This window comes from Streptomyces sp. STAM6, from assembly GCF_054963715.1.
Genome location: NZ_JBUEFZ010000005.1, coordinates 228,534 through 283,673, shown reverse-complemented (window position 1 = coordinate 283,673; position 55,140 = coordinate 228,534). Strand labels below are relative to the sequence as shown.

Below are 55,140 nucleotides of genomic sequence, written 5' to 3'. Positions count from 1 at the left end.
GAGCCGTCGGTCAGGCCCTCGGGGAGGGCGAGGCCGCACACCGTGCGCGACGCGTTGTACTCCACCAGGCCGGAGCCGGTCAGATAGCCGCGGGCCACGCACTCGACCGGGACCATCCGCAGGGACTTGCAGATCAGGGTGCGGCCCGCCCAGTCCGCGGGCGCGCCGGCCGGCAGCTCCGTGGAGACGACGTGGTTCCTGGCCAGGTCGGACAGCCGGTCGAACCACCACAGAGAGAGCTGGGTGAGGACCCGGCCCTTGTCCGGGATCTCGGTCGGCAGGACCCAGTCGTACGCGGAAATGCGGTCGCTGGCGACCATCACGAGGTCGCCCGCCTCGTTCCGGTACAGGTCGCGCACCTTGCCGGTGTGCAGATGCACCAGGCCCGGGACCTGAAGCGGTTCGGGCTTTTCGACGAATCCGGACACGGTTCCTCCCCGTGGTTCTGTCCAATCGCATCCGATTCTCCCGCATGCGGAGGACCGCGCTCGGCCAGGGGTCTTCCACCGGCTCGGAGGGTCGCGCGGGCCGGGGCTCAGGTGCTGTCTAGTCCCGTTTGCAGATGCGGTCCAGCAGGTTGGCCGTGGCGCGCTGGATCCGGAGGTCGACATGACCCGGCCGGTCCAGGGCGGGCGACCAGGCGAAGGTGCCGGAGGCGAAGACGAGGGCGCCGGAGGGGGCGCGGTAGAGCGACGTCTCCTGGTGTCGTGTGCTGCCCTCGCCGTCCCGGTAGGGCGAGTGGGCGAGCAGGATGCGGCCCTGGTGCTCCGGCAGGGCGGTCCGCGGGAAGTACCGGTCGGCCTCGCCCGCGACCAGGCCCGGCAGCTCGTCGCCGTCGCCGGCGCCCGTGGCCTCCCACAGCCAGTGGTCGGCGTTCCGCACGACCATCGGATGCGGCTCGGGGACCCGGCCCGCGTACTGGATGCCGAGCAGTTGCTGCTCGGAGCGGTCCGCCTCCCGCCACAGCGCGGACTTGCCCGGACCGCGGCGCTTGCGGCACGTCAGGAGCCGGTCCGGCACCCCGGAGGGCGACGGCGCGAGCTCGACCTGCCAGTACATGGTGTTGGCGGACAGGAAGACGAGGGACGTGCCGTGGTCGCGGGCGAGCTCGACCGTACGGCGCATGGGCACCGACCAGTACTCGTCGTGGCCGGGGAAGACCATGCCCCGGTACCGGGTCGGGTCGATGCGGCCGGCGTGCAGATCACGCGCGTCGGCGTAGGCCAGGTCGTAGCCGTACCGCTCGGCCCAGCGGATGAAGTCGTAGGCGTGGCCCACGTGCAGCGGCAGTCCCGCGCCCGCGTAGGGGCGGTCGAAGGAGACGGTGGTGGCCGCCCCGGACTCACCGAGCAGCCGGCCCTCCTCGTCCCAGGCGTGGTAGAGACTGGCGCCGGTCCGGCCGTCCTCCGGGTAGAGGTTGTACGCCTGCCAGGTGATGTCCGGGAGCAGCAGGAGCAGGTCGGCGGGGTGGCTGTCGCGGACCGTGAACGGGATGTGCGAGCGATAGCCGTCGACGGTGGTGAGGACCGCGACGTACGCCCCGATCGACCAGTACGACGGAACCTGCAGCCGCCAGGAGAGCCACCAGTGGTGGCACGACACGGTGCGGTCGGCCGTCAGCGGGGGCGGCTGGACGATGCCGGAGAGGCGCGGGCTCGTGGTGATCTTCGCGGCGCCGTCGCCCGCGTAGTGCCCGATCCGGTAGATGTCGACGGAGAACTGCTGCGGCGGGTCCACGGTGATGTGGAAGTCGATCGCCTCACCGGGCGTGACGGCACTGGCGGAGGCGAAGCCCTTGATCTGGCGGTGCACGTCGTCGGCGGCGCGAGGGGCACCCGGGCACGCGGGGCGTGCCCGGGCCGGGGCGCCGCCGATGCCGAGGTGGTCCAGGGCCTGATCGGCGTACCAGGCGACGACCTGGCCGGTGTCTCCGAAGTACTGCTCGCTGCCGCGCAGCCAGGGCAACGGGCCCTGGCCGAACGGATCGGTGACGGCATGGGCGAGGGCCCCCGATTCCCACCGCCGGATCTGTTCCGCCCCCATGCTGCCCCTCCCTCGATTCCCCCGCTGATGCAGTTCTCTGAGTCAACCGGTTCACAGCACATCACATAACGCACCCGGACCGTTACCGTTCGTCGTGAATCCATAAGAACGGAGCGTCGCGTTCCGGAAGAGGCGCGCCGTTTTCCCGGCCTCCCCCCGCCCTCGGGCCCCGTCACACGAGGCGAACGGGCTTCTCGGGGCGTACGCCGACGGTGGCCAGCCACGAGCGCAGCGGCTCCGGGTCGGCCTCCTCGATGAGCGTCAGGACCCGCGCGGCCAGGTCCGGGCGGCGCTCGCCCCCCACGAGGAGCGTAGGGCCGTCGAGCCAGTCCAGCCCGGGAGCGGCACCGGCGGTGTCCACAGCGGCGCAGCACACCATGGCCGTGACGTGGTCGGCGAGCAGCTCGCGACCCGTGCGCGGCGGCTGCAGCGGAAACAGCGGCACCTGGTCCGTCCCGGCCCAGACGCCGGCCGGACCGGCGGGGACGGCGGAAACAGCGGGGACGGCGGAGGCGGCAGGGGTGGGAGGCCGCGGCAGGGGAGCCGGGCCCGGGACCGTGCCCGGAGCCGGGGCGCCCGGGGCGCCCGGGGCGGGAGCCGGGCGGAGCGTGCCGTCGTCGTCGACCGTGGGGGCGGGAGCCGGGCGCAGCGCGTCGTCGTCGACCGTGGCGGCCGGGGCGCCGGGGGCGGCGTGTCCGCCGGGCACCGCGGTCGTCCCGGCGGGGCCGGCCGCCGCGGACTCCTCACGGGCCACTTCCGCGGTGATCGCCGCCGCGAGCGTCTCGCCGCTCCGGCCGGCCAGATGGTCCATCACACGGGCCAGCGTCGGCCCTTCCGCGGCCTCGTCCGCCGCCTCGCCCCGCCGGCCCAGCCCGTCGAGGACCCGGTGGAGCCGCGCCGCCTCCGTGCGCCACTTCCGGTCGACGACCTCCTCCGGATACTGCTGCCAGTCGACCGGCGCCCAGCCGGGGCCCGGTTCGGCCGGACCGCCGTGGAAGAGGCGGGCGGCCAACAGCGAGGCGGCCTCGTCGACCAGCCCGGGCTCTTCGAGGAGATCGCACGCGGGCCGCTCGCCCAGCCGGGAGGCGAAGCCCTCGGCGAGCCGGTCGCGCCGCGACAGCTCGGTGAGCGCGGAGACCACACCCGCGTCGAGCCGGGAGGGCCAGCGGCCCATCCGCCACGCGGGCAGCGCCACCCGGGTCAGCAGCCGGTCCCATCCGGCGTACGCCAGCCCGACCTGCTCCTGGGCGACGATCCGCAGGCCGTAATCCACAGCCTGTGCACGCTCGGACGCGGCGGCCGCGACACCCCGCTCCATCTCGGCGGCGTGCACCCGGCAGCCGCGCAGCAGCACCCGCACGGCCACGCCCACGCCCCGCGCGCCCATGCGCCGCACGGGGTCGAGCCCGGGGCGGGCCGCCGCCGCCACCGCCGCGTCCAGGCCACGCACGAAGCGGCGGGCGGCGGCTATGTCCGGGTGGGCGGACGGTCCCGTACCCGCGACGACCGGCGCGAGCACCGCGCGCAGCTCGCCCACCCGCATCCACCACAGGAAGGGCGAGCCGATGACCAGTACGGGCGGCGTGCCACGACGGTGGCCGCCCGGGGTGCCGTGCGCCCGGTGCGTACGGTCCTCGAGCCAGCTGTCGCAGTCGGGCGTCAGCGCTATCGCCGAGGGCGCCGGCACGTCCATCCGCCCCGCCAGGTCCTGGACCATCCGGTACAGATCCGGGGCGGACGCCGGAGTCAGCTCGACGGTGGGCGTCAGCGCCGGCCTGGCCCGCGCGATGACGGTCGCCACCGCCGCGGCGGCGAGCAGCACGACCACGGCGCACACGGCCGCCACCCAGCGCGCGGCGTCCCAGCCGGGGCCGGACAGCCGGCCCGTCACGCCACCCACGAGAAGCACCACGGCGACGGCCGCCGGAAGCAGCGCGAGCGCCAGCCCCCGGCTGCGCACCCGCAGCACCGCGAGGGCGCGGGCACGCGCGGCATGCGCGCCCCTCTCCTCACCCATACCGGAACCGGAATCGGACACGGCCGTACGTCACCCCCTCCTGCCCTGCGGCGGATGCCCCTCGGCGGTGTTGGTCACTCCCCCACTGTGGCACCCGCCACTGACATCGCAATGCCGGTGGGCCAAGTGCCGGAATGCCTGCGCGGCACCCTAGTTGGGGCGTCGGCAGGCGTCATCCGGATGGCTCAGCCGTCACTCGATGGAATGGCTTTGGGCAAAGGTGCAGACGGTTCAGGGGCGGGCGGGGTTCACTCCCCGGCCGCCTGGCGGGCGATGTCCGTACGGTGCTGGGAGCCGTCCAGGCGGATCCGCGCCACCGCGGCGTACGCCCGCTCGCGGGCCTGCGCCAGGGTCTCGCCGGTCGCGGTGACCGAGAGGACGCGGCCACCGGCGCTGACAATCGCGTCGCCCTGCTTCTTGGTACCGGCGTGCAGGACGTACGCGTGCGGCGCGTCCTGTGCCGCGACCTCGTCCAGGCCCTCGATCGGGTCACCGGTGCGGGGCGTGCCGGGGTAGTTGTGCGAGGCGACGACCACGGTGACGGCGGCCTCGTCGCGCCAGTTGAGCGGCGGCTCGGCGTCGAGCGTGCCGTTGGCGGCGTGCAGCAGGACGCCGGCCAGCGGCGTCTTGAGGCGGGCGAGCACGACCTGGGTCTCGGGGTCGCCGAACCGGGCGTTGAACTCGATGACCCGCACACCGCGGCCGGTGATCGCGAGCCCGGCGTACAGCAGCCCGGAGAACGGAGTGCCACGGCGGCGCAGTTCGTCGACGGTCGGCTGGAGGACGGTCGCCATGACCTCGTCGACCAGCTTGGGGTCCGCCCACGGGAGCGGCGAGTAGGCACCCATGCCCCCGGTGTTGGGGCCCTCGTCGTCGTCGAGCGCCCGCTTGAAGTCCTGGGCGGGCGACAGCGGCAGGACGGTCGTCCCGTCGGTGATCGCGAAGAGGGAGACCTCGGGGCCGTCCAGGTACTCCTCGATGACCACCCGGTCGCAGGCGAGCGCGTGGGCGCGGGCCTGCTCGATGTCGCCGGTGACCACGACGCCCTTGCCGGCCGCGAGGCCGTCGTCCTTGACGACGTACGGAGCGCCGAACGCGGCGAGCGCCGCGTCGATCTCCTCCGGCGTGGTGCAGACGTAGCTGCGGGCCGTGGGGACACCGGCGGCGGCCATCACGTCCTTCGCGAACGCCTTGGAGCCCTCCAGCTGAGCGGCTTCCTTGGACGGGCCGAAGCAGGGGATGCCGGCGGCGCGTACGGCGTCGGCGACGCCGGCGACGAGCGGCGCCTCCGGGCCGACGACGACCAGGTCGGCTTCCAGGTCACCGGCCAGGCCGGCCACGGCGGCGCCGTCGAGGGCGTCCACCGGGTGCAGCTCGGCGACCTCCGCGATTCCGGCGTTGCCGGGCGCGCAGTGCAGAGCGGTGACGTCGGGATCGAGAGAGAGGGAGCGGCACAGGGCGTGTTCGCGGGCGCCGCCGCCGATGACGAGGACCTTCACGGCAGCCAGGGTAGCCCGCTGGGCGGAGTGCCCCTTGTGCGGGCCGCCGAGCCGCGCCCCGCTACTCGTTCGTATATTCCTCCACCACGGTGGCCCCGAGCTCCCGGACGATCAGCTCATGACCGGAGAGCGCCGAGTCCACGAGGTCCGGGTCGTCGTCCTCCGGCATGTCGTCCTCGGGCGCCACGGGCCGGGGCGCGGCGGGGCGGTCGGCCGGCGGGGCGGACGCGGGGGAAGACGCGGAGGCCTGCGGAGCGGCGTGCTGCGGGGGCTGGGAGGCGGCGGGCCCGCGGCCGGCCGTGGGCGGCGGGCCCTGCGGGGCGGAAGCGGGCACGGACGGTGCCGGGCCCTGACCCTGCTGCGGACGGCCGCCGTAGCCGCCGCCACCGCCGTGTCCCCCACCGCCGCCGAAGCCGCCGGAGGCGGGCGGAGGAGTGGCACCGCCCGACGGGTCGATGATCGCCTCGATCTTCCACTGGACGTTGAACTGCTCCGCCAGTGCCTGCCTCAGCACGTCCTCGCTGCCGCTGCTCGCGAAGTTGTCCCGGGCTCCCGCGTTGAGGAAGCCGAGTTGCAGGGTGGTGCCGTCGAACCCGGCCACCTGGGCGTTCTGGCTCAGGAGGATCCACGTGAAACGTCGGCGGTTCTTGACCGCCTCCAGGATCTGCGGCCACATGTTCCGCACCTGGACGGCGCCCTGGGCCATGCCCGGCGCGGGCCCGGCGGGAGCCGCGGCAGTCGCAGGCGCCTGGGCCGCCGGCGCCGGTTCCTGGGGCTGCGGCGCGGACGGCGCCGGGGAGGGCCCGGAGCCGGGTGCCGAAGCGGTCGGCCAGCCGCCGGGACGCCGCTCGGCGCCGCCCTGGGAGCCGGGCGCCGCGGCGGAGGGCCAGGCGCCGGGCCGGTTCGCGGCGGGCGCCGGGGACTGGGGCGAGGGCGCCGGGGACGGCTCCGGGGCAGCCGGGGCAGGCGCGGGGGCAGGAGCGGGTTCCTGAGCGACCGCGGCGGCCGGCGCCGGCGCGGGCGGCTGGGCCCCCGGTCCGGGAGCGGCCCCCGGACCCCGTACCGCCGCACGGGCCGCGGCGGGTCCACCGCCCGGCCCTGCGGGCGCGGGCTGGACATGGGCCTCGGGCCCGGGAACGTACCCCATGGCCGGGCCCGGACCGCCGGCCTGGAAGGAGACGGCGGGCTGCGCCGCGGCGCCCCGCTCCAGCCGGTCCAGCCGGGCCAGTAGCGAACGCTCGTCGTCGAAGGCGGCGGGCAGCAGCACGCGCGCGCAGATCAGCTCCAGCTGGAGCCGCGGCGAGGTCGCGCCGCGCATCTCCGTCAGACCGGTGTTCACCAGGTCCGCCGCGCGGCTGAGCTCGGCCGCGCCGAAGACCGACGCCTGTGCCTGCATCCGCTCGATCACATCGGCGGGAGCGTCGATGAGCCCCTTGTCGGCGGCGTCCGGCACGGCGGCGAGGATCACCAGGTCCCGCAGCCGCTCCAGCAGATCGGCGACGAACCGCCGCGGGTCGTTGCCGCCCTCGACGACCCGGTCGACGACCTCGAACGCCGCCGCACCGTCACCGGCCGCGAAGGCGTCCACCACGGCGTCGAGCAGCGACCCGTCGGTGTACCCGAGCAGCGCCGTGGCCATGGCGTATGTCACACCGTCGGCGGCGGCTCCGGCCAGCAACTGGTCCATGACGGACATCGAGTCACGCACCGAACCGGCCCCGGCCCGCACGACGAGCGGCAGCACGCCCTCCTCGACGGGGATCTGCTCCTTGCCGCAGACCTCCGCGAGGTAGTCCCGCAGCGTCCCGGGCGGCACCAGCCGGAAGGGATAGTGGTGCGTACGCGACCGGATCGTGCCGATGACCTTTTCGGGCTCGGTCGTCGCGAAGATGAACTTGAGGTGCTCCGGCGGCTCCTCGACCACCTTCAGCAGGGCGTTGAAGCCCGCCGAGGTGACCATGTGCGCCTCGTCGATGATGTAGATCTTGTACCGGCTGCTCGCCGGGCCGAAGAAGGCCTTCTCGCGCAGGTCACGGGCGTCGTCCACACCCCCGTGAGAAGCCGCGTCGATCTCGATGACGTCGATCGATCCCGGCCCGTTCCTGGCGAGGTCCCGGCACGACCGGCACTCCCCGCAGGGAGTCGGCGTGGGACCTTGCTCACAGTTCAGACAGCGGGCCAGGATGCGGGCGCTGGTCGTCTTTCCACAGCCGCGGGGCCCGCTGAACAGGTACGCGTGGTTGACCCGGTTGTTCCGCAGGGCCTGCTGCAGCGGGTCGGTTACATGCTCCTGCCCGATGACCTCGGCGAAGGACTCGGGGCGATAGCGGCGGTACAGCGCAAGGGACGACACGCTTACGACGATATCGGGCCGCACCGACAACCGGCCCTGCCCGAGCGACCTGCCCCGGCCCTGGCCGAGCGACCTGCCCCGGCCCACCCCGGAAACGCAAGCGCCCCCCACGCACCCGCCAGAGCCGACCTACCCTTGCTGCCTTCCGGCCCTGGGGGAGTTCAGTCAGATAGCGCCACGTGAGGGGCTGCGGCCAGAGTACCCGATCCCGGAGCCGCCCGGGCCACCCCGGGGAGCCCCGGAAGCGACCCGGGGGGCGACCCGGAGAGCAGGTTCGCGAGCACTCCTCTCGGTCATGTAATGTTTCCGGCGGAGGATTCGCCTAGAGGCCTAGGGCGCACGCTTGGAAAGCGTGTTGGGGGCAACCCCTCACGAGTTCGAATCTCGTATCCTCCGCAGCCGCCTGAACAGGCGAAACGAAGACCCCGGACCGCTCCAGCGGCCGGGGTCTTCGGCATGCCCTGGTCTCAGTTCTGGTCTCACCTATTTCCGACTTTTGAGACATTCTGCCCAGGTGTAGTGGCGTGAGTCCCTCGCGGCGGCCGGTGGCCATTCCAGTCGGTCTGCACTCCGGGACCTGGCCGGGGACCGATCCGTTTCCGTGTCTACCGTCCCGACGGCGAACTCGGATTCTGCGACGAGCGCAGCGCCACACCAACCGCCCTGCTCAAACTGGGCGTCCACTGGGATCACCTCGTCGCCGTGGAGCAGTTCCAGACAGCCTCAGCCGGGCTTCGCTATCCGCACTGCGTGGACGGTGCCGGGGCGTGCCCGCCCGAGGACTGCGGCGGCGGACCCGGTTACAGCGATCTCAAAGCGATCCTCGCCGACCCGGCGCATGAGGCACACCACGCCATGCTGGTGTGGCTCGGACTTCGGTCCGCCACGGAATTCGCCCCTGACCGTTTCGCGCCGGACGAGGCCAACGCGTGGCTGCTGCGCCTCACGGCACCATGAAAGACGAGCCGCCCGGCCACGCCACCGTTCGCGGCACGGACTGGTAAGGGAGGCAGGGGGGCGGCGAACGGGTGGGCCTCACCTGAGCGCGGAGTGCAGTTCGCGTACCAACTGCGGGGTGAGCAGCTCGCCGGCGCGGTCGGCGAGGACGGCCATTTCGTAGCCGACGAGGCCCACGTCGCACCCGTCGGCGGCGAGGACGCCGAGGCAGCTGCCGTCGCGGATACGACCGACTATGAGGAAGCCGCCAAGCATTTCGATCATGACGAGCTTCATGCCGTGGAAGCCGTGTGCCGTCGCCGCGTTCTGGGCGAGGCTGGTGATGCCGGAGACGACGGCGGCCAAGTGGTCGGCGCGATCTCGGCCGAGGCTGTCCGAGGCAGCCATGAGCAGGCCGTCAGAGGAAACGGCGACGGCATCGGTGACGCCGTCGGCGGTGCGCACGAACTCCGAGACGAGCCAGCCGAAACTCTGGACGGCGGTGGTCACGATGACGCTCCTTGGGGGTTTCTGGCTTCGGCGCGGGCGACACCTGCTCGGAAGCCGTTGAGCAGGGAGGAGACAGCGGGCCTGGCGGGTGGGGGTGATGTGGAGGGGTCCTCCACGGGGGCGAGCAGGCGCCCGGGGAGGACAAGAAGGGCGGACAGGCCGCCGCCAGGGGTGTCGAAGAGGTGGACTTGAGCGCCTTCACCGAGACGGTGGGCGAGTCGGCCGACGACGAGGTGGCCGAGGAACCGGGTGGGTGCGGCAACCAGGGTCTCCTCGCCGGAGTCGGAGAGGAGGGCGCCCGCACGTGCTTTGTCGGCTTCGGACATGCCGATGCCGTGGTCGACGACACCGAAGGAGTACGTGTCGTCCTCGTTGTCGTACCAGCCGTGCACCTCGACCGGTTCGGTCGGGGGCGAGAAATTCAGTCCGTTCTCGATGAGCTCGGCGAGGAGGTGGGCGACATCTGCGACGGCGTGCCCACGCACCCGCACCCGCTCCACGGTCGCGATCAGAACTCGACGGTACTGCTCCACCTGGGCGACTGCGGACTGGACGACCTCCAGACCGTCGGCGGCTGCTGCCGTGGCCCGCGGCGAATTCTGCCCGGCCAGGACCAGCAGGCTTTCGGCGTTGCGCCGCATACGGGTGGCGAGGTGGTCGAGCTCGAAGAGCTCGGCGAGGGCGTCCGGGTCGAGTTCCTGCCGTTCCAGGCGGGTGATGAGGCTGAGCTGGCGACGCACGAGGCCCTGGTTCCTGCGGCCGAGATTGGCGAGCGATTCCGTGGTGTTGCGACGCAGGCCAGCCTGCTGGGCAGCCAGCTGGAGGGCCGTGTGCTCAACCTGCTGCAGGGACGCCGCGACCTCGGCGATCTCGGCCGCACCGCCCAGCAGCCGTGCATCGGGGTTGTCCCGTACGTTCTCCGGCGGGAGGAGCTGAGCATGGTCCTGCGGGGACTGCTGGATACGGGCGACGGCTGCGGGCAGCCGGCGGCGCGCCACGTCGTGAGCGGTCTCGGCGAGCCCACGGAGCGGTCGCGTGAGCGACCGGGAGGCAACAGCGGCGAGGCCCGCGACAAGGGCGGCGATGAGCGTGCCCGCGACGAGATAGGCGGCGAGGGCCAGCTCGGCGTCGTGGCTGAGCCGATCGGCCCGGTCCCGTACGCCGTCACCGACCGACTGCTGGACGGCGTACAGATCGTCGACGAGTACGGTCATCGCGTCCCACCAGGTGCCGGCGTCGGCGCGCAGCGGGGAGCCGTCGGCGGCGCCTTCCGCCTGTTTCTCGTAAGCGGTGGCGCGTTCGGCGTCCTCGGTTGCGAAGGCTTTCTCCAGTGCCGCGTCCTGAGGTGCGGTGGCGACCTGCCGGAAGCGGGCGAGGGCGGCGACGCGTGTGGCTCGCACCTCGGAGAAGTCGATGTACGCGCGTCCGTGGAAGGCGCCCTGGGCGAACACACCGTTGAGGAGTCCGCGTTCGAGGGCGACGGACTCCTTGGTGGCGGCCAGCTCGCGCAACGCGGCCAGCCCGTCACGCAGTTGACGGTCGGCGCCGGTCGCGGTTTCCGCCACCGGATCGACGGCGTTCAGGGCGTTGACGGCGCCGGTGTAGAAGGTAAGGGTCGCGGCCTGGCCGGCGGTGCCTCTGTCGGCGGCGGCTCGGATGTCGGCGAGACGCCGCAAGTGCCGCTGGACGACGTCCTCGACGGCGCTTTCGCTGCGCATTCGGCGCAGTGCAGTGTCAACGCGCTTGCGCGTGGCGGAAAGCGGTGGGCGGAACTCCTTCGCACCGCCCAACAGGCCGTTGGTCAGGCCGCGTTCGCGCTGCAGCTGGTGCACCAGGGCCTGGATGCGCAGGCTGAGGCCCACCTCGGCACGGGTCGTCCGGGCATCGCCGAGGGCCTCAGCGCGGCCTTGCACGGCGAGACCGGCCACCGCCAGCAGCAAGCAGATCGGGACCGTGATGACCACCGCCACCCGGCCCCTGATGCTGCGCCAGCCAGGCATCGGCCGTCGCCCGGGAGTCGTTCGGGCCCCGTGGCGGCGCGCTGAACCGCCCTTGCCTAATCTGCCCTTGCCGATCGCGGCAAGCCTGCCGCGCAGCGGCCGTACGGGCATCCACACCCTCATGTCACGAAGTTAGTCCGACCGCCGTAGCGGCCGGTTTCCTGCCTGTTAGACCGCGTGGGACATTCCGTTGCGCCGCTCTCACACCGCAGAGCAAGAGATTGTGACCGCGGAATGGTCAAGCACAGGGGTGTGGTGCGGGTGGGAGCGTGGCTCTACGGGCAGCCGCCTCTCCGCGTCTTCGTACTGGACCGCGAAGCCCTGTCCCGGCGGTACGCGACGACAGGAAGACGATCGCCCGGCTCGACCTCGCGGCCGGGGGTGGGGCCCAGGTGGTGCCGTCTCCCATGACACTGGTCGAGGCGTACGACGGCAGAACCACCGAGCAGCGCTGGGACTGGGTGCTCTCCCGTCTCAAGGTCGCCGACATCGGAAAGGACGAGGCCCGCCAGGCCCGACGACTCCTGGCAGACGCCAAGCTGCACGGTCACAAGCACGCCATCGATGCCGTGTTCGCTGTCATCGCACGCCAGCAGAAGGGGCAGGTCACCGTCTTCACGTCGGACGTGGACGACCTGGATGGCTTCAGCGCCCGGGATCGGTGGCGCTTGCCCTGCCGCGGCTCGCGCTGCCGCATCTCCAGGTCGCCGAAGCGCTGGCCGCGCTGCGTGCGCCCGCGTCGCGCGATGACCTGGCCGAACTGCTGGGAGCGGCCGACGACGGCACCACCCGCGATCTGGAGGCCGCATTGGAGGCTCTTGCCGATCATGCTCTGATCCGGCCGGACGGCGCGGGGAAGCTCTGCGTGGCCGGACCGCTGCGGCAGGCGTGGGACGCGCCCCTGGGTCTGGATGCCCCGCTGGAGAAACTGCTCGCCGGCACGACCTACGGGACGCCGAGCGCGTTTCCAGCCTCTCCCGCATCCACAGTGTGATGAGCGTCGCGCCGGAATGAGGGAAAGTATCGACAGCGATAGTATCCCTGTCGATACCATCGCTCGCGGGAGGCTTACATGCGGCGCTTCGTCGGAAGGGACCGCGAGCTGAACGTACTCGGCAGCGCCCTGCGGTCGGTCCACGATGCCGTCGGCGCGGCGAAGCCGGGACAGTGCATCCTCATGCGCGGGCGGAGGCGAGTCGGCAAGTCCAGCCTCGTCGAGGAATTCCTCCGCCGCAGCGGGGTGCCTCACCTGTTCTTCACCGCGGCGGGCGGCACGGCGGAGGACGAGCTGGCGGAGTTGCTCGACACCGTCGCCAGATCCACCCTGCCGGAGCGGGAACTGTTCTCGGAGGAGACTCCAGAGCAATGGAATGCGGCGTTCAGGCTGCTCGCGGAGATCCTTCCCGACGACAGCCCGAGCGTGGTCGTCATGGACGAGGTTCCGTACCTGATGGACCGCATTGACGCCTTCGAGGGCATGCTCCAGCGCGCCTGGGACCGCCTGCTCAGCCGTAAACCCGTACTTCTCCTCCTGGTCGGCTCCGACCTGTCGATGATGGAGGCGCTGAACAGCTACGACCGCCCCTTCCACCAGCGGGGCCGGGAAATGGTCGTGGGGCCGCTGAACCCGGCCGACATCGGCGAGATGCTCGGGCTTGAGCCGGCTGCCGCATTCGACGCCGCCCTCATCACGGGCGGTCTTCCGCTGATCTGCGCGGAGTGGCGGCCCGGAGCCGATGTCTGGGAGTTCCTCCACGACTCGCTGGACAACCCGATCTCGGCGCTGCTGGTCTCCGCCGAACGATCACTCGCCGCGGAGTTTCCGCCGCAGGCGATGAGCAGAGAAGTCCTGCGGGCCATCGGAAGTGGTGAGAGGACCTTCACCAACATCGCCCGAGCGGCCGGCGGCATCGCCCACACCACGCTCACCCGGGCCACCGACGTCCTGACCGAGAAGCGGGTGGTGGCAGCCGAGCTGCCCCTCTCGCTGAGACCGTCGAAGGAACGCCGCTACCGCGTGGCCGACCCCTACCTACGGTTCTGGCTCGCGTTCGTGGATCCGCACATGGCGGAGATCGAGCGAATGCGGGGGGATCTCACTCTGAGCCGGATCAAGGAGCGGTGGACGAGCTGGCGGGGGCGCGCGATCGAGCCCCTCGTCCGGGAATCCCTCGCCCGCCTCCTGCCGGACGGACTCCTGCCCGCCGCCCCCGCGATCGGCGGCTACTGGACCCGCGGCAACGAGGTCGAAATCGACTTGGTCGGCGCCGATCGGCAGCCGGTGGCCAGGGAGCTGCTCTTCCTCGGTTCGGTCAAGTGGCTGGAGAACTCCTCGTTCGACAGCCACGACCTGGCCGCGCTCCAGAAGCACCGGGCCGCGATCACCGACGAGCCGGTACCGCTCGTGGCGGTATCGCGCAACGGGACCACATGTTCCGGGCTCCAAGCGGCGTACGGACCCGAGGAGCTACTGGGCGCGTGGCGCAATGTGTGAGAAGGGGCAGTCTCATTCCCTTGCGATATTCGCGACATTTGCCGCATGCGCCAGAGCACCTTGGGCGGCGGCAGGCGTCGAGACCGACAGGTGCCCACCGCGGACTCCAGAACGAGAAGTATGGGAACACCATGGTGAGCGCGCCCGGTGAGGCGCATCCACAGCCCGGCTGCGGGCAGTCGACGGTTCCGGCGGCAGGAGGCATTGCCATGCGGATCGAGGGTGCCGGGCGCAACCTGATGACATCAGCGGAAACAAGCCGACGGGTCTGCCGCCAGGACCGCAGGCGCGAAGCCTGATCAGGGGCCGGGCTCCCGTGGTTGTGTTCTGGGAAGCGTGTGGGGGGGTGCGGTCCGGGGCTCCGCTGTTGTCGAACCCGGCCCGCCCCGGAGCCACCCTGGACCGCCCCGGAGCCACCGGTCCCGGTGGCCGAGAACCGTTAGAGTCGCCGCATGGGGGATTTCGCGAGCAAGGGCCGGTTCGTGCTGTGCAAGTCGTGCCACCGGCCGCTGCGGCAGGAGCGGCGCTGGTTTCCGCAGCAGTACTGCAACCGCTGGCACAAGATCAGGCACCGGGTGGCGAACTTCGTCGGCAGCGTGCTGGACAGCGCCTGACCGGCGGGCGCGAGGAGCGGAGCCGACGGACGGGCCCGGAAGACCGAAGGCCCGGAAGCACGACATGACGAAGGCCCCGACCGATCGCGGTCGGGGCCTTCGTCATGTCGTGGGTGGTCGGGGCGGGGTGGCGCCGGCGCGGGGACGCGATCACCGCCTGGGTGGGCATTCGGCCGACGCCGTGGATCTCTTCCGTCGCGGCCGGTCCGTGGACCGTTGACCGCCTGGTCGGGCCGCCGCGGGCGGAACCGGCGGGCCGGGCTCCCGGGAGCCCGGGCGCGGCCGTCCGGCGAGGGCTTCGATCATGCGGCGCCGACGGCGCAGTTCGACGATGTCGGTCCGCCACATGCGGGCGGCCGGCGGGGGCAGCAGTGCGGACAGTGCGGTGCAGGCGGATGCACAGGCGATCAGCAACCAAAGCGTCATATTCGCCATGGGTTCCCTTCCATGACCCGAGGCATCGGTCGCCCCGGGCGCGCTCGGGTGTGTTCCACCGCTGAAGGCGGCAAATTAAATAACGCAATGGCATATGACGGGTTACGCAATGTGACACGTACGGCACTCCGGTCATAAAGCCACCAGAATGCTCAAGTGCTGATTCGGCAGGGCACAAAATTGAATGAGAAGACCGAATTCAAAGGGATATTAATCAGCGGGCAGCGGCCCGGGTGGTGCCGGCACGGAGGTCGCGCCGGCACCACCGGGGCGGCTACGCCTTTCCGGCGCCCGATCCTCCGGACTCGCGCCTGCCGCGGTGGTGGGCGGTCGCCGGGGACGGGGGCGGGGTGCTGCGGTGGCGCGGCGTGCTCTGGCGCGGCGGCCTGGTCAGCGTGATCTGGCGTACGAGCTGCTGGAAGCAGGCCAGGGAAGCCAGGGCCGGCAGCGCGGCGGCCGCGGCGTCGGTGACGGTCCTGGGCGCCTCGGCCACGCACAGGAGCATCGCCATCGCGGAGAACAGCAGGATGACCGCCCAGGAGTGGGCGGCGCGGCGCTGGTGCAGGGCGGCACGCAGCACCGACAGGGAGGCGACCATCCAGGGCCCGTAGATCAGCAGCGGCCACCAGCCGACGACCGTGCTGTCCGCGCGGCCCTCGGCGATGTGGCGGAGGGGGTCGTAGGTGGCCATGCCGCCGAAGACACTGACCATCGACACGATCGCGGCAGCCAGGGCTGCCAGGCAGAAGCTGGCCGTCCGCAGCCACGTCAGCGACCACTGGCGCGTCTTGCGGTGGCTGACGGCGGCCGGCCGGATCGGCGGCAGGTTCGCGGTGATCCGGGTGAGGTTCTGGAGGGAACCCTCGGCCTGCGCGGTGTCGTCCGGGTCGGGCGCCCGCTCGGGGGCGGGCTCTGGGGCCTTGACGGAGGACGTGGCCTTCTCCGCCGCCAGGGCGTCCTGGAGCAGCGAGGCGAGTTCTTCGGTGGGGTCCCAGGGGGCGTCCATCGCGCCGTAGGACAGGTGGTAGTCGTGGAGCCGGAAGGCGTCCCTGTAGCCGTCCGCTCCGGGGCCGGTGTCGACGGCCTCGTCGAAGCCGGGACCGTGGCCGGGACCGGTGCCGGGGTCGAAGCCGCGGTCGAGACCGCTGTCGAAGCCCGGCTCGAAGCCCGAGTCGAAGCCGGGGCCGAAGTCGCGTACGCCGGGGGCGACGCCGCCGTGGAAGTCATGCACGCGAATTCAGACCGATCCATCCACCACGCCTTGGGGTACTCGCGTTCCGGTACGGCTCCAGGACCGCGCGAAGTCCGCCTCGATGCGGGCCATCGCCTCGATGAATTCCTCCAGCGCCGGGGTCGACCACGTGAGGTCGATCCTGGCCGCTCCGTCGCGCCGGGTGCCGACACGGCTGGAAATGAGCGCGGCCGGCGAGGTCGTGAAAGTAAATTCCCCCATGGGCACGCGGGCGGGAAGGCCATTCATCGGCAGGCCCCTTTCAAATGGGACTGACGGGCGTGTGGCTGTCATATTCAACCTAACGCTCCAGCGTGTCCCTCCGGTGCGCGGCATACGAGTGAGCACATTGGGCCACATGGGGGACCGCTTGGGGCTTATCGGTTCTGCAAGATCCTCCAATGATGGCCTGAAATCACACCAACCCACCGATTGATATCCAGTCGGATAAACCCGGGATCAATCTTCCGGCAATGTGATTCTCCGGGGACCGGACAGGTGGACGTACATCGTGCGCCACCCCGAACACCGTACGGGCACTCGGCTATCCTGGCGGCGAGACGAACAGGAGACCGCATGTCACGCGACCAGCAGCCGCTCCCCTCGGTGTGGACCCGCCCGCGGCGACCGCGGCGCGAGCAGCCCGTCCTCAGCCGCGGGCAGATCGTGGCCGCGGCCCTCGAACTGCTCGACGCCGAGGGGGTCGACGCCCTGAGCATGCGCAAGCTCGGTACGCGCCTCAATGCCGGCGCGACCTCGATGTACACCCATGTCGCCAACAAGGACGAGCTGATCGAGCTGGTCGTGGACGCGGTCTACGGCGAGATCGAGAAGCCCGCCGCCGGCGATCCTGGCGACTGGCGCGCGGCCACCACCCGCTGCGCCCACAGCCTGCGGTCGGCGCTGCTCCGGCATCCGTGGATCGTCCCCATGCTCGGCGAGGCCGGCATGGCCCACCTCGGACCGAACATGATGCGGCTGTCCGAGGGCCTGCTCGGGCTCCTGGAGGACGCGGGTTTCACCCTGGAGGAGGCCGACCGGGCGGTGAGCACCGTCGTCGCGTACGTCATCGGCATGTCCACCGCCGAGGCGGCGTGGCTGACGACACTCGCCCGCAGCGGCCGGAGCGAGCAGGAGTGGATGGAGCGGTTGTGGCCGGCGGCCGAACAGGCCGTGCGGCCGTACCCGCGACTGCGGAGGCTGTACGCCACCCAGCGCGGCCAGGACACCGGAGCGGGCCGTGACGACGGCTTCGACAGCGGGCTGCGTTGCGTCCTGGACGGCCTGGAGGCACGACGCGGCCGTCCGGGCGAGGGCTCCGCGACCGACTGACGCCTTCGCTCCGCCGAGGGAGCGGGCCACTCCGCCGAGGGAGAGCCGGCCGCCCCGGAACCGGAGCGGGTGACTCCGCGGCGCGGGCCGACCACCCCGCCACGGGACCGGGATCACTCCGCCAAGGGAGAGCCGGTCACCACGGGGCCGGGTCACCCCGCCGCGCGGGCCCGCCCGTTACCCCGCCACCGGATCACCCCGCCGCGCGAGGCCGTCACCCCGCCACGGACGCGGGTCACTCCGCGGCGCGGGGACCCGCCACCCCGCCACCGAATCACTCCGCCGCGCGGGCCCGTCACCCCTCCACGGGACCGGGTCACCCCGCCACTCGGGCCCGTCACCCCACCGCGGGAGCGGATCACTCCGCGGAGGGAGCCGTTCGCGGCGGCGACTGGATCCGCATGCCCGCGCGGCGGCGGTGGACCGTGAGGTAGGACAGCCCGTTCTCGCCGGCCACCAGGCTGCGCGTGGAGCCGTGCGGCATCCAGGCCAGAGTGCCCGTGCGCAGGGGCTGCGCCCCGTCGGCGGCGACCAGGGTGCCTTCGCCGGCGACGACGAACAGCAGCACGTCGAGCTCGGGCTCGGCGTGGGTGCCGATGCGGCCCGCCGGCGGAACGCGCACGACATTGGCGTCGAGCTGGCGTCCGGGCTCGGTCAGCCGCCACAGCGCTCCCGCGCGGACGGGGCCCAGCTCGGACCCCGCCCCGGGATCGGTCTCGGCGGCCGCGTCGGCGTGCGGGCCGGTGAGCGACTGCACGTCGCAGAGGATTCGTGGGCCGGTGCTCGAGTCAGCCATCCGTTGCCACCGTTCGATGGGTGCCGCTTTCAACAAATGGGAACCTAACATGCGCATTTGTTAGCGTCGGAGTGTGCGGCTGACAAAGTTCACCGACCTGGCGCTTCGTGCCGTGATGCGCCTCGCGGTCTCCGAGACGAACGGCTCCGACGGCATTCCGGGCGGCCCGGGCGGCATTCCGGGCGGCCCGGGCGGCATGCCCGGCGGCCCCGGCACGGGCGGGCAGGCCGGGCTGTTGACCACCCGGGAGGTGGCGGAAGCCATGCACGTCCCCTACACCCATATGGCGAAGGCCATAGCCCGGCTGCAGCACCTCGGTGTGGTCGAGGCCCGGCGCGGCCGCGGGGGCGGACTCACGCTGACCGAGGAGGGCCGGCGCATCTCCGTCGGCCGCCTGGTGCGCGAGCTGGAGGGCGAGGGCGAGGTCGTCGCCTGCGAGGGCGACACACCGTGCCCGCTCCGCGCGGCCTGCCGGCTCCGGCACGCCCTGCGCGAAGCGCAGGAAGCCTTCTACAGCGCTCTCGACCAGTTGACCGTGAGCGATCTGGTGGCCTCCCCGACCGGCCCGGTGCTGATCGGGCTCGGCCGGCACGGGTAGGGGGCCGCCTCCCCGGGGGAGAAGTTCTCGTCCTCCCTGGGGGGGAAGTTCTCGTCGCGAACGAGTCGCCGACTCCGGCGGCCCCTGTGAAAGTGGCCGATGGGGGGCGGCCGCCCACATCGGAGGAGCGACGTCATGAAGTACCTGGTGATGGTGCAGGGCACGCAGGCGGACTACGACGCCATGACCGGCAGGGCGTCCGGCAGCCCGGCCTGGAGCGAGCAGGACATGCGGGCGATGTTCGCCCACATGGGCAAGATCAACGACGATCTCGCCGCGTCCGGGGAACTCGTCGACGCACAGGGGCTGGCCGAACCCGCGAAGACCCGGTTCGTCACGATCGGCGCCGACGGGGAACCGGTGATCACCGACGATCCGTACGAGAAGACACGCGAGCTCCTGGCGGGGTACTGGGTGCTCGACTGCGAGAGCCTGGACCGGGTCACCGAGATCGCAGCGCGGGTGGCACGCTGCCCGGTCCCGGACGGCACGCCCGAGTACCCGGTCGTGATCCGCCCGATCGGCGAAAGCGGCCCGGACGTCTGACCGCGGCGCCGCGGGCCGGGTGGCCCGCCCGGCGGGTCGGCACCGGCCTCGCGCACGCGGCACGCGCGTCACACGGCACCGCGCGGTCGTCGTCTCAGCGCGCACGAGACGGCCCACTCCCCGCGGACGCGGGCGGAACGGCCGCGGCCCCGGCCGCCAGCACCCTGATGCGGTGGGTGAGCTCGGTGACCTGGTTGAAGATGGAGCGCCGCTGGTGCATCAGGCTGCGGATCTTCCGGTCCGCGGTCACCACCGGGATGTGTTCGCGTCCCCCGAACAGCGCGCCGATCGCGGGCAGCGGAAGGTCGGTCAGCTCCCGGCAGAGGCTCATGGCCAGCTGGCGGGCCGTCACCAGGACGCGGCTGCGGTCCGGTCCGCGCAGGTCGTGCACGGCCAGACCGAAGTAGTCGGCCGTCTCGGAGAGGATCAGCGGTCCGGTCACGCCGTGGTCGGGTGTGCGGCCCGGCGGGACGAGGTCCCTGAGCACGATCTCGGCCGGCTCCGGGCCGATCCGTTGCCGGTTGAGGCTCGCGAACGCCGTGACGCGGCTCAGCGCACCCTCCAGCTCGCGGACGCCGCCCGCGACCCGGCCCGCGATGAGCTCGACGACGTCCCGCGGCACGTCGAGCTCCTCCCGCGCCGCCTTGCGGGCGAGGATCGCGGCCCGGGTCGCCGGGTCCGACACCTGGACGTCGACGACCAGGCCGCGGGCGAACACCCCGCGCAGCCGCTCGTCGACGGCCAGCCGTGCCGGTGGCCGGGCCGAGGAAAGGACGACCTGTCTGCCCGTTCCCCGGAACTCTCCGAGGGTGCCGAGGAACTCCTGCTGGACCGCGGCATCGTCCTGCAGCACCTCACACCCGTCGACCACCAGCAGATCCACGTCGCGGTACCGCTCACGGAACGGGACGAGGGCGTCGTCGCGGACCGCGGCGAGGAAGTCGGCGCGGAACGCGTCCCCGTCCACGTACCGCGTCCTGAGGGCCGGGTCCAGGGTCCGCGCGTAGTGCACCAGGGCCTGGAGCAGATGCGTCTTGCCCCCGCCGTTGCTCCCGTGCACGTACAGCGGGTTGTACGGGCCCCCGGGCGCCTCCGCGACCTCGACGGCGGCACCGTGCGCCAGCCGGTTGCCGGGTGTCACGAGGAAGTTGTCGAAGAACAGCCCCGGTGCGGGGCGCTTCCCCGGGCGGGCGGAGGCTCGCGCCGCCCGGCGGCTCGCCGCGTTCTCCATGGCGGCCAGTTTCTCCTGCAGCACGCGCAGTTCCTCCTCCAGCGCGGCCGCCCGTGACGCGTCGGCGACCGCCGCCGCGCGTGCCTTGCTCTCCTCCTCCTGCCGCGCCTGTTCCTCCGCGGTCACCAGCTGCCTCTCCAGGTCCTGGCAGCGTTCCTCCGCCAGCAGCCGGCGGGCGTGGGCGTCCTTGAGTTCCTCGCCGAGTACGTCGACCTGCTCACGCAGCAGGTCGCGCTCCCGGCGCAGCCCGGCGACCTCGTCCTCGTACACCTGCAGGGCGGCCTCGGTCTCCGGACGGCCCTCGTCGTGGGCCGCCCGCAGCTGCCCGAGCTGCGTCTCCAGGTCGGCGACCCGGTGCTGCGCGTCCAGCAACGCGTCCTCGACCGCCCGTTCCCGGGCCGCCGAGCGGCGGGCACGGCGGTCGGCTTCGGCCAACTGGTCCTCCAGCATGCGGACCACGTGGGCCGGAGAGCCGCTCGCGGAGACGGCCCTGCGGTGCAGCGTGCGCAGGTGCTCCACGGTCTCGGCGGTCGGCGAGCCGCCGTGGTGTTCCGCCACGTCGCCGAGGAGATCGACGACGAACTCCCAGGGCGGGATGCGCGTGCCGTTCAGGAAGCGCGAGACGGAGCTCGCGTCGCGGTGCCGGCGGGCCGCGTACCGGCGCACCCCGATGTCCAGTCCGCCGAACAGCCCGCGTAACGCGTCCGCGAGTGCCCGCGCCTCCCCCGGAAGGTCCCCTCCCAGCGGTTCAAGGCTTCCCATCCCGCCCCCTGCCCAAGTCCGTCCACCTGCGTTGCGGCGGTTCGGCAACTGTGCCGCCTACCGCAACACCCCCCGCCCCGCAGAGCCTGGTGACCGCTTCCCACAACGATCGGAAAGGCAGCAGCGTAGTGAGCAACGCATCCCGACGGACCGATCTCGCGGCATTCGTCGCGGTCCTGTCGACCGGAGTGGTCCTGATCCTTCGCGGGGTCCCGCCGGAGGCGGTGGCGACCGTCGCGGTGGGCCTGGCGACCCTGTACGGCGCGTGGCGGCGGTGAAGGGGGGCGGAGGGCCCGTGTGGGCCGCGCCGTACGGGCAGGAACGATGGCCGGGGGCGGCCGGTCGGCCGGGGGCCGGCGGTGGCCCGGGCCCGTCCGTCAGTAGTGCGTGTCCTCGCGGTCCACGCCGGGCACGCCGAGGTCCCCCAGCCCGTCCAGGACGAGATCCACGCCGACCGCCGCCAGCAGCAGCCCCAGCAGCCGCCCGAACAGCTCGATCGTGGCGTGGTGGGTCCGCTGCAGGACCCGGACGAGGACCACGACGCAGACGAGGTCGAGGACGATGACGGTGATGTACGCGCCGACGACGGTGCTGCGCCAGCTCCACGAGTCGCGGGCCGCGGCCTCGATCAGCACGGCCGTCATGGCCAGTGGGCTGACGACGTACGGCATGAGCAGTTCCCGGACGCCGCTGACCAGGTCGGGGGCGTCCTGCCGGGGCTCCTGCGCCCCCAGGTGCACGCCGAGGACCAGCCCGACGGCGTAGATGAAGAAGATGGTGCCGCCGGCGAGCTGCAGCGCCGGCGTGCTGATGTGGAACAGCTCCAGCAGCCAGGGCGCGGTGAAGCCGGTCACCAGCCCCACGAGGACGGCGGATGCGGATGCGATCGCCGAGATGGTGCGCAACTGGCGGGCGTCGTGGAGGTGGGCGAGCTCGGCGAAGGCGAGCATCACCTTCGGCGGGCCGATCACCGAGAAGAAGGTGATGAAGGCGGCGGAGAAGGTGAGAGCGTCCACGAGCGGCATCATCGCGGCGCCCGCGCCCCGCTTCCGGGAGCGACGCCCCGCCGCGCGGTGATGCCGCGCCGTGGGGGTGACGCCCCGCCGTAGGGTGACGCCCGCCGCGCCGGAACGCCTGCCCGCAACGCGGGGACACGGGACGCGGGGACACGGGACGCGGGGACGCGGGACCCGGAACCGGGACCCGGAACGCGGGGCCCAGGACGCGGGACCCGGAACGCGGGACCCGGCCCTCGCGCCCGCCCGCGGGACCCGGAACGCGGGGCCCGGAACGCGGGGCCCGGCCCTCGCGCCCGCCCGCGGGGCCCGGCCACCACGTGCATCCCGGACGCTGCGGCGCGATCATCGATCCATGACCACCACGATCCGTCTCGCCCAGCAACCGGAAGCCGACGAGCTGCTGGGCCGCAGCCCGCTCGCCGCCCTCGTCGGGATGCTGCTCGACCAGCAGGTTCCGATGGAGTGGGCCTTCTCCGGCCCGTACACGATCGCCCAGCGGCTCGGTTCCGACGATCTGGACGCGCACGAGATCGCCGCGCAGGACCCGGAGGCCTTCGCGGCGCTGCTCTCCGCCAAGCCCGCCGTGCACCGCTACCCCGGCTCGATGGCCAAGCGGGTGCAGCAGCTGTGCCAGTACCTGGTGGACGAGTACGGCGGTGACGCGAGCGCCGTCTGGGCGGACGCCTCCACCGGCAAGGAACTGCTCGCGCGGCTCCAGGCCCTGCCCGGGTTCGGCAAGCAGAAGGCGCAGATCTTCCTGGCTCTGCTGGGCAAGCAGTACGGCGTGCGGCCCACGGGCTGGCGCGAGGCGGCGGGGGCGTACGGGGAGGAGGGTTCGTACCGTTCGGCCGCCGACATCACCGGCCCCGAATCGCTCGCCAAGGTGCGCGCCCACAAGCAGGAGGCGAAGCGCGCGGCGAAGGCCGCGAAGGAAAAAAACGCGGCGGACTGACGGGTTCCAAGGCGAAAAGCACGGAAAATCACGTGAGTTGCGGCACATCTGTTCCCAGGAGCGTGGGAGATCGCTAGCTTCCCTTCAACCTCGTTCGCACCGGGAAGGACCTCTGTGAACGCATCCCATCGCAGAGCCGTGGCCACCCTGGCCGCAGCCGCACTGGCGACCCCGCTCATGCTGGCCTCCGCCTCTCCCGCTTCCGCCGGCCGGAACGACCCCGGCAAGGAAGCGGCGAAGGACGCCGCGCACCTGTCCAGCAAACTCGTGCGGGAAGCCTCCGCCAAGGACGCCTTCAAACACCTGCAGAAGTTCCAGCAGATAGCCGAGTCGACAGGCGGCCACCGCGCCGCCGGTTCGCTCGGGCACGACGCCTCGGCGGCGTACGTGTACCAGCAGCTGAAGAAGGCCGGCTACCAGGTCTCGTACCAGAAGTTCGACTTCACCTACACCGAGACCCTCGCCGAGAAGCTCTCCGTCGTCTCGCCGGCGCCGCGTGACATCACCGTCAAGGCGATGACCTACACGCCGTCGACGCCGGTCGGCGGCGTCAAGGCCGCGCTCGCCGCCGTCGGCACTCCCGACGACGCGACGCCCGGTTGCGAGCCGACGGACTTCGCGACCGGCACGTTCACCGGCAAGATAGCCCTGATCAAGCGTGGCGGCTGTGCCTTCGCCGACAAGCAGGCCCAGGCCGCGGCGGCCGGCGCCGTCGCCGCGATCGTCTACAACAACGTCGACGGCGTCCTCAGCGGCACCCTCGGCGAGCCGGGCGTCGGCAAGATACCCACCGGCGGCATCACCAAGCCGGAGGGCGAGAAGCTCCTCGCCGACCTGGCCAAGGGCCCGGTGGAGGTCTCCACCGAGATCCGCCAGCTCCAGGAGAAGCGTTCCACCAACAACGTCATCGCCGAGACCCAGCGCGGCAACGCCGCCAACACCGTGATGCTCGGCGCGCACCTGGACTCCGTGACCGCCGGCCCCGGCATCAACGACAACGGCTCCGGTTCCGCCGGTCTCCTCGACGTCGCCCTGAAGTTCGCCAAGCACAAGGACAAGACCACCAACAAGGTGCGCTTCGCCTGGTGGTCGGCGGAAGAGGTCGGCCTCCTCGGCTCCGAGTACTACGTCGACCACCTCGACGCGCTCGGCAAGAAGGAGATCAAGCTCTACCTGAACTTCGACATGATCGCCTCCCCGAACTACGGCCAGTTCGTGTTCGACGGCGACAACTCCGACGGCGTCGGCGCGCCCGCCGGCCCGGCCGGATCCGCCCAGATCGAGCGCGACATCAACGAGTTCCTCGACAAGCAGGGCAAGCCGCACGAGGGCACGGACTTCACCGGCCGCTCGGACTACGGCCCGTTCATCGCCGTGGGCATCCCCGCCGGCGGCACGTTCACCGGCGCGGAGGGCATCAAGTCCGCGCAGCAGGCCGAGAAGTTCGGCGGCACCGCCGGTGTCGCGTACGACGCCTGCTACCACGCCAAGTGCGACGATCTCAAGAACATCGACATGAAGGCGTTCGACGTCAACATCGACGTCATCGCCAACGGCGTGGGCACCTACGCCCACGACCTGAGCTCGCTGCGCAAGCCGGTCGTCACCGTCCCCACGGACGGCGACGAGGGCAGCGGCGGCGGCCTGCACGACGATCACGACCACGACGTGACCGAGTAGAACCGGGCAGTGACGGTCGCGCCGCCGGGGCCCGCCCCCGGCGGCGCGCCGTGCCGAGCGGGCGCTGCGTTCCGGCGACTCCCCGCCGGGCCGAACGGCCCCGCCGGGACCGGCCCGTCCCGGTTTCGGTGATTTTCGCCAGCAGCGCACTGCCGCCGCGTGGCTGCGCCGGGAGCACCTCGCCCGGTAGGCTGCCCGTGTGATCTTCAAGCGCATCGGTAACGGGCGGCCGTATCCCGACCACGGCCGGGAAAGCACCCGGCAGTGGGCGGATGTCGCGCCGCGCCCGGTCCGCCTCGATCAGCTCGTGACCACCAAGGGCCAGCTGGACCTGGAGACGCTCCTCGCCGAGGACTCGACCTTCTACGGCGACCTCTTCGCGCACGTCGTGAAGTGGCAGGGCGATCTCTACCTCGAGGACGGACTGCACCGCGCCGTGCGCGCGGCCCTCCAGCAGCGGCAGGTCCTGCACGCCCGCGTACTCGAGCTCGACTGAGCCGGCGGGCTCACCGCATCAGCCTTTCGAGCCGTTTACCACCCATCCGGCTCTCTTCTGCTGATCGTTTAGTAGGCATAGTCAACGGGCCGCATTACGCTGCGCCCATGAGCATGCTCACTCCCCCCGGTATGGGCGGAAAGTACCGTGTCACGGGCCGTGCGTATCCACGGATGCGACGCCCGAGTCGCCGCCGCCGGATCGCGCTCGCGGCCATGGTCGCGGTGGTCGCCCTCGGCCTGGCCGGCTGGGGAACCCTGCAGCTCATCGATGTCTTCGGCGGCGGCACCGACAAGAAGCGCACCTCCGCCGGCGCCGTCCCCTGCCGCCCCAAGAAGGGTGCCGCGTCCCCCGTCCGGGTGCTGCCCAAGCCCGCCCAGATCAAGGTGAACGTCTACAACGCGACGCCGCGCGCCGGGCTCGCCAAGACGACCGCCGACGAGCTGAAGAAGCGCGGCTTCGCCATCGGCAAAGTGGGCAACGCGCCGGCCACCTACGACAAGAAGGTCCCGGGCACCGCCCTCCTGCTGGGCGCCACGACGGCCACCCGCACGACGCTGCCGGTGCTCGGTACGCAGCTGAAGGGCGCCGCCCTCAAGAGCGACACCCGCGCCACGGCAGATGTGGACCTGATCATCGGCACTGCGTTCCAGGCCCTGAACGCCCCCCAGGACGCCACCGCGGCCATGACCGTCCTGACCAAGCCCGCGCCCGCGCCCTCCACGACCTGTTAGGGCTCGGTCCCCCGGCCGAGCCGGGGGGACCGAGCGCCGGATCAGTCAGCCGTGCCGTACATGCGGTCGCCCGCGTCGCCGAGGCCCGGGACGATGTAGCCGTGGTCGTTGAGCCGCTCGTCGACCGAGGCCGTGACGACCGTGACCGGCGTGCCCGCGAGCTCGCGCTCCATCAGCTCGACGCCCTCGGGGGCCGCCAGCAGGACGACCGCCGTCACGTCGTCGGCACCGCGCTTGATCAGCTCCTGGATGGCCGCGACCAGGGTGCCGCCCGTGGCCAGCATCGGGTCCAGGACGTACACCTGGCGGCCCGAGAGGTCCTCCGGCATCCGGGTGGCGTACGTGGACGCCTCCAGCGTCTCCTCGTTGCGGATCATGCCGAGGAAGCCCACTTCGGCGGTCGGCAGCAGCCGGACCATGCCGTCGAGCATGCCCAGGCCGGCCCGCAGGATCGGCACCACCAGCGGACGCGGGTGCGACAGCTTCACGCCGGTCGTCCCCGTCACGGGGGTCTCGATGTCGACCTGCTCGGTGCGCACGTCCCGGGTGGCCTCGTACGCGAGCAGGGTGACCAGCTCGTCGGCGAGCCGCCGGAAGGTCGGGGAGTCGGTGCGCCTGTCGCGCAGCGTGGTGAGTTTGTGCGCCACCAGCGGGTGGTCGACGACGTGGATCCGCATGCCCTCAACAGTAGCCCGCACTGGCGTCGACACATGCCGTGGAGGGAAGCTGGGAAACAGGGAGCCTGGGGGTGGTGTCGCGATGCCGGACCCGCAAGAGCCGAATGAACCGCAGCAGAACCGGGAGACCCAGGAGAGCGATGCCGAGCGGCGCAGGCGCCGCGCGCAGTTTCTCCGTGAGCTGAACGAGGCCAAGGCCCTGCGCGAGCGCGTCCAGCCGCGCCGCGCCAGGGCGGCCCGGATGCGCCAGGCGATGCGTATGCGCACCTTCCGGTGGTGACGCCCGAGGGGGTGCCGGGCGGCTCGCCGGAAGGACCGCCTGGTGACACCGACCGGGCCACGGGCTCAGACTGGTGCACGACGCAAGAGCGGAACACCTCTCCTGAAGCCCTCGTATCTGCCACGATGCCGAGTGGGCGGGGCATTCAGGAGCATGCCGCCCGATCGTCACACCTCTGATCAGTGGGAGAGTCACGGTGTACTTCGCCGCACTGCTCGCGCGCACCGAAGACGGGTGGGAAGCGAGCGACACAGAGCTCGACGATGTGGAGACCTTGTCGGATCTGCTCGAGCTGGCCCGGGAAGCCTCGGTGGACGACGACACGGTGATCGTCTTCATCGAGCAGGAAGACGCATGGTTCGGCATCGTCCGCGTGGAGGGTGAGGACGACCCTCGCATCTACGTCTCGGACGGAGCGGCCGCCGCCCGCTCCTCTTACGGGGAGATCCTCACCAAGGAACTGCTGGGCGACGACCTGGACGACGCCGACGACGAGCTGGACGCGCTGGACCTCGACGGGACCGAGGACGGCGAGCCGGCCGACGACGACGAGGAGGAGGAGTCCGTGGTGGCGGCCGAGGCCGTGCCCGCCGAGCCGGTCGGGGACCGGCTGATCCTGGCCGATCTCGGCCTGTCGGAGAAGGACCTGCTGGTCCTCGAGACCGACGCGCTGTCCGAGATCGCGGACGCGCTCGGCGCGGCCGAGGTGCTGGAGGCCGTCCGGTAGTGCCCGTGTCCGACCGCCCCGTGCGCGATCCCGTCCACGGGTCCGTACCCGATCCCCCTCACGACCCGGTGCACGATCCGTGGCGGGCGTCCATGCGCCTCGCCCTGGAGGAGGCCGCTCGGGCCGCGCGGGCCGGCGATGTGCCGGTCGGCGCGGTGGTGCTGTCCCCGGACGGCACCGTCATCGGGACCGGCCACAACGAACGCGAGGCGACCGGCGATCCGACCGCGCACGCCGAAGTGCTGGCACTGCGCCGGGCGGCCGCCGCGACCGGGGAGTGGCGGCTGCCGGGCTGCACGCTGGTCGTCACGCTGGAGCCGTGCGTGATGTGCGCGGGCGCGCTCGTGCAGTCCCGGGTGGACCGCCTCGTGTTCGGGGCTCCCGACGAGAAGGCCGGCGCGGTCGGCTCGCTCTGGGACCTCGTCCGGGACCGGCGGCTCAACCACCGGCCCGAGGTGATCCGGGGAGTCCTGGCGGAGGAGTGCTCGGGGCTGTTGACGCGCTTCTTCCGAGAGCGCTGAGACCGGCGCGGACAGGACGCCCCTTATGGATTTCGGCGAACCGGCACCTGTGGGCTAAGCTCTCTCTCGGTAGCGTGTCCGAGCGGCCGAAGGAGCTCGCCTCGAAAGCGAGTGTGGCGCAAGTCACCGAGGGTTCAAATCCCTCCGCTACCGCTTCCGGAAGGGCTCCGGCGCATCAGCGCCGGAGCCCTTCCGCCGTTCCGTCCCGGGGTCGCCCCACTCCTCCCCGTGCGCCCCGTAAGGGCGGCAATGGGCCCCGGTGGCCAGGGCCTTGGCCCAGGAGCGCTCGGTTAGACTCACCCGACCGCGCTGGGGATCGCAGGGGAGACAGGACTGATGGCGCAAACGAAGAAGATCGCGCTGTACGTGGTCGTCGTCTTCGTGCTGTACACGATCATCAACTCCCCCGCTCGGGCCGCGGATCTCGTCCAGGTAGGGTTCGAGGGCATTTCGAGCGCCGCTCAAGGCGTCGGAGCGTTCATGACCGAGCTCGTCAATTAGGAGTCCACGTGATCCGCCACCTGGTCCTTTTCAAGCTGAACGAGGGTGTGCGCCGCGACGAGCCGCGTGTCGTCGCGGGCGTGAAGGCGTTCGAGGCGCTCGGCGGGGTCATCGAGGAGCTGGAGTTCTGGGAGTGCGCCTGGAACATCACCGACCGGCCCATCGCGTACGACTTCGCCATCAACTCCGCCGTCGCCGACAAGGACGCGCTGAAGCGTTACATCGAGCACCCCGACCACCAGGCGGCTGCGGGCCAGTGGCGTGAATTCGCCACCTGGGTGATCGCCGACTACGAGGTCTGAGCCAGGCTCACCCCGAGCCCGCTCTCCGGAGCCCCGCACCACCCGCCGCCCGGGTGGTGCGGGGCTCCTTCTTTCGCCGTCCCTTTCGCCGCCCCTTTCGCCGTCAACACGGCGTTATGGGGTGCTTGCACACAGTGGACATGTCTTGTGATGCTATGACCGCTTTTGACGGATCAGTTGACGTAGTAGCCGCAAAATTGACCGCGAAGGGGTGGCGTGAACGTGCCGGCCAGTACGACGCCTCAACAGGTGCCGCCCCAGAACGAGTCTGAGGAGCGCGCCAAGCCACAGGGGCGGGCCGCGGACACCCGAGCGCTCACCCAGGTGCTCTTCGGCCAGCTCAAGAGCCTGGAGCCGGGCACGCCGGAGCACCACCGGGTGCGCGGGGCACTCATCGAGGCGAACCTGCCCCTCGTGCGCTACGCGGCCGCCCGGTTCCGCTCCCGCAACGAACCCATGGAGGACGTCGTCCAGGTCGGCACGATCGGTCTGATCAACGCGATCGACCGGTTCGACCCGGACCGCGGGGTGCAGTTCCCGACCTTCGCCATGCCGACCGTCGTCGGTGAGATCAAGCGGTACTTCCGGGACAACGTCCGGACCGTGCACGTCCCGCGCCGGCTCCACGAACTGTGGGTCCAGGTCAACGGCGCCACCGAGGACCTGACGACCGCTCACGGCCGCTCGCCGACGACCGCCGAGATCGCCGAGCGGCTGAAGATCTCCGAGGACGAGGTCCTCTCCTGCATCGAGGCGGGGCGGTCGTACCACGCGACGTCCCTGGAGGCGGCCCAGGAGGGCGACGGGCTGCCCGGCCTCCTCGACCGGCTCGGCTACGAGGACCCCGCCCTGGCCGGGGTCGAGCACCGCGACCTCGTCCGCCATCTGCTCGTCCAGCTGCCCGAGCGCGAACAGCGCATCCTGATGCTCCGCTACTACAGCAATCTGACCCAGTCTCAGATCAGCCAGGAACTCGGGGTGTCACAGATGCACGTGTCAAGACTCCTCGCCCGTAGCTTCGCTCGACTGAGGTCCGCAAATCGGATCGAGGCGTAACCTGATCGGGTAGACCCGTTCGGCCCCGGTCGGGACGGCCCAAAAGCCGCACACCCCCTGTTTCCTGCGCGGATTTGCCGCATTCTTGTCGACAAGTCACTACAGCGTGTTGCCGACATGTGACATTCTGCTGGAACCGCGTTTGCCGCAGTCTCGGCTCCGGTATTCAGGTGGAGGCTGCGTTCCTCCGATGGTCGCGGCCCACGCGACCGTCCGCGACCTCAAGGGGGTGGCATGTCCGCAGAACAGGGCAGCTCGAAGGTGCTCACGCTCACGCCCGTCCAGAGCGAACCCGCGACGCTTCTCGACCCCACGGAAGCCATCGACACCCGCACTCTCTCCCGCTCCCTGTTCCTCCGGCTGCGCGCTCTGGACGAGCAGGGCGCGGCGGCGGACAGCCCGGAACGCACCTATGTGCGCGACACACTCATCGAGCTCAATCTGCCCCTCGTGCGGTACGCCGCGGCCCGGTTCCGCAGCCGCAACGAGCCGATGGAGGACATCGTCCAGGTCGGCACGATCGGTCTGATCAAGGCGATCGACCGGTTCGACTGCGAACGGGGCGTGGAGTTCCCGACGTTCGCGATGCCGACCGTCGTGGGCGAGATCAAGCGTTTCTTCCGCGACACCTCGTGGTCGGTGCGGGTGCCGCGCCGGCTCCAGGAGCTGCGACTCGCGCTGACGAAGGCCAGTGACGAGCTGGCGCAGAAGCTCGATCGTTCGCCGACCGTCCCCGAACTGGCCGCCGTCCTCGGCGTTTCCGAGGAGGACGTGGTCGACGGCCTCGCCGTGGGCAACGCCTACACCGCGTCGTCACTGGACTCGCCCTCGCCCGAGGACGACGGCGGCGAGGGCTCGCTCGCGGACCGGCTCGGGTACGAGGACACGGCACTGGAGGGCGTCGAGTACCGCGAGTCGCTCAAGCCGCTGCTGGCCAAACTGCCGCCGCGCGAACGGCAGATCATCATGCTGCGGTTCTTCGCCAACATGACGCAGTCCCAGATCGGCGAGGAGGTCGGCATCTCACAGATGCACGTCTCACGGCTGCTGACCCGGACGCTGGCGCAGCTGCGCGAGGGGCTCATCTCCGACTGACCCGATCTCCGGCCGACCCCTACCGAACTGACGCTCCGTCAGCCACACTGGCGCGATGCGACGGCGGACCGGGGTCCTGACGGTGTCGACGACGGTGGCGCTCTGCCTGGGCGGGGCGCTCGCCGCGTGCGGCGGTGACGGTGACGGCGACGGACGGGTGACGGTCGGGGCGGTCGGATCGCGGCCGGACGGCGCGCCCTCGGGCCCGGTACCACCGTCGGGCCGGGTCGAGCTCGTACCGCTGCACCCGCCGGCCGGCCAAAGCGTCCTCGACGGCGCACGGCAGGGATCCGGCGGGCGCGCGCCGTCGGGCGGACCGGCCGGCACGGGCCTGCCGCCTTCGTCGCGCGGGCCGACGCCGCCCGCGTCCGGACCGGCGGCCCCGGCACCGCGACCGTCGTCCGCCCCACCGCCCGCGGCGACGCCCGGCACACCCGCCCGGCCTCCGCGGCCCACGCCGCCGTCGGACCCGGCGGACCCTCCCCCGCCCGGCACACCCGCCCCGGGGCCCGCCGTGCTGGAGGTCGGAGATCCCGTGCGCGCGACCACGGACCGGCGCTGGTGCGAGAAGGTGACCGTGGAGCTCCGCAACACCGGTGGTACACCGGTGCGTTCGGGCACGGCCACCTTCGCGACGCACATCATCGGCGCGCTCGGCGTCGACTGGGCCACCGTCGAGACGGCTCAGCCCCTGCCGGCACCGATCACGGCGGGAGCGGTGCGGAAAGAGACGTACACGGTGTGCGTGGACGCCTGGCGGGTGCCGCTGGGCATGCACATCGAGACCCAGGAGGTCACCGCCTCCTGGACCTGAGGCGAGTGAGCCGCTGTGGCGCCGTGGCGAAGGCAGGAGAGCGCGCGGGCGCCGCGGCACGGCAGGCGGCCCGGAGGAGAACCGGGCCCGGAGAATCTAGGCCAGCGCGAGCCAGGCGACCGCGGCGACGATGGCGACGACCGCCACGACGCCGATGATCAGGCCGACGCGCGGGCCGGACTGGGCGGCCACCTGCTGCTGCCGCTGCGGGGCCCCCTCGTCGACGAAGGCGCGGAACATCTGCGTGCTGCCCGAGGGGTCGTAGTTGCCCTCGGGTCCCTGGGGGGCGTGGGGGTTGTGTGCCATGGGGCAGGACCCTAGCGAATCGGGGCTCCCGGCCCCACCCCCGGTCACGTTTACCCCCGCTTGCGTGCACCTTTGCCAGGTCTTTAGTGGCGTTCGCCCGTTTTTAGTTTGCCTGTAGCAACCAACAGCTTCTATCGTTGCCCTAAGCAACAAGGTAGCGGGGGTGCCCATGGCCGAGCGGAGTCAGTACGAGGACCTGGCCCGGCAGCTGAGCGCCCTCGGCGCCGTCAAACGCGGTCTCTCGCGGCTGCTGCCCGCCGAGTGCCCGGCCGGCTCCGCCGCCGTCCTGGCCCTGCTGGACCGGTACGGAGAGATGCGGATGAGTCGCCTCGCCGAGCTGCTCGCCGTCGACATGTCGGTGACCAGCCGGCACGTGGCCCATGTCGCCGAGCGCGGCTGGATCGAGCGGCGGCCCGACCCCTGCGACAAGCGCTCCCGCATCCTGCGGCTGACGGCCGCGGGCAAAGAGCTCCTCGACGACCTCGGACGCCGCTCGGCGGATCTCTTCGCCCACTGCCTCGGGGACTGGTCCGACGACGAGGTCGGACAGCTCAACGCGATGCTGGCCCGCCTCCGGAGCTCCTTCGGGGACTGCCGGGCCCACGCCACCCGTACACCCTCACAGACGTAAGGAAGTCCATGGCTACGACCACACCGTCCGGTGTGCGGGGCGGCCACGCCAAGCATGGGGGGCCCTCCTCATCCGACGGCGCGCCGATGACGCACCGGCAGATCATGGAGGCGCTCTCCGGGCTGCTGCTCGGGATGTTCGTCGCCATCCTGTCCTCGACGATCGTCTCCAACGCCCTGCCGCAGATCATCACGGACCTCGGCGGCGGCCAGAGCGCCTACACCTGGGTCGTCACCGCGGCCCTGCTGTCGATGACCGCGACCACCCCGCTGTGGGGCAAGCTCGCGGACCTCTTCTCCAAGAAGCTGCTGGTCCAGATCGCCCTCGTGATCTATGTCGCGGGCTCGATCGTGGCGGGCCTGGCGCAGAACACCGGCATGCTGATCGCCTGCCGCGTGGTGCAGGGCATCGGCGTCGGCGGACTCACCGCCCTCGCCCAGATCATCATGGCCGCGATGATCGCGCCGCGTGAGCGCGGCCGCTACAGCGGCTACCTCGGCGCCACCTTCGCCGTCGCCACCGTCGGCGGCCCGCTGCTCGGCGGTGTCATCACCGACACCGACTGGCTCGGCTGGCGCTGGTGCTTCTACGTCGGCGTACCGTTCGCGGTCATCGCACTGGTCGTGCTGCAGAAGACCCTGAAACTGCCGGTCGTGAAGCGCCGGGTCAGGGTGGACTGGGCCGGTGCGTTCTTCATCAGCGCCGCCGTCTCGCTGCTGCTGATCTGGGTCACCTTCGCCGGCGACAAGTACGACTGGCTGTCCTGGCAGACCTCTCTCATGGTCGGCGGCTCTCTCCTCCTCGGCGCGGTCTTCCTGCTCGTCGAGTCGCGGGCGAGCGAACCGATCGTCCCACTACGGCTGTTCCGCAACCGCACGATCACCCTGGCCTCGCTGGCCTCACTGTTCGTCGGTGTCGCGATGTTCGCGGGCACCGTCTTCTTCAGCCAGTACTTCCAGCTGGCGCGCGACAAGTCGCCCACCATGTCCGGCGTGATGACGATCCCGATGATCGGCGGCCTGTTCGTCTCGTCGACCGTCTCCGGCTTCGTCATCACCAAGACCGGCAGGTGGAAGGCGTGGCTGGTCAGCGGCGGCGTGCTGGTGACGGCGGGCCTCGGCCTGCTGGGCACCCTCCGGTACGACACGGAGTACTGGCACATCGCGGTCTTCATGGCGGTCCTGGGTCTCGGGCTCGGCATGATGATGCAGAACCTGGTGCTGTGCACACAGAACCAGGTCGCCCCGGCCGACCTCGGCGCCGCGTCCTCCGTCGTCACCTTCTTCCGGTCCCTGGGCGGTGCCATCGGCGTCTCGGCGCTCGGCGCGGTCATGGCCAACCGGGTCACCCACTACGTCAAGGACGGCCTCGCCGAACTCGGCCCCCGGGGCGCCGCGCTGGGCCACGGCGGTACGGGCGGCGGCGGCATCCCCGACCTGGACGCCCTGCCGGCCCCGATCCGCACGGTCATGGAGAGCGCCTACGGCCACGGAGTGGGGGATGTGTTCCTGTACTCGGCGCCCTTCGCGCTGCTCGCCTTCCTGGTGACGCTGTTCATCAAGGAGGTGGCGCTGAAGAGCGCGCCCCGTTGAGCCCCCGGGTGGGCGTCTTTGAGCGGAGAGTGCCCGCCCGGTGTGGATACGGCCCCGGATCCGGGGCCGGCGGCAGGGGACGCCGCCGGTCCCGCCCGGGGCCTGCTGCCGTCAAGCGAGCCCCCTACCCGACGTGCCGGGCTGAGCGCTGAGGGCCAGGGCCTGCGCCACCATCGCTGCGGCGTCGTCCCGGAGCATCCCCACGTCCACGTACACCCGGCCCTGGTGGGTGACCACGGGCCTGATGGAGCCGTAGGCCTCCGGAGAAACGCCGGACGCGGAGAGAGCTTCTCGCAAGGCCCTGGCCGTGCTGTCGGCACGGACCCAGCGCGCGCCACTGATCCATCGGCCCGGGCATTCGATTGAGGTGCAGTACGAGTTCACGCCGGAGCGGTGAGGGCCCTGAGGGGCGGAGGGCGTCAGCCCGCCGCGCGGGCCACCATGGCCTCGATGCCCGCGAGCTGGAGGTCCAGCGCGAACTGGAAGTCACGCTCGCGCATCTCCGCGACGGTGTCCCCGCCGCGGGCCTCCATCATCCGCTCGGCCTGCTCGAAGTGGTCCGCGTATCCGGGCCGTTCGCGGACCGTGCCCATGGCGTGCCGGAAGTACTCGTCCTGCGTCATTCCGGCCTCCTCGCACCGCTGGCGGAAGTGGCCCTCGATCGTGCCGAAGCCGTAGACGAACTGGAAGAGCGAGGCCATCGCGCCGGTCTGCAGGTGCAGCGGGAGCCCGGTGTCGGCGATCACCTGCTGGACGGTCCGGGCGAAGCGCATCGAGTGGGGCCCGATGTTGAGGAAGCGTCCGAGCAGCGACGACGCCCACGGGTGGGCGACGAGGAGGGCCCGGTAGGACGCGGCCAGCTCCCGGAGCCGCTCGCGCCAGTCCGCCCCGGACGATTCCTCCGGAAGGTCCAGCTCGCCCGCCACCCGGTCGAGCGCCAGCTCCAGGAGGTCGTCCTTGGTGTCCACGTACCAGTAGACCGACATCGCGGTGACGTTCAGCTCGGCGGCGAGCTTGCGCATCGAGAACTTGGCGAGGCCTTCCGCGTCGAGCAGCCGTACCGCCACCTCGGTGATCTTCTCCCGGTCGAGTCCGGAAGGCTGGTCGGCCTTCCGGCCCCGGGTCGACTTGCCCTCCAGCCACACGCTCGTCCGCCGTGCCGACGACGCCATCGCGCACCCTCCTCGTTCCTGGCCCCGATGCTATGCCGCCGCTACGCCGCGGCCACGGGTGAGTCTGCCCGCTCCGCACGCCTCAGCAGCAGCGCCGCCAGCAGACCACCCGCGAGGACGGCCACCGCGCCGACCAGCTGGCTGGTCTCCAGACCGGAGGCGAACGCGTCCGAGATCCGGGCCTTCTCCGCCGGGCCGTCCGCCGCCGCCAGCGCGGCCGGGAGCGAGGCGGCCGACACCGAGACGAGCGAGGCGAAGCGGGAGTTGAGCACGGCTCCGAGGACGGCGACGCCGAGGCCGTTGCCGAACTCGGCGAGCGTGCCGTTGATGCCCGCGCCGACGCCCGCCTTCTCCGGCGGGATGGCGCTCATGATGGCGTTCGCCATGGCCGGCATCGACAGCGCGACTCCGGCGCCCATGACCACCAGGCCGAGCAGCATCCCGCCGTACCCGTGACGGCCGCCCAGGACGGCGATCGCGGCGAGACCGGCCGCCACCAGGGCCATGCCCGTGGCGATCGTCGCCGGGGTGCCGAGCTTCGGCAGCAGTCGCGCCCCGACGCCGGCGAGGTTGAGCACGACGACGGTGAGCGCCAGCGGTGCCGTCCGCAGACCGGCGTCCAGCGGCCCGTAGCCGAGCACGAACTGCAGGTGCTGGGTGAGCAGGAACAGCGAGCCCGTCATGCCGAACGCGACCAGGATGGCGCCCGCGACGGCGCCGACGAAGCGCTGGTTGCGGAAGAAGTGCATGTCCAGCATGGGGTACGGGGTGCGCAGCTCCCACAGGGCGAACAGGCCGAGGACGAGGACGCCGATCGCGGCGGAGAGCAGCACCTGGCCGGACGTCCAGCCGTGTTCGGGGCCGGAGATGATCGCGTAGACGACCGCGGTCATACCGATCGTGGACAGCAGCGCCCCGAGCAGGTCGGGCCGGTCACCCTGCTTGTGCTTGGACTCCGGTACGAGCGCGGCGACCGCGAACAGGCCGATGAGCGCGACCGGGATGTTGATCAGGAAGATGGCACCCCACCAGAAGTGGTCCAGCACGAACCCGCCGAGCAGCGGGCCCGCGGCGAAGCCGAGGGAGCTGACCGTGGACCACAGCGCGATGGCCTTGACCCGTTCGGTGTCGTCGAAGACCTGGACGACGACGGCGAGGGTCGTGGTCATCAGCAGTGCGCCGCCGACGCCCATGCCCGCGCGGGCGGCGATCAGCTGCGCCGACGTCTGGGCGAGGCCGGCGGCCAGCGAGCCGATGCCGAACAGGGCGAGACCGGACAGCAGCATCTTCTTGCGGCCGTAGCGGTCGGCGGCGTTGCCGGCGGTGAGCAGCAGGCCCGACTGGACCAGCGAATAGGCGTTGATCATCCACTGGATGTCGGCCGTGGAGGCGTCGAGCTCCTTGGTGAGGGAGGGGATCGCGACGCTGAGGACGGTGTTGTCGAGCAGCACGGTGAGCTGGGCGAGGCAGATGACACCGAGGATCAGCCAGCGCTGCGGGTGGCCGCCGGTGGGGACGGCCGTGGGGTTCTCGGCGGTCGTCGCCGTCATGGGGAGCACTCCTTGTACGGTGTACGGGACTCGGTCTCGTACACCGTACAAGAGGTAGCCTTACGCTGTATAGCGAATTCAGGACGTGGTCGTGGCGTGTGGCGCGTTCAGGTCGTACAGAGTGGTGCCGTCCACCGTGACCTTGGTGAACGTGGCCTCGACCCACGAGGTGATCGCCGAACTGCCGTTGCGACTCGGGCCGCCGCCCGGGCCGCCGCCCCGGCCGCCGCTCGCGATGAAGTAGTGGATCCGGCCGTCCTCGACCAGCTCCTTGAACCGCGCGAGCGTCGGGGAGGGGTCGCTGCCGTTGAAACCGCCGACGGCCATGACCGGCTGCTCGGTGGCGAGCTGATGACTCGCGGCGTTCTGGGAGCCGACGGCGGCGGCGACCCACGTGTAGTCGTCGGCGTCCCGCAGGAGCTTCGCCCGCACGGCGGAGGAGACCTCGGCGCCGTCGAGGAGACCGCCCGTGCCACCGGCGGGGCCGCCCCGCTCGCCCCGGCCGGGCACTTGGCCCTGGCCGGGCCCCTGGCCCTGACCAGCCGCGCCCGGAGGGAACCGGTCCCCGCCGCCCTGCGCCGTGCCGGGAGGACCGCCCCGCGCACCCGGGCCGCCCGGGACTCCGCCCGGGCCCTGACCCGGCGTCTGTCCCTGGCCCGGAGCCCGGTCCTGCCCCTGGCCCGGAGCCCCGCCGCCGTCGGTGGCCGCGGGCATCCGGCCCTGCTGACCCGGCCGCATGCCGCCACCCGGACCGCCACCCGGACCGCCACCCGGTCCCCCGGCCCGCGCCGACGCCGGACCGGCCGTCACGATCGAACCGGTGTGCCCGGTCCCCAGCGTCGACAGGGTGTACGCCGTCGGAGCCGCGAGTGCCGCCACCAGCGCGAGCCCCGCGGCCGCGGAAGCCGGCCCCCGCCCCGGCCGGGCCCCGAGCAGCAGCCCCGCCGCCGCCACGAGGCCGACGGCCGGCACGGCCCAGCGCAGCCACGGCAGATGATCAGGCGTCCGGCCCAGCAGGACGTGGGCCCAGACCGCTGTCACCACCGCCGTCAGCGCCAGCGTCGCCGAGGCCGCGACGTGCGCCCGCTCCTCCCACAGCACCGTCACGCCCATGCCGACGAGCGCCGCGATGTACGGGGCGAGCGCCACCGTGTAGTACTCGTGGAAGATGCCGGCCATGAAGCTGAAGACCGCCAGGGTCGTCAGCAGCGAGCCGCCCCACACCAGGAACGCCGCCCGGGCCGTGTCCGTCCGGCCCGCCCGCCGTGTCACGGCCACCCCCGCGACCAGCAGGATCAGCGCGGCGGGCAGCAGCCACGAGATCTGGCCGCCGACGGCGTCGCCGAACATCCGGCCCACACCGGTCTCGCCCCATCCGCCGCCCCCACGGCCGCCGCCCCCTCCGACGCTGCCGGTCTCCTCGCCGTTGAGGCGGCCGAGGCCGTTGTAGCCGAACGTCAGCTCCAGGAAGCTGTTGGTCTGCGAGCCGCCGATGTAGGGGCGCGAGGACGCCGGCCACAGCTCGACGACCGCCACCCACCACCCACCGGAGACGATCACCGCCAGCCCCGCGAGAGCGAGTTGGCCGAGCCTGCGCCGCAGGGCCGTCGGCGCGCACACCGCGTACACGAGCGCCAGCGGCGGCAGGATCAGGAACGCCTGGAGCGTCTTGGTGAGGAAGGCGAAGCCGATCGCCACACCCGCCCACACCAGCCACTTGGTACGCCCCGCCTCCAGGGCGCGCAGCACGCAGTAGACCGAAACGGACATCAGCAGCGCCAGCAGCGCGTCCGGGTTGTTGAACCGGAACATCAGCGCCGCGACCGGCGTCAGCGCGAGGACCGTCCCCGCGATGAGCCCGGCGGCGGGGTTGAAGCGGCGGCGGACGGCCGCGTACACGACCGCGACCGTGCCCACCCCCGTGAGCACCTCGGGCACGAGGATCTGCCAGGAACCCAGCCCGAACAGCCGCACGGACAGCGCCATCGGCCACAGGGCGGCTGGCGGCTTGTCGACCGTGATGGAGTTGGCGGCGTCGGACGAACCGAAGAAGAAGGCCTTCCAGCTCTCGCTGCCCGCCTGCACGGCGGCCGAGTAGAAGGAGTTGGCGTAGCCGGAGGCGTCCAGGTCGTACAGGTACAGCAGGGCGGTGCCCAGCAGCAGGCCGAGGAGGGCGGGCCGCACCCAGGCGGCGTCCCCCTCCCTGCCGCGCTCGTGGGACGTCGTCATCGCGCGTTCCTCGCTTCGTCGTCGTACGCGTACGGAGCGCCCTGCCCGTACGAGGGGTCGCGGCGGTCCGGGAAGACCCAGGCCCGGAAGAGCAGGAAGCGCAGCACCGTGGCCGCGAGGTTCGCCGCGATCAGCACGGCGAGTTCGGTGCCGTGCGAGGGGTTGCCGGCGGCGGCGTCGAGGGCGGCCAGCGAGCCGCTGGTGAGCGCGAGGCCGATGCCGAACACGACCAGCCCCTGCACCTGGTGGCGCACGGCGCGGTCCCGGCCGCGCACCCCGAAGGTGAGACGCCGGTTCGCGGCCGTGTTCGCGACGGCCGACAGCAGCAGCGCGAGGGCGTTGGCTCCCTGCGGCCCCGCCCCGGCCCGGAAGACCGTGTACAGCAGGAGGTGGAGCAGCGTCGACAGCGCGCCGACGGCACAGAAGCCGACCAGCTGCCGGGCGAGGCCCCCCGGTACGCCGCCGATCGTCCGGTCGCGCGGGTCGTCGCCGAAGGGGCGGGCCAGCCGGTCCAGCGGCAGGGTCCCCTTCGCGAGCGCCCGCCCCACCCGCCACACGCCCTTCAGGTCGTCGGTGGCGGTCCGCACGATGCGGACCGTGGAGTCGGGGTCGTCGACCCAGTCGACCGGCACCTCGTGGACGCGCAGCCCGGCGCGCTCGGCCAGCACCAGCATCTCGGTGTCGAAGAACCAGCCGGTGTCCTCGACCATCGGCAGCAGCCGCTCGGCGACCTCCCGGCGTATCGCCTTGAACCCGCACTGCGCGTCGCTGAACCGGGCGGCCAGCGAGCCGCGGAGGACGAGGTTGTAGGTCCGCGAGACGAACTCCCGCTTCGGTCCGCGCACCACGCGTGACGAGCGGGCCAGCCGGGACCCGATGGCCAGGTCCGAGTGGCCGGAGATCAGCGGTGCCACCAGCGGCAGCAGCGCGTTGAGGTCCGTCGACAGGTCGACGTCCATGTAGGCGAGCACGGGCGCGTCGGAGTGCGACCAGACGGTGCGCAGCGCCCGCCCGCGGCCCTTCCGCTCCAGGCGCACCGACCGCACGTCGGGGATCAGCGCCGCGAGCCGGGCCGCGATCTCCGGCGTGCGGTCGGTGCTGGCGTTGTCGGCGACCGTGACGCGGAAGCCGTACGGAAAGGTGCGCGCGAGGTGCTCGTGCAGACGCAGCACGCAGGGTTCGAGGTCCTTCTCCTCGTTGTGCACCGGAATCACGACATCGAGGACGGGCCGGCCGACGACACCCACGGGTAGGTGCTCCCGGGCGGGCAGAGCTCCTGGTGAGGTCCCCGGTGGGGCCACCGGCGAGGCCGCCGCAAAGTGTTCGGTTCGCATGCGCCGACCCTCGCGGGCGGCGCTGTCACGGCCGTGTGACGAGCCTGTGCCCCGCCTGTGAGTCGTCGTCCCCGGTGGCCTCGTCGTCCCCGGCGGCCGCGGCCGGCAGCCTGACGGCGAACACCGTCCCGCCGGGCGCGCTGTGGACCGTCACCTCGCCGCCGTGCGCGGCGACGACGGCCTGGACGATGGCCAGGCCCAGCCCCGTGCTGCCGGCGTGCCGGGAGCGGGAGGCGTCGCCGCGCGCGAACCGTTCGAAGACCCGCGGCAGCAGCTCCGGCGGGATGCCGGGCCCGTCGTCCTCGACCTCGACGACGGCCCACGCGCCGTCCCCGCGGACCCGGGCGGTCACCGTGGTGCCGGGCGGGGTGTGCGAGCGGGCGTTGCCGAGCAGATTGACCAGCACCTGGTGGAGCCGGGCGGCGTCCGCCCGCACGGTGACGGGCTCGCCGGGCAGCTCCAGGCGCCAGTGGTGCCCGTGACCGGTGACCCGGGCGTCACCGACGGCGTCGACGACCAGCGGGGACAGATCGGTGCCGCCGTACGAGAGCGGGCGCCCGGCATCGAGCCGGGCGAGCAGCAGCAGGTCCTCCACCAGCCCGGTCATCCGGGTCGCCTCGGCCTCGATCCGCCCGAGCGCGTGCCGGGTGTCGGGGCCGGGCCGCTCCCCGCCCCTCCGGGTCAGCTCGGCGTACCCGCGGATCGAGGCCAGCGGTGTACGCAGCTCATGACTGGCGTCGGCGACGAACTGCCGCACCCGCGTCTCGCTCTCCTGGCGGGCGAGCAGCGCCGAGTGCACATGGTCGAGCATCCGGTTGAGGGCGGCGCCGACCCGGCCGACCTCCGTCCTCGGGTCGGCCTCGGCGTCCGGGACGCGCTCGTGGAGCGCCACCTCACCGCTGTGCAGGCGGAGTTCGACGACGCGCGTGGCGGTCGCGGCCACCCGTCGCAGCGGGCGCAGCGCGACGGAGACCAGGGTGCCGCCCGCGAGGCCCGCGGCGACCAGCCCGGCGGCGGTCACGCAGATCTCGATGACCACCAGCTTGCTCATCGTCTGCTGGACGTCGCTGAGCGGGAAGCCCAGGACGAGCGATCCGTCGTCGGAGGCCAGCACCAGGTAGTCGCCGAGTCCCGGCAGAGCGACGTCGTGCGCCCGGCCGTCACGCGGGGCGGCGGACAGCGCGGCGGTCTGCGCGGCGTCCAGGCGGCCGGGCGGGTCCTCGGGCCGCTCGCCGACCAGCCGGCCGCCCTCGGTCAGCGGACCGCCCGGTGCGTCCGAGCGGCCGCCGACGGTGCCGAACGGCTGCCCGGGCGCGGTGATGAACCGCAGGTCGCTGCTTCCGGCGACGGGGCTGCGCACGGGCCGGGAGGCCCGCTCGACGGACTCCCTGAGCTGCTCGACCTTCTGCCCCACGAGGTAGGAGTGCAGGGAGATCGTGGTGACCGTGCCGATGACGGCGGCGACGACCGCGATCAGGGAGACGGCCGAGACGACCAGCCGCGCCCGTAGCGACCAGCGGCGGCGCGGCGAACTGCCGCGGCGGGCCGGACTACCGCGACGGGGCGAACTGCCGCGGCGGGCCGGACTACCGCGACGGGGCCGCCGCATCACTCACTCACCCGGCTTGATCAGATATCCGGCGCCCCGCCGGGTGTGGATCATCGGCGAACGGCCCGCGTCGATCTTCCGCCGCAGGTACGAGATGTACAGCTCGACTACATTGGCCTGACCGCCGAAGTCGTACGACCACACCCGGTCCAGGATCTGCGCCTTGCTCAGCACCCGCCGCGGATTGCGCATCAGGAAGCGCAGCAACTCGAACTCGGTGGCGGTCAGATGGATGCCCTGGCCGCCCCGAGTCACCTCGTGGCTGTCCTCGTCGAGCGTCAGGTCCCCCACCACCAGCAGCGACTCACTGCGGGCCAGTGCCGCGCCCGACCGCCGGATCAGCCCGCGCAGCCTGGCCACGACCTCCTCCAGGCTGAACGGCTTGGTGACGTAGTCGTCGCCACCCGCCGTGAGACCGGCGATCCGGTCCTCCACCGAGTCCTTGGCGGTGAGGAACAGCACGGGCACGTCCGGCAGTTCGCGCCGCAGTCTGCCGAGCAGCGCCAGCCCGTCCATGTCGGGCAGCATCACGTCCAGTACGACGGCGTCCGGCCGGAAGTCGCGCGCCGACCGCACCGCCCCGGCGCCGTCAGCGGCACTGCGCACGTCCCAGCCCTCGTACCGCAGGGCCATCGACAGCAGTTCGGCGAGCGAGGCCTCGTCGTCCACGACGAGCACCCGGACGGAGCTGCCGTCGGGCCTGAGCGTGGCGGTGCGCCCCTGGGGGGAGGTCGTGGTCATGCTGACACGCTGGCCCGCGCCTGTGAGAGCAACCTTTCCCGTTCCTGTGAATTCCCTGAGAAAACGGCGCGGGTGGCCCTCGGCCTCCGCAGGGCTCACGCAAGGCTTCGCGGGCTCAGGGAAAGAGCCGTGCGCCGTTCCCGTGGCAGACCGCCCGCAGCCACTCGTCACCCAGGTCGAGCCGCTCCAGAGCCCGTAGCTGGTGCAGATACCCGTACGGGATGTTGGGGAAGTCGGAGCCCAGCAGGATCCGGTCGCCGAGCTCCCGCAGCCGAGTGCGCTCCGCGACCGGGAAAGGCGCGAGCCGTTCGCTGAAGTCCGTGAACGCCATCGTCGTGTCGAGCCGCACCCGCGTGTACCGCTCGGCCAGGTCGAGGAAGTCGGTGTACTCGGGCATCCCCATGTGCGCCACGATCAGGGTCAACCGCGGGTGCCGCGCCAGCAGCCGGCCCACCGGCCCGGGACCGGTGTGCTTCCCGGGCGCGGGACCCGACCCGCAGTGGATCACCACGGGCACGCCGGCCTCCGCGAGCAGACCCCAGGCACCGTCGAGGAGCGGGTCGTTCGGGTCGTACGCCCCCACCTGTAGGTGCGCCTTGAAGACCCGCGTGCCGCTCTCGACCGCCTCGCGCACATACCGGTCCACCCCCTCCTCGGGAAACAGGGTCGCCGTCCGCAGGCACTCCTCCACCCGCCCCGCGAACCGCTCCGCCCAGGCGTTCAGCCACTCCGCCATACCGGCCTTGTGCGGATACAGCATCGAGGTGAAGCGCAGCACCCCGAACTCCCGCAGCAGCTCGACCCGCCGGTCCTCCTCCTCGCGGTAGGTGATGGGCCACTCCCGGCCGGTGAGCGGTCCGGCGGAGTCGAAGTACGCCCACACCTTCCGCAGGACCCGGTCGGGCATGAAGTGCGTGTGGACGTCGACGAGACCGGGCAGTCGGAGACGCCGCCAGAACGCCGTGACGAGCTCCGCCTCGCCGGGGGCACCCGCCTTGCCGGGGGCACCCGCCTCACCGGGAGAGCCCGCCGCGCCGCCGGGGGCGCCGGCCCCGCCGGGGGCACCCACCTCACCGGGAGAGCCCGCCGCGCCGCCGGAGGCTTCCGTGCCGGCCCGGCCCGCCTCACCCGCGCTCAAAGCCGTAACTGCGCTCCACCTTGCCGATGTGCACGCGGTACCGCTGGTACCACTGGTCACGACCGCGGCGCTGGGCCGCGCGGTGCTCGGCGATCTCGCGCCAGGCGGCGATGGCCTCCTCGTCCCGGAAGTACCCGACGGTGATGCCGATCCCGCCCGCCGCGCGGGCCGACTCGTACCCGAGGAAGCCGGGTGTCTCCCGCACGAGCTCGGCCATGAGCCGAGCGGTCTCGTCGTACCCTTCGTCGTCCTCGGTGAGTACGGAGGTGAACACCACGGTGTAGTAGGGCGGTTCGATGCCACCCACAAGTTCCTGACTCATGATGATCACCCTCCGTCCGGGGGCGGGACCGTGTCCAGGTCGGAGGACCAAAGGGATCCCAGTCTTTACCCACCGGTCGCCAGGACCTTCAGAAAAGCCCTCCCTGTACGGTCCTCGGCGCCATCGCCACCGGCACGCTCACCCCTCCTCCGGCCGCCACCAGCCCCCACCCCGTGATGAGCCGGGTGTCGAGGACGAGCGAGCGGCCACCGGCGTCCAGCAGATGCAGATCCGGCCCGGCCGCGGCCAGGAGCGTGCCGTGGACCGAACCACCCGCCACGAGCTCGGTGACGGTCCCGTCCACCCGCTCCAGACCCGCCAGCCCGAACACCTCGGCGTGATCGGCCACCTCGCAGGGCAGCCGCTCCAGGGTCTCCGCCCAGCCGGGCACCGCCACGGCCCGCCGGTACAGGTCCTCGACCTCGGCCGCCCGCTCCCCCGGCCCGGCAGCCCGGCCCGCGCGGCGCGCTTGGCGGCGTACGGAATCCGGTCCGGCACGCCCAGAGCCGTACCCAGCACCTCCTCGGTACGCCGTGCGGCCATCAGCGGCCCGCGCCCGAGCCAGCCGAACGCGACGGCGCCCTGCTCCAGCAGCCGGGCGCCGCCCCGCTCCTCGGCGGTGATCCCCACCTTGACCATGCCGGGTCCGAACCAGGCGAGATACACCCGGTAGGTGCGCAGGTCGTCCGCGATCGTGTCGGCGGCCACCGAATGCGCCCGGTCGAGCCGCGCGCACTGCGCGCACAGCCCGCCGGTGCTGCGCCCGCCGACGACGGCGGACAGGGCGCACGGATTGCCCCGCGCCCCCGGGCAGCGCCGCTCACCCACGGCGCCGAAGCCGATCACCTGCCCGTACGTCAGCGCGCTGGCCCGCTCCGGCTCCCAGCACAGCACGGGCTTCCCGTGCGGCCACCGCAACCCCCTGCACCGCCACACCGTCATTCCCGCACCGTAACGCGGGGCTCTGACAGCGGCCTTCCGGCCTTCCGCCCCACCTCGTGTCCTGCTGTCCTTCTGTTTTCCGCTCCGGACTACCGCCGCGGCGCGCCGCCCGGCTTCGGCTCGGGCACGGGCGGCAGCTCGGTGTGCCGGACATCGAAGCCGCCCCGGACGACGGGCGCGAACGGCGCGGGCGCCATGCAGGTCCCGACCGTCGGCCGGGTGCCCGGGTTCTCCGGGTCCGCGTTCGCGACGCCCCACGAGAACCCGAGCCGGCCCTTCGCGCCCTTGCCGCCCTCCTGAACGCTGATGCCGAGCCGGGTGCCGACCCGGTCGACGTTCGACTTGGTGACGACGGCGGTCAGGGTCGCCGTGCCGCCCCCGGTGACCAGGCAGTCCACCCGGGCCTCGGAGGTCGCCGTGGTACCCGTCTCCGGGACGTGGTGCGAGATCAGCACGGTGCCCCGGGCGTCCGTGGGCAGCCCGTGCGGCGCGCCCGGGAAGGGCCTCGACCAGGGCACGGCCTCGGCGTCGACGGTGAAGCGGATGTCGTGCGTGGCGGAGTACACGTACCCGATCCGGGCGGAACCGCGCACGCTCGCGACACCGCTCGGCGGCACGGCCGAGGACGGGACGGGGGCCAGGGACAGGGCCGGGGACGGGGCCGGAACGGGCGCGGCGCCGGCGAGGGCCGCCCCCGCCACCACCGTGACGAGCGCGGCGCCGACCACACCGAACGAAGTGAGACGCATCGTGAACTCCCTGCTCAACCGGTCTGTTCGAGAACGAGACCAGCCTCGCGGGAACCCCCGCCCCTGCCCATCTGCCGATCGGCGGAGACGAGGGTGCGCGGCTCCGCCGTTCCGGGGGTGGACGCCCTAGCCGCCGACGCGGTACCGGGCGCGGGGCGCCGACGCCGTGGCGTGGAGATCGGCCAGGACGGGCCGGGCCGTGCGGGCTTCCCGCAGAGCCGCCGGGTCGAGGTCGGCGAAGACCAGCTCGGCCCGGTCCTGACCGGCCGCCGCCACCGGGCGCCCGTCGGGGCCCCACACCCCGCTGGCGCCGCAGGTCGTCCACTTCCCGGTGACGCCCACATGGTTGGCGAGGACGGTGTACGTCGTGTTGTCGAAAGCCCGCGCGGGGAACCACATCCGGGACTCGTGGTAGCCGCCGCCGACACCGAACAGCGCCCCGACCAGATACGCGTGGCAGCCGTCCACGGCGGCAGCCCGGGCGTGCTCGGGGAAGCCCGAGTCGTAGCAGACCCCGAGGCCGAGCCGCCAGCCGTCGACCTCGACGGTGCAGCCGGCATCGCCCTGCCCGTAGACGTCGCGCTCCGTCGCGAAGAGGGTCTGCTTGTCGTAGCGGGCCACGACCCGCCCGTCGGGTCCGATCACCAGGGCCGAGACGTACAGCTCGCCCGCGTCGTGCACCGCGGTCCCGAGCACGGCCACGACGCCGGACTCCCGGCAGGCGTCCGCGACGGGACCGAGCCGCCCGTCCCCACCCGCCCGCACGGCGCGGCGCACCGGCTCGGCACGGATCAGCTCGGGCTCGTACCCCGTGAGGAACTTCTCGGGGAACACGACCACCCGTGCCCCGCCCTGACCGGCCTCCCGCACCATGGCGGCGGCGGTACGGGCGTTCGCCTCGACGTCTCCCGCGACGGGGCACGCCTGCGCGGCGGCGACGCGCAGCACACCCGGGGGAAGCTTCTCGACCTCGTCGAGCTGTTCGATCTCCACGGACGCGCAACGTAGCAACAACGTTTCTCCGGTGAACGCACACGCCCATCCGGCGCATTTGTTCGGGTCTTTGCCACTCCCCGGGGTGATGAGCGACTACTTCGGTTGACGTGATCAAGAACCTGATGCGCGCCACCACGGCCGTCGCACTCGCCGTCCTGCCCCTCACCATGTCCGCCCCGGCCGCCGAGGCCACAGACATCCGCGCCGCCGTGTCGCTGCCCCTCGCCGACGCCGTCACGGCCCTCCCCCTCGCCGCCGAGTCCCGGACGGGCTACCAGCGCACCAGCTTCCGCCACTGGAACGCCGGCCAGATCGCCTCCGACGGCTGCAACACCCGTGCGGAGGTCCTCCTGGAGGAGGCCACCGAGATGCCGCAGGTCGACGCCGGCTGCCGACTGGTCGGCGGCCTGTGGTGGTCCTACTACGACCAGACCTGGATCTCCTCGGCCTCCGCCCTCGACATCGACCACATGGTCCCCCTCGCCGAGGCCTGGGACAGCGGCGCCTCCCAGTGGACGGCCGCACGCCGCGAGGCCTACGCCAACGACCTGGGTGCCCCCGCCTCCCTGGTCGCGGTCACCGCCCGGTCCAACCGCAGCAAGGCCGACCAGGACCCGGCCGAATGGCTCCCCCCGGCCGAGTCCGTCCGCTGCGAGTACATCGCCGACTGGACGGCCACGAAGCTCCGCTGGGGCCTCACCGCCGACACCACGGAACGCGACACCCTGACCACCCTCGCGGCCTCGTGCCCGGAGACGACGGTCGTCTACACCCCGACCTCCTGACACCCACCGCACGCCACGACGCGAGAGGCCCCCGGTTCCCCGGGGGCCTCTCGCCCGCTGGGCACTCAGGCAGAGCCGCGCGCTCTCGTTGCTGCGGGCCACGGTGGTTCGACGGCGTCCCCCCCATGAGAGGCCCGTCAGGTCCCGATGGGTGTCTCGGAACGGGGACGGCCCGGGACATCCACGACGCGCTTCTGCGAGACCGTCCCGAGGAGCGAGTGACGCTGCTCGTCGAACGCGATCACCCGAAGGTACGCGCGCTGTACGAGAACTGGGGTGACGAATGGTTCGGCGAGGTTCTGCCCTTCCCCGACGCGCCCCTGTACGACGCGACGGTGCTCAGGCTGCGACGCGCCCCTCGGTCACGCCCCACGGGCGGCGCCGTCTGATCGGGATGCCGCGCTGAGCCGCTGTACGACCTCGCCCCGTCCTCGACACACCGGGCGAACGGACCCGCAGCCGTTCGCGTGCTTGAGCGTCCAGACGGATCCTGACGACGGAGCTCGGCAAGCTGCCCGACGCGATGGGCGGCACCGGCTGAGGGCGGTTGCCGTACGTGGCTGCTGTACGGCCCGGCAACGCAAGAGGCCCCGGATCTCTCCGGGGCCTCTCATCTGTGTGCACTCGGCAGGATTCGAACCTGCAACCTTCTGATCCGTAGCTCTAGCCGGATCGGTCAGCTGGGGTCATACCGGCCGCTGCGGGGCCGGGAAGGGCGCTACCGGGCGGGGTCGGTTGCTGGGGTTGCGGTACTTCGCTGCTGTACAAGCCGACCGACACGAAGGCCACCACCACGCCTTGGCGCCGACACTCCTTCAAAACTCTTCATTCAACACGGCGCACGGGGACGCCCATCTCGTGCAACACCTCGGTCAGGGAGAGGTGACCGCTTGAGAAGGTCTCCGTTTCACGGCGACTTGCCTCAATGGAGTGCCGCCTCCCGAAGATGTCGGTGACCACGAGCCTGTATGCATCGATGGACATGCTGCCGCTCGCTCCCACCGCCAGGAAGCGCCGGTTATCCAGATGGAAGACGAGGAGTCCCACCATGGGTGCCCCATGTTCAACCTTGCTTTCCAGCAAGGCCGTCACATGCTCTTGAGTGACCCGGAAAGCCCATTTGCCACTATTCCCATCAGTTATGGAAATCTCAGCCAATTCGCTCACTTGGTAGCGGGCAAGACGCCCGGCCGCGTACCACTCACCGGCGATCCTCACCTCCAACGCGGCACCGACAGGGTGAACCGGGTGAGTTGACCGGTTGGTGAGTATTACGTGCACGCCAATGAGCGTGAACTCGCCTTCATTTGCTGAGCCTTGCCAGGCTCCAACAACCCGACCGGCAAGCATCGGTCGAGGGCGAAGGGCCCGCCAAGCGGCGGCGGTGGACCCTACCGACAAAACGGCCGCGACCACTGCCACGATCAAACTTGCTAACTCCAAAATTCCTCCTTGATCTGCGAGCTCACCAGGGTCGGCATCTCAATCTTCCCCGGCCGCAATCCCGACGGATCAAGCCATGGCACGGATAGGCGATGGAGAGGGTTGCGGCGCCCGGTGTGGTTTGAGCTAGACCAGTGAGCTCCAAGGCCATGGAGCACCCGCCCACACATACGAAGAGTGGCCATCACGTTCAAGGCTCGCGCCAGCCCGACGCACCTGCTCCCCGTCACGAGGCCTCATCAGCGACCGATGGAGACCTCATAGACGATCTCGCATAGCGCCGCCGGCACGACGATGTCCGCAGTCTCTACAGGCTGCCCCCGATCGCTGTAGTACGTCCGCCGGATGTGCGTCACAAGGGCGGCCTTCTGGATCCCGAGCAGCGAGGCCTCCTCGGCGGTCGCCTGCCGCGGTTCCGGCTGCTCCACGGCATGGCTCACCGTGACGCCGATCTCGGCCATCCGGTTCACGACGCCCGCCCCGGCATGCGGCCCACCCTCGGGGAGGACGACGAGGGTGCCGGCAGTGAGGTCGTACGGCTCCCAGCTCGTCGACAACTGCACGGGGCGGCCGTCAGCAAGGAACTCGTACACGGTGCGGACGCAGAGGTCCCCCTCGGCGATGCCGAGCCGCGCAGCGATCTCCGCCGGCGCGGGCACCTTGGCATCGGTCCGGCTCTCCCAGCCACCGTTCCGCCCCACGGCCTTCATGTCCGCGCGGAACGGCGACCCGTCGGGCTGCTCACGCGCCGCGGACCGAACCATCCGCACCCGCTGCCGGGGCTCGGCCACATACGTACCTGACCCGGCCCGGCCCTCCAGAACACCCTGGGAGATCAGCAGCTCCTGGGCCCGACGGACCACGTTCTCGCCCACGCCGCACTCCTGCGCGATCTGGGCGCGGGACGGGAGCCGGTCTCCGGGCGTCCACTCGTGCTCCGTGATCCGCCGCCGGAGTTCGTCGGCGATGCGGAGATAGGGCGGCTGCTCAGGCATATGGAAAATCTAGTCCACTAGCTCTAATCTAGTTAACTAGCTTCACTCAAAGTGATCGCCGGTGACGGAGGCTGCCCTGTGCCTGCTCCAGAAGTAAGCGCGGAGGCCATCGCCGCACGGTTGTCCGCCATCGGACTCACCACCCGCGTGCTGGAACACACCAGACACACGTCGATCGAAGCGGAGGTACCGGAATCCCTCCCCGCCGAGACATGGCGGGAGGTCCTGGGAGTCGTGGCACAGGCGGACCACTTCGGTCTCCTCGCCACCAGCCTGGGCGGCCGAACCCTATGGGCCGCCGTGAACAAAGCGGTCCTCGCGACGGGCGATGTCCGGGGACCTGGCCATCAGCGATAGGAGCTGATCAGCGTGTTCAACCGTATCCGCCGCGCCATCACACGCACCAGGGAGCGGTACTCCCGAAAGCCCCGGCAGCGCAGCGTCTTAACGCCCACCCACATCCCCAACGGGACGACGCCGCCCCTGAGGCATCACCGATACCACGCGGAGGACTTCCCCCCGGGCGAGGACTTCCTCCCAGGCGAGGAGACCGCCCTCGTCCGCCCGTACGTCCTAACCCACGAGCAGCGCACGCGCCAACACTCGGCACCGCTCCCGCACCACTCCCTCGCCCACACCTGCTTCACGCCGGCGGAGGCTTACTGATGACGAGCCCCTCCCCGGCAGCGGCCGCCCCCTACCGATCCAGCTCGTGCCGGATCGGCACCCACCACAAGTGCGCGCACTCCTCCCCGGCAACGGCACCGGTCGACGTCCCCGTCGTCTACGAGGCGTGCGCCTGCCCCTGCCACACGGCGGCCACTCGCACGGGGACGACCTCATGACGAGCTGGGCCCCCAGCGGCGCTCTGGCCACCGGCGGCCAGCCCTGCCGGGTAGCCGGCCTCCGCCAACTCCCCAGCGGCGCCGAGCGCCTCCTCTTCGAGTCGGGCGAGCTCCTGACCATGCACACCCGGTCCCGGCACTTCGCCGTACGGGTACTCAGAAGGTGGTGAGCCAGCCCGTGCCGTCCCTCCGATACACGATCGCCGCCGACCTCCGAGCTCAGATCACCACCGGCCGTCTCAAGCTCGACGAACGCCTCCCCGCAGAATCCCAGCTCGCCACCCACTACAAGGTCAGCACCCCGACCCTCCGCAACGCCCTCGCGCTCCTCCAGGCCGAAGGTCTGATCGAGAAGATCCACGGCAAGGGCAACTTCGTCCGTCGCCCTCTCCGCAGAATCACCTACGTCGGCGGCTGCCTCACCCCCACCGAGGACCTGCACGTCACAGTCCGCACGACCAAGGTCCGAGCACGAGGTGACCTGATCCGCCTGCTCAAGGTGCCGTCGCGCACCCCGTTGACCGAGTTCCTCTACCTCAGCCAACTGGGAGAGATCCCATACGGCCTGGCCCGCGTCTACGTCCCACGCGGCCTGACGCCGGCCGAACCACCGTGGCACCGCCCAGAACCGGTGGATTCCCGAGAGAAGGTCAGCGCCCGCCTCCCCACCCCAGAGGAAGCCTCAGCCCTCCGGATCAGCTCGACACTTGCCGTCCTCGCGATCACTCGCGTGTCGACCGACCCCACCGGCCGCGTCGTCGAAGCAGCTCTCTTGGTCCTCCCGGGCGACCGAGCCGACGCACTCTTCACCACCCATCACACGACCGACGAGAAAGGACCGGCAGGATGCCGCCCCACAACGAACTCCGCCTCCTCCCATGGTCAGGCCCGGACGGCAAGCCCTGCTACCTGAGCACCGACGACACCAACAGCCACCTCAGCCGCCTGGCCGACACCACCGAGTCGATCCAGCTAGGCCTGGCAACCGATCTCGTGGCACACGCGCTGGAAGCCCTCAGCGACAAGGAGACGGAGCCGGAAGAACTTCGAGACCTGACCGCTGACCTGGTCGGAGCCCTACGGGACACTCTCCGCGTAGCAACAAGCCGCGGCCACCGCCTGTCGACACTGGAGCCCTCCGCTCCGGGAGGTGACGACAGCCCTCGCTTGCCGGCGGCAGCCTTCGGCTAGCACTGAAGACCCAATCGGCAACAGAAGGGCCCCGGGGCTACCCCGGGGCCCTTGGCGTGGCGGGTGCTCGCGCACACGGCTCCGGAGGCCCCATGCGTCTCGCGCGTTTCAGCAGGTTAGGGCGCAGTAGACCACCTCTGGTGGCTCACTCGTCCACGAATAGGCCACGCTTGGGTGGTGCCTGTCGCTACCGCCCGTCGACGAGAACGCTCCACCCCTCGGGAAGTCGAGGTTCACTCCCGGGTGGAAGGATCTCGTGGACGCTGTAGCGACCTTTGTCCTCCCCTGTATCCCAGTCATCGAGAGTCTTGCTTAGCGACGAGATGAAGGGGTCGCCGACGTTGTTCCAAAGGAGGAGGGGATCCAGCTCCCCATCGCCCGTGTGAGCGTACGGACCGGTGTCGGTGAAGCGGCCCCAGCCAACGATGTGGGCAATGATCAACACCTTGCCCTTGGCGTCGGCGATGGCAGTACGCCACCCGAACGGCGCGGGGGAGAAGTTGGATAAGTCCCTCGCGGTCTCTGACATGCCAGCGAGCATCCCAGCTATCAACGCCTACCAACAGAGGGCAAGGCTGGGTAGCCCACGCCGCACAGCTCATCCAGTGTCTGACTGCCCCGCCGGCCCGTTCCAGCATGAGGCAGGGCCAACGGCGGGCTTCAGGCGCTAGGGGCCTGACCTGAAGCGAAGCTCGCAACCACACGGGCTTCTGACACAACTATTGATCACCTAGCCGGGGGTGCACACACCGGGCGGGAGGTGGTCCTAGAAGCTCTAACGAATCTAGCTCGCCTCGTAAAATGCCGCGGCGACCCTATCCTGTTCGGCATAGTCGTCGTATGCAACGGATTCGGGTGGAGGAGCAGTGGGTGAGTGCCTGTCTTCGGGCAGCGCTGCCCGGTGTCGTGATCCTCGCTCACGACGACGGCAGCCACCCGGGGATGCATGACCTTGATCTACTGCGAGACGGACAGAGATTCGCAGCCATGGAAGTCACTGCTGCCGCAGATGCGGAATTGATCGAACTGTGGAAGGCCATGACCCGCGGTGGTCGCTGGATTGATGGCAGTCTGGCTGGCGGGTGGATCGTTCAACTGCTGCCGACTGCCCGAGCGAAGAGGGTGCGCGCCCAGCTACCGCCGCTGCTTGCCGAGTTGGAACAGCTTCAGGTTCGGGCACTGAGCGAGGTGTACGGACCAACTGATGACCTCGTCGACCGAGCGGAAGAGCTAGGCGTCGTTTCTGCGTACCAGTCCGCTGGCACTGACTTCGCCGGCAGCATCTACTGCACCGTAAGCCTGCCTGAAGAGAGAGCCGGCGGCTGGATTGCCGATACGGGTGACGCCTTTGCTCATTGGGTGAGTCGCTGGCTAGCTGAGCCACATCAAGCTGACAACCTCGGGAAGTTGCGCCGCTCGGGTGCTGATGAGAGGCACCTGTTCTTGCTCATCCCAGGGTTCACGACGGCGCCCTTCGATGCTTTCGACCCGCTGATGAGAGCAGGTGGACCGCTCCCGACGACGTCCCCCGTACTGCCGGACGACATCACGCATCTTTGGGCAATGAGTACGTGGACCAGCGGGGATGGCTTTGCATGGGCCCCTGACGCCGGATGGTCCCGCTTTCGCAAGATCGTGTGAGCGGGGAGCCCCGCCACTTAGCTGCAGCTTGAACTGAACTGCTCTGCGAGCGCCTTCCATGATATGTCTCCGAGCCGTACGTTCTTCGGATCGTCAAGAGGCACGAACCGTGAGAATTGGAAACTTATCAATCAGCACCTTATCGAAATAGAGCACGAAATCTCGCGACACTGTGGCCGACTTAACCGCCACCTCAGGTGACAGGGAAATGATCCTTCCGTTAACCCTCGCGGCCAGAACCCGAGCGTACTGCTCCTTCAGTCGAAACAGATCCTTGAACTTGCTGATTTGCAAATCGGTGAGACGGCCATCGCCGTGGACAATGCTATTCCTAAGGGAGATGACGGCATCAAAATCTTGTGCAGCTCGGTCACCGGCTACATTAATGCCGAAGGCGCTGGATAGCCATTTGCGCCTAGCCTCCCATGTCCTGTAAATCGAGTCCTCTACCTCTGAATGCAACACGCGAGCTAGCGGGAAAGACATGGCGGCATCGCTTGTGAACAGGCTTTTAAGGACCTTGTCCACATGCGCTTCGACCAGGGTGGCGCACGAAACCACTGCAGCGCGAATGCTGTCTTGATCTGAGTCAGCGTATGGTGTTGTGCCTAGCATGCTGATTCGACGCAGGACCCCCTCGCCGCTTTCGGTAAGTTGCCACGCATTCAATTCAGCTCA

58 protein-coding genes, 2 tRNA genes, 1 other RNA gene and 1 pseudogene (2 of these 62 running past the window's edge) are annotated in these 55,140 nt (G+C 71.3%); 30 read left to right on the top strand and 32 right to left on the bottom strand.

Going from position 1 to position 55,140, the window contains the following annotated elements; translation table 11 throughout:
- From ACY34K_RS09950 to ffs, 6 genes are all read right to left on the bottom strand, one after another.
- On the bottom strand, positions 1 to 428 hold the beginning of the coding sequence (locus tag ACY34K_RS09950; RefSeq protein ID WP_462745772.1) for a phosphoribosylaminoimidazolesuccinocarboxamide synthase. 472 nt of this gene lie to the left of the window's left edge; 428 of the gene's 900 nt are visible here — the first part of the coding sequence; its start codon is at positions 426 to 428; its stop codon lies beyond the left edge, outside the window.
- A 118-nt stretch (positions 429 to 546) separates the two neighbouring features.
- The gene (locus tag ACY34K_RS09945; RefSeq protein ID WP_462745771.1) at positions 547 to 2,043 is read right to left on the bottom strand and encodes a N,N-dimethylformamidase beta subunit family domain-containing protein; all 1,497 of its coding nucleotides are present in this window, start codon (positions 2,041 to 2,043) and stop codon (positions 547 to 549) included.
- A 172-nt stretch (positions 2,044 to 2,215) separates the two neighbouring features.
- Positions 2,216 to 4,060 carry a M48 family metalloprotease gene (locus ACY34K_RS09940; RefSeq protein ID WP_462745770.1) on the bottom strand — a complete coding sequence of 615 codons (1,845 nt, stop codon included), beginning with the start codon at positions 4,058 to 4,060 and terminating at the stop codon, positions 2,216 to 2,218.
- 248 nt (positions 4,061 to 4,308) lie between these two features.
- Positions 4,309 to 5,559 (bottom strand): phosphoribosylamine--glycine ligase, encoded by a 1,251-nt coding sequence (purD, locus tag ACY34K_RS09935; RefSeq protein WP_462745769.1) that lies wholly within the window; start codon positions 5,557 to 5,559, stop codon positions 4,309 to 4,311.
- Between the two features lie 61 nt (positions 5,560 to 5,620).
- Entirely contained in the window at positions 5,621 to 7,912 is a 2,292-nt protein-coding gene (locus ACY34K_RS09930) for a DNA polymerase III subunit gamma and tau (protein WP_462745768.1), read from the bottom strand.
- A 93-nt stretch (positions 7,913 to 8,005) separates the two neighbouring features.
- An RNA gene (ffs, locus tag ACY34K_RS09925) (signal recognition particle sRNA small type) lies at positions 8,006 to 8,104 on the bottom strand.
- A 119-nt stretch (positions 8,105 to 8,223) separates the two neighbouring features.
- Here ffs and ACY34K_RS09920 point away from each other — a divergent pair.
- Together ACY34K_RS09920 and ACY34K_RS09915 are read left to right on the top strand one after the other, a co-directional pair.
- Positions 8,224 to 8,308, top strand: a tRNA-Ser gene (locus ACY34K_RS09920).
- Positions 8,309 to 8,503: 195 nt separating this feature from the next.
- On the top strand, positions 8,504 to 8,869 hold the full coding sequence (locus ACY34K_RS09915) for a plasmid pRiA4b ORF-3 family protein (protein WP_462745853.1): 366 nt from the start codon (positions 8,504 to 8,506) through the stop codon (positions 8,867 to 8,869).
- A gap of 78 nt (positions 8,870 to 8,947) precedes the next feature.
- On the opposite strand, the gene ACY34K_RS09910 is transcribed toward ACY34K_RS09915, so the two are convergent.
- Both ACY34K_RS09910 and ACY34K_RS09905 read right to left on the bottom strand, forming a co-directional pair.
- Positions 8,948 to 9,358, bottom strand: coding sequence for a roadblock/LC7 domain-containing protein (locus ACY34K_RS09910; protein ID WP_462745767.1), 411 nt, complete (start codon positions 9,356 to 9,358; stop codon positions 8,948 to 8,950).
- Complete coding sequence (locus ACY34K_RS09905) at positions 9,355 to 11,358, bottom strand: nitrate- and nitrite sensing domain-containing protein (protein WP_462745766.1); 2,004 nt, start codon at positions 11,356 to 11,358, stop codon at positions 9,355 to 9,357. The genes ACY34K_RS09910 and ACY34K_RS09905 overlap by 4 nt, the downstream gene beginning before the upstream one ends.
- 661 nt (positions 11,359 to 12,019) lie before the next feature.
- On the opposite strand from ACY34K_RS09905, the gene ACY34K_RS09900 reads away from it, so the two are divergent.
- The 3 genes from ACY34K_RS09900 (at position 12,020) to ACY34K_RS09890 (ending at position 14,466) form a co-directional block, all read left to right on the top strand.
- The gene (locus tag ACY34K_RS09900) at positions 12,020 to 12,352 is read left to right on the top strand and encodes a hypothetical protein (protein WP_462745765.1); all 333 of its coding nucleotides are present in this window, start codon (positions 12,020 to 12,022) and stop codon (positions 12,350 to 12,352) included.
- A 78-nt stretch (positions 12,353 to 12,430) separates the two neighbouring features.
- Positions 12,431 to 13,852: an ATP-binding protein gene (locus tag ACY34K_RS09895; RefSeq protein WP_462745764.1), complete on the top strand. Its 1,422-nt coding sequence runs from the start codon at positions 12,431 to 12,433 to the stop codon at positions 13,850 to 13,852.
- Between the two features lie 452 nt (positions 13,853 to 14,304).
- The gene (locus tag ACY34K_RS09890; RefSeq protein ID WP_462745763.1) at positions 14,305 to 14,466 is read left to right on the top strand and encodes a hypothetical protein; all 162 of its coding nucleotides are present in this window, start codon (positions 14,305 to 14,307) and stop codon (positions 14,464 to 14,466) included.
- A gap of 709 nt (positions 14,467 to 15,175) precedes the next feature.
- Here the strand turns inward: ACY34K_RS09890 and ACY34K_RS09885 are convergent.
- Positions 15,176 to 16,132 (bottom strand): DUF2637 domain-containing protein, encoded by a 957-nt coding sequence (locus ACY34K_RS09885; protein ID WP_462745762.1) that lies wholly within the window; start codon positions 16,130 to 16,132, stop codon positions 15,176 to 15,178.
- Positions 16,133 to 16,138: 6 nt separating this feature from the next.
- Positions 16,139 to 16,381, bottom strand: a complete 243-nt coding sequence (locus ACY34K_RS09880; RefSeq protein WP_462745761.1) for a hypothetical protein — start codon at positions 16,379 to 16,381, stop codon at positions 16,139 to 16,141.
- Positions 16,382 to 16,708: 327 nt separating this feature from the next.
- Here ACY34K_RS09880 and ACY34K_RS09875 point away from each other — a divergent pair, with 327 nt between their 5' ends.
- Positions 16,709 to 17,464 carry a TetR/AcrR family transcriptional regulator gene (locus ACY34K_RS09875; RefSeq protein WP_462745760.1) on the top strand — a complete coding sequence of 252 codons (756 nt, stop codon included), beginning with the start codon at positions 16,709 to 16,711 and terminating at the stop codon, positions 17,462 to 17,464.
- A 358-nt stretch (positions 17,465 to 17,822) separates the two neighbouring features.
- Here ACY34K_RS09875 and ACY34K_RS09870 read toward each other — a convergent pair whose 3' ends face one another.
- The gene (locus ACY34K_RS09870; protein WP_462745759.1) at positions 17,823 to 18,260 is read right to left on the bottom strand and encodes a cupin domain-containing protein; all 438 of its coding nucleotides are present in this window, start codon (positions 18,258 to 18,260) and stop codon (positions 17,823 to 17,825) included.
- Positions 18,261 to 18,333: 73 nt separating this feature from the next.
- Here ACY34K_RS09870 and ACY34K_RS09865 point away from each other — a divergent pair, with 73 nt between their 5' ends.
- Both ACY34K_RS09865 and ACY34K_RS09860 read left to right on the top strand, forming a co-directional pair.
- Entirely contained in the window at positions 18,334 to 18,858 is a 525-nt protein-coding gene (locus ACY34K_RS09865; RefSeq protein WP_462745758.1) for an RrF2 family transcriptional regulator, read from the top strand.
- Between the two features lie 135 nt (positions 18,859 to 18,993).
- Positions 18,994 to 19,404, top strand: a complete 411-nt coding sequence (locus tag ACY34K_RS09860; protein ID WP_462745757.1) for a YciI family protein — start codon at positions 18,994 to 18,996, stop codon at positions 19,402 to 19,404.
- A 94-nt stretch (positions 19,405 to 19,498) separates the two neighbouring features.
- On the opposite strand, the gene ACY34K_RS09855 is transcribed toward ACY34K_RS09860, so the two are convergent.
- Entirely contained in the window at positions 19,499 to 21,397 is a 1,899-nt protein-coding gene (locus ACY34K_RS09855; protein ID WP_462745756.1) for a DnaA ATPase domain-containing protein, read from the bottom strand.
- A 128-nt stretch (positions 21,398 to 21,525) separates the two neighbouring features.
- Between ACY34K_RS09855 and ACY34K_RS09850 the strand changes: the two genes are divergently transcribed.
- Entirely contained in the window at positions 21,526 to 21,675 is a 150-nt protein-coding gene (locus ACY34K_RS09850) for a hypothetical protein (RefSeq protein ID WP_462745755.1), read from the top strand.
- A gap of 99 nt (positions 21,676 to 21,774) precedes the next feature.
- Here the strand turns inward: ACY34K_RS09850 and ACY34K_RS09845 are convergent, their stop codons facing one another.
- Positions 21,775 to 22,413 (bottom strand): MarC family protein, encoded by a 639-nt coding sequence (locus ACY34K_RS09845; protein WP_462745754.1) that lies wholly within the window; start codon positions 22,411 to 22,413, stop codon positions 21,775 to 21,777.
- Positions 22,414 to 22,768: 355 nt separating this feature from the next.
- On the opposite strand from ACY34K_RS09845, the gene ACY34K_RS09840 reads away from it, so the two are divergent.
- From ACY34K_RS09840 to ACY34K_RS09825, 4 genes are all read left to right on the top strand, one after another.
- Positions 22,769 to 23,368: an HhH-GPD-type base excision DNA repair protein gene (locus ACY34K_RS09840; protein ID WP_462745753.1), complete on the top strand. Its 600-nt coding sequence runs from the start codon at positions 22,769 to 22,771 to the stop codon at positions 23,366 to 23,368.
- 138 nt (positions 23,369 to 23,506) lie between these two features.
- Positions 23,507 to 25,048: a M28 family metallopeptidase gene (locus ACY34K_RS09835; RefSeq protein WP_462745852.1), complete on the top strand. Its 1,542-nt coding sequence runs from the start codon at positions 23,507 to 23,509 to the stop codon at positions 25,046 to 25,048.
- A 199-nt stretch (positions 25,049 to 25,247) separates the two neighbouring features.
- Positions 25,248 to 25,544, top strand: a complete 297-nt coding sequence (locus ACY34K_RS09830) for a type II toxin-antitoxin system VapB family antitoxin (RefSeq protein ID WP_003999914.1) — start codon at positions 25,248 to 25,250, stop codon at positions 25,542 to 25,544.
- 131 nt (positions 25,545 to 25,675) lie between these two features.
- Positions 25,676 to 26,278, top strand: coding sequence for a LytR C-terminal domain-containing protein (locus tag ACY34K_RS09825; RefSeq protein WP_462745851.1), 603 nt, complete (start codon positions 25,676 to 25,678; stop codon positions 26,276 to 26,278).
- A gap of 41 nt (positions 26,279 to 26,319) precedes the next feature.
- Here ACY34K_RS09825 and upp read toward each other — a convergent pair whose 3' ends face one another.
- A complete protein-coding gene (upp, locus tag ACY34K_RS09820; protein ID WP_462745752.1) occupies positions 26,320 to 26,955 on the bottom strand; it encodes a uracil phosphoribosyltransferase in 636 nt (211 codons plus the stop codon).
- Between the two features lie 82 nt (positions 26,956 to 27,037).
- Between upp and ACY34K_RS09815 the strand changes: the two genes are divergently transcribed.
- The 9 genes from ACY34K_RS09815 (at position 27,038) to ACY34K_RS09775 (ending at position 32,251) form a co-directional block, all read left to right on the top strand.
- Positions 27,038 to 27,235, top strand: a complete 198-nt coding sequence (locus tag ACY34K_RS09815; protein WP_462745751.1) for a hypothetical protein — start codon at positions 27,038 to 27,040, stop codon at positions 27,233 to 27,235.
- A 196-nt stretch (positions 27,236 to 27,431) separates the two neighbouring features.
- The gene (locus tag ACY34K_RS09810; RefSeq protein WP_462745750.1) at positions 27,432 to 27,962 is read left to right on the top strand and encodes a tRNA adenosine deaminase-associated protein; all 531 of its coding nucleotides are present in this window, start codon (positions 27,432 to 27,434) and stop codon (positions 27,960 to 27,962) included.
- 92 nt (positions 27,963 to 28,054) lie between these two features.
- A complete protein-coding gene (gene tadA, locus ACY34K_RS09805; protein ID WP_462745850.1) occupies positions 28,055 to 28,483 on the top strand; it encodes a tRNA adenosine(34) deaminase TadA in 429 nt (142 codons plus the stop codon).
- 68 nt (positions 28,484 to 28,551) lie between these two features.
- A tRNA-Ser gene (locus tag ACY34K_RS09800) sits at positions 28,552 to 28,636 on the top strand.
- A 183-nt stretch (positions 28,637 to 28,819) separates the two neighbouring features.
- Positions 28,820 to 28,984: a hypothetical protein gene (locus tag ACY34K_RS09795; protein WP_462745749.1), complete on the top strand. Its 165-nt coding sequence runs from the start codon at positions 28,820 to 28,822 to the stop codon at positions 28,982 to 28,984.
- 8 nt (positions 28,985 to 28,992) lie between these two features.
- Positions 28,993 to 29,286 (top strand): Dabb family protein, encoded by a 294-nt coding sequence (locus ACY34K_RS09790; protein ID WP_462745748.1) that lies wholly within the window; start codon positions 28,993 to 28,995, stop codon positions 29,284 to 29,286.
- 222 nt (positions 29,287 to 29,508) lie between these two features.
- Entirely contained in the window at positions 29,509 to 30,342 is an 834-nt protein-coding gene (locus ACY34K_RS09785) for an RNA polymerase sigma factor SigF (RefSeq protein ID WP_462745747.1), read from the top strand.
- A gap of 234 nt (positions 30,343 to 30,576) precedes the next feature.
- Complete coding sequence (locus ACY34K_RS09780) at positions 30,577 to 31,437, top strand: RNA polymerase sigma factor SigF (RefSeq protein ID WP_462745746.1); 861 nt, start codon at positions 30,577 to 30,579, stop codon at positions 31,435 to 31,437.
- A 535-nt stretch (positions 31,438 to 31,972) separates the two neighbouring features.
- Entirely contained in the window at positions 31,973 to 32,251 is a 279-nt protein-coding gene (locus ACY34K_RS09775; RefSeq protein WP_462745745.1) for a hypothetical protein, read from the top strand.
- 96 nt (positions 32,252 to 32,347) lie between these two features.
- Here ACY34K_RS09775 and ACY34K_RS09770 read toward each other — a convergent pair whose 3' ends face one another.
- Entirely contained in the window at positions 32,348 to 32,557 is a 210-nt protein-coding gene (locus tag ACY34K_RS09770; RefSeq protein WP_462745744.1) for a hypothetical protein, read from the bottom strand.
- A 169-nt stretch (positions 32,558 to 32,726) separates the two neighbouring features.
- Here ACY34K_RS09770 and ACY34K_RS09765 point away from each other — a divergent pair, with 169 nt between their 5' ends.
- Together ACY34K_RS09765 and ACY34K_RS09760 are read left to right on the top strand one after the other, a co-directional pair.
- Positions 32,727 to 33,188 carry a MarR family winged helix-turn-helix transcriptional regulator gene (locus ACY34K_RS09765; protein WP_462745743.1) on the top strand — a complete coding sequence of 154 codons (462 nt, stop codon included), beginning with the start codon at positions 32,727 to 32,729 and terminating at the stop codon, positions 33,186 to 33,188.
- 86 nt (positions 33,189 to 33,274) lie between these two features.
- Positions 33,275 to 34,780, top strand: a complete 1,506-nt coding sequence (locus tag ACY34K_RS09760) for an MDR family MFS transporter (RefSeq protein WP_462745849.1) — start codon at positions 33,275 to 33,277, stop codon at positions 34,778 to 34,780.
- Between the two features lie 111 nt (positions 34,781 to 34,891).
- Here ACY34K_RS09760 and ACY34K_RS09755 read toward each other — a convergent pair whose 3' ends face one another.
- The 12 genes and pseudogenes from ACY34K_RS09755 to ACY34K_RS09700 form a co-directional block, all read right to left on the bottom strand.
- The gene (locus ACY34K_RS09755) at positions 34,892 to 35,017 is read right to left on the bottom strand and encodes a hypothetical protein (RefSeq protein WP_462745742.1); all 126 of its coding nucleotides are present in this window, start codon (positions 35,015 to 35,017) and stop codon (positions 34,892 to 34,894) included.
- 182 nt (positions 35,018 to 35,199) lie between these two features.
- Entirely contained in the window at positions 35,200 to 35,952 is a 753-nt protein-coding gene (locus ACY34K_RS09750) for a TetR/AcrR family transcriptional regulator (protein WP_462745741.1), read from the bottom strand.
- A 41-nt stretch (positions 35,953 to 35,993) separates the two neighbouring features.
- A complete protein-coding gene (locus ACY34K_RS09745; RefSeq protein ID WP_462745740.1) occupies positions 35,994 to 37,502 on the bottom strand; it encodes an MFS transporter in 1,509 nt (502 codons plus the stop codon).
- Between the two features lie 78 nt (positions 37,503 to 37,580).
- Positions 37,581 to 39,731: an ArnT family glycosyltransferase gene (locus ACY34K_RS09740; protein WP_462745739.1), complete on the bottom strand. Its 2,151-nt coding sequence runs from the start codon at positions 39,729 to 39,731 to the stop codon at positions 37,581 to 37,583.
- Positions 39,728 to 41,065 (bottom strand): bifunctional glycosyltransferase family 2/GtrA family protein, encoded by a 1,338-nt coding sequence (locus ACY34K_RS09735; RefSeq protein WP_462745738.1) that lies wholly within the window; start codon positions 41,063 to 41,065, stop codon positions 39,728 to 39,730. Before ACY34K_RS09735 ends, ACY34K_RS09740 begins: the two co-directional genes overlap by 4 nt.
- A gap of 25 nt (positions 41,066 to 41,090) precedes the next feature.
- Positions 41,091 to 42,674, bottom strand: a complete 1,584-nt coding sequence (locus tag ACY34K_RS09730; protein WP_462745737.1) for a sensor histidine kinase — start codon at positions 42,672 to 42,674, stop codon at positions 41,091 to 41,093.
- 3 nt (positions 42,675 to 42,677) lie between these two features.
- Positions 42,678 to 43,415: a response regulator transcription factor gene (locus tag ACY34K_RS09725; protein WP_462745736.1), complete on the bottom strand. Its 738-nt coding sequence runs from the start codon at positions 43,413 to 43,415 to the stop codon at positions 42,678 to 42,680.
- A 115-nt stretch (positions 43,416 to 43,530) separates the two neighbouring features.
- Positions 43,531 to 44,355: an amidohydrolase family protein gene (locus ACY34K_RS09720; protein ID WP_462745848.1), complete on the bottom strand. Its 825-nt coding sequence runs from the start codon at positions 44,353 to 44,355 to the stop codon at positions 43,531 to 43,533.
- A gap of 184 nt (positions 44,356 to 44,539) precedes the next feature.
- The gene (locus ACY34K_RS09715) at positions 44,540 to 44,875 is read right to left on the bottom strand and encodes an antibiotic biosynthesis monooxygenase family protein (protein ID WP_462745735.1); all 336 of its coding nucleotides are present in this window, start codon (positions 44,873 to 44,875) and stop codon (positions 44,540 to 44,542) included.
- 88 nt (positions 44,876 to 44,963) lie between these two features.
- Positions 44,964 to 45,817: pseudogene (locus tag ACY34K_RS09710) on the bottom strand (DUF2797 domain-containing protein).
- 89 nt (positions 45,818 to 45,906) lie between these two features.
- Positions 45,907 to 46,566, bottom strand: a complete 660-nt coding sequence (locus ACY34K_RS09705) for a hypothetical protein (RefSeq protein ID WP_462745734.1) — start codon at positions 46,564 to 46,566, stop codon at positions 45,907 to 45,909.
- A 126-nt stretch (positions 46,567 to 46,692) separates the two neighbouring features.
- Positions 46,693 to 47,559 carry a carbon-nitrogen hydrolase family protein gene (locus tag ACY34K_RS09700; protein WP_462745733.1) on the bottom strand — a complete coding sequence of 289 codons (867 nt, stop codon included), beginning with the start codon at positions 47,557 to 47,559 and terminating at the stop codon, positions 46,693 to 46,695.
- Positions 47,560 to 47,669: 110 nt separating this feature from the next.
- On the opposite strand from ACY34K_RS09700, the gene ACY34K_RS09695 reads away from it, so the two are divergent.
- Both ACY34K_RS09695 and ACY34K_RS09690 read left to right on the top strand, forming a co-directional pair.
- Positions 47,670 to 48,347, top strand: a complete 678-nt coding sequence (locus tag ACY34K_RS09695; RefSeq protein WP_462745732.1) for an HNH endonuclease family protein — start codon at positions 47,670 to 47,672, stop codon at positions 48,345 to 48,347.
- Positions 48,348 to 48,565: 218 nt separating this feature from the next.
- Entirely contained in the window at positions 48,566 to 48,736 is a 171-nt protein-coding gene (locus ACY34K_RS09690; RefSeq protein ID WP_462745731.1) for a hypothetical protein, read from the top strand.
- A 436-nt stretch (positions 48,737 to 49,172) separates the two neighbouring features.
- Here ACY34K_RS09690 and ACY34K_RS09685 read toward each other — a convergent pair whose 3' ends face one another.
- Positions 49,173 to 49,628 (bottom strand): hypothetical protein, encoded by a 456-nt coding sequence (locus tag ACY34K_RS09685; protein WP_462745730.1) that lies wholly within the window; start codon positions 49,626 to 49,628, stop codon positions 49,173 to 49,175.
- A 401-nt stretch (positions 49,629 to 50,029) separates the two neighbouring features.
- Positions 50,030 to 50,785: a GntR family transcriptional regulator gene (locus ACY34K_RS09680; RefSeq protein WP_462745728.1), complete on the bottom strand. Its 756-nt coding sequence runs from the start codon at positions 50,783 to 50,785 to the stop codon at positions 50,030 to 50,032.
- Between the two features lie 78 nt (positions 50,786 to 50,863).
- On the opposite strand from ACY34K_RS09680, the gene ACY34K_RS09675 reads away from it, so the two are divergent.
- From ACY34K_RS09675 to ACY34K_RS09665, 3 genes are all read left to right on the top strand, one after another.
- Entirely contained in the window at positions 50,864 to 51,142 is a 279-nt protein-coding gene (locus ACY34K_RS09675; protein WP_462745727.1) for a hypothetical protein, read from the top strand.
- Positions 51,143 to 51,626: 484 nt separating this feature from the next.
- Complete coding sequence (locus ACY34K_RS09670; protein ID WP_462745726.1) at positions 51,627 to 51,800, top strand: hypothetical protein; 174 nt, start codon at positions 51,627 to 51,629, stop codon at positions 51,798 to 51,800.
- Positions 51,801 to 51,808: 8 nt separating this feature from the next.
- The gene (locus ACY34K_RS09665; protein WP_462745725.1) at positions 51,809 to 52,543 is read left to right on the top strand and encodes a GntR family transcriptional regulator; all 735 of its coding nucleotides are present in this window, start codon (positions 51,809 to 51,811) and stop codon (positions 52,541 to 52,543) included.
- Positions 52,544 to 53,008: 465 nt separating this feature from the next.
- Here the strand turns inward: ACY34K_RS09665 and ACY34K_RS09660 are convergent, their stop codons facing one another.
- Positions 53,009 to 53,350 carry a hypothetical protein gene (locus ACY34K_RS09660; protein WP_462745724.1) on the bottom strand — a complete coding sequence of 114 codons (342 nt, stop codon included), beginning with the start codon at positions 53,348 to 53,350 and terminating at the stop codon, positions 53,009 to 53,011.
- A 311-nt stretch (positions 53,351 to 53,661) separates the two neighbouring features.
- On the opposite strand from ACY34K_RS09660, the gene ACY34K_RS09655 reads away from it, so the two are divergent.
- A complete protein-coding gene (locus tag ACY34K_RS09655; RefSeq protein ID WP_462745723.1) occupies positions 53,662 to 54,462 on the top strand; it encodes a hypothetical protein in 801 nt (266 codons plus the stop codon).
- 93 nt (positions 54,463 to 54,555) lie between these two features.
- On the opposite strand, the gene ACY34K_RS09650 is transcribed toward ACY34K_RS09655, so the two are convergent.
- A complete protein-coding gene (locus ACY34K_RS09650; protein ID WP_462745722.1) occupies positions 54,556 to 54,990 on the bottom strand; it encodes a hypothetical protein in 435 nt (144 codons plus the stop codon).
- A gap of 137 nt (positions 54,991 to 55,127) precedes the next feature.
- Positions 55,128 to 55,140 carry the end of a reverse transcriptase domain-containing protein gene (locus tag ACY34K_RS09645; protein ID WP_462745721.1) on the bottom strand. It continues 1,487 nt past the right edge of the window, so 13 of the gene's 1,500 nt are visible here — the last part of the coding sequence; its start codon lies beyond the right edge, outside the window — the gene reads right to left on this strand; its stop codon occupies positions 55,128 to 55,130.

Bases quoted from the DNA above. Each gene is read 5' to 3' on its own strand.
- ACY34K_RS09860 (WP_462745757.1), top strand. From the start codon at position 18,994: ATGAAGTACCTGGTGATGGTGCAGGGCACGCAGGCGGACTACGACGCC.
- ACY34K_RS09795 (WP_462745749.1), top strand. From the start codon at position 28,820: ATGGCGCAAACGAAGAAGATCGCGCTGTACGTGGTCGTCGTCTTCGTG.
- ACY34K_RS09765 (WP_462745743.1), top strand. From the start codon at position 32,727: ATGGCCGAGCGGAGTCAGTACGAGGACCTGGCCCGGCAGCTGAGCGCC.
- ACY34K_RS09940 (WP_462745770.1), bottom strand. From the start codon at position 4,060: ATGGGTGAGGAGAGGGGCGCGCATGCCGCGCGTGCCCGCGCCCTCGCG.
- upp (WP_462745752.1), bottom strand. From the start codon at position 26,955: ATGCGGATCCACGTCGTCGACCACCCGCTGGTGGCGCACAAACTCACC.
- ACY34K_RS09725 (WP_462745736.1), bottom strand. From the start codon at position 43,415: ATGACCACGACCTCCCCCCAGGGGCGCACCGCCACGCTCAGGCCCGAC.
- ACY34K_RS09780 (WP_462745746.1), top strand. From the start codon at position 30,577: ATGTCCGCAGAACAGGGCAGCTCGAAGGTGCTCACGCTCACGCCCGTC.
- ACY34K_RS09735 (WP_462745738.1), bottom strand. From the start codon at position 41,065: ATGCGAACCGAACACTTTGCGGCGGCCTCGCCGGTGGCCCCACCGGGG.
- ACY34K_RS09855 (WP_462745756.1), bottom strand. From the start codon at position 21,397: ATGGGAAGCCTTGAACCGCTGGGAGGGGACCTTCCGGGGGAGGCGCGG.
- ACY34K_RS09715 (WP_462745735.1), bottom strand. From the start codon at position 44,875: ATGAGTCAGGAACTTGTGGGTGGCATCGAACCGCCCTACTACACCGTG.
- ACY34K_RS09875 (WP_462745760.1), top strand. From the start codon at position 16,709: ATGTCACGCGACCAGCAGCCGCTCCCCTCGGTGTGGACCCGCCCGCGG.
- ACY34K_RS09705 (WP_462745734.1), bottom strand. From the start codon at position 46,566: ATGCGTCTCACTTCGTTCGGTGTGGTCGGCGCCGCGCTCGTCACGGTG.
- ACY34K_RS09670 (WP_462745726.1), top strand. From the start codon at position 51,627: ATGACGAGCTGGGCCCCCAGCGGCGCTCTGGCCACCGGCGGCCAGCCC.
- ACY34K_RS09840 (WP_462745753.1), top strand. From the start codon at position 22,769: ATGACCACCACGATCCGTCTCGCCCAGCAACCGGAAGCCGACGAGCTG.
- ACY34K_RS09660 (WP_462745724.1), bottom strand. From the start codon at position 53,350: ATGTCAGAGACCGCGAGGGACTTATCCAACTTCTCCCCCGCGCCGTTC.
- ACY34K_RS09745 (WP_462745740.1), bottom strand. From the start codon at position 37,502: ATGACGGCGACGACCGCCGAGAACCCCACGGCCGTCCCCACCGGCGGC.
- ACY34K_RS09760 (WP_462745849.1), top strand. From the start codon at position 33,275: ATGACGCACCGGCAGATCATGGAGGCGCTCTCCGGGCTGCTGCTCGGG.
- ACY34K_RS09945 (WP_462745771.1), bottom strand. From the start codon at position 2,043: ATGGGGGCGGAACAGATCCGGCGGTGGGAATCGGGGGCCCTCGCCCAT.
- ACY34K_RS09870 (WP_462745759.1), bottom strand. From the start codon at position 18,260: ATGGCTGACTCGAGCACCGGCCCACGAATCCTCTGCGACGTGCAGTCG.
- ACY34K_RS09750 (WP_462745741.1), bottom strand. From the start codon at position 35,952: ATGGCGTCGTCGGCACGGCGGACGAGCGTGTGGCTGGAGGGCAAGTCG.
- ACY34K_RS09730 (WP_462745737.1), bottom strand. From the start codon at position 42,674: ATGCGGCGGCCCCGTCGCGGTAGTCCGGCCCGCCGCGGCAGTTCGCCC.
- ACY34K_RS09895 (WP_462745764.1), top strand. From the start codon at position 12,431: ATGCGGCGCTTCGTCGGAAGGGACCGCGAGCTGAACGTACTCGGCAGC.
- ACY34K_RS09655 (WP_462745723.1), top strand. From the start codon at position 53,662: ATGCAACGGATTCGGGTGGAGGAGCAGTGGGTGAGTGCCTGTCTTCGG.
- tadA (WP_462745850.1), top strand. From the start codon at position 28,055: ATGCGCCTCGCCCTGGAGGAGGCCGCTCGGGCCGCGCGGGCCGGCGAT.
- ACY34K_RS09890 (WP_462745763.1), top strand. From the start codon at position 14,305: ATGGGGGATTTCGCGAGCAAGGGCCGGTTCGTGCTGTGCAAGTCGTGC.
- ACY34K_RS09825 (WP_462745851.1), top strand. From the start codon at position 25,676: ATGGGCGGAAAGTACCGTGTCACGGGCCGTGCGTATCCACGGATGCGA.
- ACY34K_RS09880 (WP_462745761.1), bottom strand. From the start codon at position 16,381: ATGAATGGCCTTCCCGCCCGCGTGCCCATGGGGGAATTTACTTTCACG.
- ACY34K_RS09740 (WP_462745739.1), bottom strand. From the start codon at position 39,731: ATGACGACGTCCCACGAGCGCGGCAGGGAGGGGGACGCCGCCTGGGTG.
- ACY34K_RS09770 (WP_462745744.1), bottom strand. From the start codon at position 32,557: ATGGCACACAACCCCCACGCCCCCCAGGGACCCGAGGGCAACTACGAC.
- ACY34K_RS09680 (WP_462745728.1), bottom strand. From the start codon at position 50,785: ATGCCTGAGCAGCCGCCCTATCTCCGCATCGCCGACGAACTCCGGCGG.
- ACY34K_RS09815 (WP_462745751.1), top strand. From the start codon at position 27,038: ATGCCGGACCCGCAAGAGCCGAATGAACCGCAGCAGAACCGGGAGACC.
- ACY34K_RS09905 (WP_462745766.1), bottom strand. From the start codon at position 11,358: ATGCCTGGCTGGCGCAGCATCAGGGGCCGGGTGGCGGTGGTCATCACG.